The organism is Gordonia soli NBRC 108243, assembly GCF_000334455.1.
In the GTDB taxonomy this organism is placed as follows: domain Bacteria; phylum Actinomycetota; class Actinomycetes; order Mycobacteriales; family Mycobacteriaceae; genus Gordonia; species Gordonia soli.
The window spans coordinates 1-57,671 of record NZ_BANX01000023.1 but is presented as its reverse complement, the minus strand read 5'-3'; the positions used below and the strand labels follow the sequence as shown (position 1 = coordinate 57,671).

General features: G+C 65.7%; 47 protein-coding genes. 28 read left to right on the top strand and 19 right to left on the bottom strand.

Translation table 11 applies throughout. From position 1 onward, the window contains the following. The first annotated feature begins 20 nt into the window (after positions 1-20). Positions 21-290 (top strand): DUF7218 family protein, encoded by a 270-nt coding sequence (locus GS4_RS15410; RefSeq protein ID WP_007622137.1) that lies wholly within the window; start codon positions 21-23, stop codon positions 288-290. A gap of 382 nt (positions 291-672) precedes the next feature. Here the strand turns inward: GS4_RS15410 and GS4_RS15405 are convergent, their stop codons facing one another. Next, entirely contained in the window at positions 673-1,512 is an 840-nt protein-coding gene (locus GS4_RS15405) for a LuxR C-terminal-related transcriptional regulator (protein ID WP_007622135.1), read from the bottom strand. An 82-nt stretch (positions 1,513-1,594) separates the two neighbouring features. Here GS4_RS15405 and GS4_RS15400 point away from each other — a divergent pair, with 82 nt between their 5' ends. After that, positions 1,595-3,148, top strand: coding sequence for an AMP-binding protein (locus GS4_RS15400; RefSeq protein ID WP_007622133.1), 1,554 nt, complete (start codon positions 1,595-1,597; stop codon positions 3,146-3,148). 338 nt (positions 3,149-3,486) lie between these two features. Here the strand turns inward: GS4_RS15400 and GS4_RS15395 are convergent, their stop codons facing one another. Beyond that, positions 3,487-4,110, bottom strand: a complete 624-nt coding sequence (locus tag GS4_RS15395; protein ID WP_007622132.1) for a pyridoxamine 5'-phosphate oxidase family protein — start codon at positions 4,108-4,110, stop codon at positions 3,487-3,489. 565 nt (positions 4,111-4,675) lie between these two features. Between GS4_RS15395 and GS4_RS15390 the strand changes: the two genes are divergently transcribed. Next, complete coding sequence (locus GS4_RS15390) at positions 4,676-5,236, top strand: DinB family protein (RefSeq protein ID WP_007622130.1); 561 nt, start codon at positions 4,676-4,678, stop codon at positions 5,234-5,236. A gap of 108 nt (positions 5,237-5,344) precedes the next feature. Here GS4_RS15390 and GS4_RS15385 read toward each other — a convergent pair whose 3' ends face one another. Next, positions 5,345-5,914, bottom strand: coding sequence for a TetR/AcrR family transcriptional regulator (locus GS4_RS15385; RefSeq protein WP_245555694.1), 570 nt, complete (start codon positions 5,912-5,914; stop codon positions 5,345-5,347). 109 nt (positions 5,915-6,023) lie between these two features. On the opposite strand from GS4_RS15385, the gene GS4_RS15380 reads away from it, so the two are divergent. Further along, the gene (locus GS4_RS15380) at positions 6,024-7,526 is read left to right on the top strand and encodes a flavin-containing monooxygenase (protein WP_007622126.1); all 1,503 of its coding nucleotides are present in this window, start codon (positions 6,024-6,026) and stop codon (positions 7,524-7,526) included. A 100-nt stretch (positions 7,527-7,626) separates the two neighbouring features. On the opposite strand, the gene GS4_RS15375 is transcribed toward GS4_RS15380, so the two are convergent. Beyond that, the gene (locus tag GS4_RS15375; RefSeq protein ID WP_007622124.1) at positions 7,627-8,037 is read right to left on the bottom strand and encodes a nuclear transport factor 2 family protein; all 411 of its coding nucleotides are present in this window, start codon (positions 8,035-8,037) and stop codon (positions 7,627-7,629) included. Between the two features lie 86 nt (positions 8,038-8,123). Beyond that, a complete protein-coding gene (locus tag GS4_RS15370; protein ID WP_007622122.1) occupies positions 8,124-9,680 on the bottom strand; it encodes a molybdopterin-dependent oxidoreductase in 1,557 nt (518 codons plus the stop codon). A gap of 229 nt (positions 9,681-9,909) precedes the next feature. Here GS4_RS15370 and GS4_RS15365 point away from each other — a divergent pair, with 229 nt between their 5' ends. Continuing rightward, positions 9,910-10,575: a fasciclin domain-containing protein gene (locus GS4_RS15365; RefSeq protein ID WP_007622120.1), complete on the top strand. Its 666-nt coding sequence runs from the start codon at positions 9,910-9,912 to the stop codon at positions 10,573-10,575. A 229-nt stretch (positions 10,576-10,804) separates the two neighbouring features. Here the strand turns inward: GS4_RS15365 and GS4_RS15360 are convergent, their stop codons facing one another. After that, positions 10,805-11,428, bottom strand: a complete 624-nt coding sequence (locus GS4_RS15360) for a TetR family transcriptional regulator (RefSeq protein WP_007622118.1) — start codon at positions 11,426-11,428, stop codon at positions 10,805-10,807. 117 nt (positions 11,429-11,545) lie between these two features. Between GS4_RS15360 and GS4_RS15355 the strand changes: the two genes are divergently transcribed. Continuing rightward, positions 11,546-13,012 (top strand): MDR family MFS transporter, encoded by a 1,467-nt coding sequence (locus GS4_RS15355; RefSeq protein WP_007622108.1) that lies wholly within the window; start codon positions 11,546-11,548, stop codon positions 13,010-13,012. An 84-nt stretch (positions 13,013-13,096) separates the two neighbouring features. Here the strand turns inward: GS4_RS15355 and GS4_RS15350 are convergent, their stop codons facing one another. Together GS4_RS15350 and GS4_RS15345 are read right to left on the bottom strand one after the other, a co-directional pair. Further along, a complete protein-coding gene (locus tag GS4_RS15350) occupies positions 13,097-13,672 on the bottom strand; it encodes a TetR/AcrR family transcriptional regulator (RefSeq protein ID WP_007622107.1) in 576 nt (191 codons plus the stop codon). Continuing rightward, positions 13,659-14,363, bottom strand: a complete 705-nt coding sequence (locus GS4_RS15345; RefSeq protein ID WP_007622106.1) for a hypothetical protein — start codon at positions 14,361-14,363, stop codon at positions 13,659-13,661. Before GS4_RS15345 ends, GS4_RS15350 begins: the two co-directional genes overlap by 14 nt. Positions 14,364-14,504: 141 nt before the next feature. Between GS4_RS15345 and GS4_RS15340 the strand changes: the two genes are divergently transcribed. After that, entirely contained in the window at positions 14,505-15,740 is a 1,236-nt protein-coding gene (locus GS4_RS15340) for an alpha-hydroxy acid oxidase (RefSeq protein ID WP_007622105.1), read from the top strand. A gap of 99 nt (positions 15,741-15,839) precedes the next feature. Here GS4_RS15340 and GS4_RS15335 read toward each other — a convergent pair whose 3' ends face one another. Then, positions 15,840-17,303 carry an MFS transporter gene (locus GS4_RS15335; protein WP_007622102.1) on the bottom strand — a complete coding sequence of 488 codons (1,464 nt, stop codon included), beginning with the start codon at positions 17,301-17,303 and terminating at the stop codon, positions 15,840-15,842. Between the two features lie 191 nt (positions 17,304-17,494). Between GS4_RS15335 and GS4_RS15330 the strand changes: the two genes are divergently transcribed. From GS4_RS15330 to GS4_RS15315, 4 genes are all read left to right on the top strand, one after another. Beyond that, positions 17,495-18,586, top strand: a complete 1,092-nt coding sequence (locus tag GS4_RS15330) for an alpha/beta hydrolase (protein ID WP_040510720.1) — start codon at positions 17,495-17,497, stop codon at positions 18,584-18,586. Between the two features lie 299 nt (positions 18,587-18,885). Beyond that, positions 18,886-19,785, top strand: a complete 900-nt coding sequence (locus GS4_RS15325) for an MBL fold metallo-hydrolase (protein WP_007622098.1) — start codon at positions 18,886-18,888, stop codon at positions 19,783-19,785. Next, positions 19,782-20,858 carry a GAF domain-containing protein gene (locus tag GS4_RS15320; protein ID WP_007622096.1) on the top strand — a complete coding sequence of 359 codons (1,077 nt, stop codon included), beginning with the start codon at positions 19,782-19,784 and terminating at the stop codon, positions 20,856-20,858. The genes GS4_RS15325 and GS4_RS15320 overlap by 4 nt, the downstream gene beginning before the upstream one ends. 352 nt (positions 20,859-21,210) lie before the next feature. Then, complete coding sequence (locus tag GS4_RS15315; RefSeq protein ID WP_007622094.1) at positions 21,211-21,552, top strand: hypothetical protein; 342 nt, start codon at positions 21,211-21,213, stop codon at positions 21,550-21,552. 224 nt (positions 21,553-21,776) lie between these two features. On the opposite strand, the gene GS4_RS15310 is transcribed toward GS4_RS15315, so the two are convergent. Next, entirely contained in the window at positions 21,777-22,943 is a 1,167-nt protein-coding gene (locus GS4_RS15310; protein WP_007622093.1) for a beta-ketoacyl synthase N-terminal-like domain-containing protein, read from the bottom strand. 208 nt (positions 22,944-23,151) lie between these two features. Here GS4_RS15310 and GS4_RS15305 point away from each other — a divergent pair, with 208 nt between their 5' ends. From GS4_RS15305 to GS4_RS15270, 8 genes are all read left to right on the top strand, one after another. Continuing rightward, on the top strand, positions 23,152-25,647 hold the full coding sequence (locus GS4_RS15305) for a sensor domain-containing protein (RefSeq protein WP_007622092.1): 2,496 nt from the start codon (positions 23,152-23,154) through the stop codon (positions 25,645-25,647). Positions 25,648-26,215: 568 nt separating this feature from the next. Next, a complete protein-coding gene (locus tag GS4_RS15300) occupies positions 26,216-27,208 on the top strand; it encodes a methionine ABC transporter ATP-binding protein (RefSeq protein ID WP_007622091.1) in 993 nt (330 codons plus the stop codon). Beyond that, complete coding sequence (locus GS4_RS15295) at positions 27,205-27,909, top strand: methionine ABC transporter permease (protein ID WP_007622090.1); 705 nt, start codon at positions 27,205-27,207, stop codon at positions 27,907-27,909. Before GS4_RS15300 ends, GS4_RS15295 begins: the two co-directional genes overlap by 4 nt. Positions 27,910-27,976: 67 nt before the next feature. Continuing rightward, the gene (locus GS4_RS15290; RefSeq protein WP_007622089.1) at positions 27,977-28,951 is read left to right on the top strand and encodes a MetQ/NlpA family ABC transporter substrate-binding protein; all 975 of its coding nucleotides are present in this window, start codon (positions 27,977-27,979) and stop codon (positions 28,949-28,951) included. 6 nt (positions 28,952-28,957) lie between these two features. Then, a complete protein-coding gene (locus GS4_RS15285) occupies positions 28,958-29,851 on the top strand; it encodes an amidohydrolase family protein (RefSeq protein WP_007622087.1) in 894 nt (297 codons plus the stop codon). 88 nt (positions 29,852-29,939) lie between these two features. Further along, positions 29,940-31,202 carry an acyl-CoA dehydrogenase family protein gene (locus GS4_RS15280; RefSeq protein WP_007622086.1) on the top strand — a complete coding sequence of 421 codons (1,263 nt, stop codon included), beginning with the start codon at positions 29,940-29,942 and terminating at the stop codon, positions 31,200-31,202. Then, on the top strand, positions 31,199-32,509 hold the full coding sequence (locus GS4_RS15275; RefSeq protein WP_007622084.1) for an NtaA/DmoA family FMN-dependent monooxygenase: 1,311 nt from the start codon (positions 31,199-31,201) through the stop codon (positions 32,507-32,509). Before GS4_RS15280 ends, GS4_RS15275 begins: the two co-directional genes overlap by 4 nt. 63 nt (positions 32,510-32,572) lie before the next feature. Beyond that, entirely contained in the window at positions 32,573-33,166 is a 594-nt protein-coding gene (locus GS4_RS15270) for a TetR/AcrR family transcriptional regulator (protein WP_007622082.1), read from the top strand. A gap of 18 nt (positions 33,167-33,184) precedes the next feature. On the opposite strand, the gene GS4_RS15265 is transcribed toward GS4_RS15270, so the two are convergent. From GS4_RS15265 to GS4_RS15255, 3 genes are read right to left on the bottom strand one after another with little or no spacing between them, the layout of a single operon-like run. Then, positions 33,185-34,393, bottom strand: coding sequence for a porin PorA family protein (locus GS4_RS15265; protein ID WP_007622080.1), 1,209 nt, complete (start codon positions 34,391-34,393; stop codon positions 33,185-33,187). Next, positions 34,386-36,761: an MMPL family transporter gene (locus GS4_RS15260; protein ID WP_051989736.1), complete on the bottom strand. Its 2,376-nt coding sequence runs from the start codon at positions 36,759-36,761 to the stop codon at positions 34,386-34,388. Before GS4_RS15260 ends, GS4_RS15265 begins: the two co-directional genes overlap by 8 nt. Further along, positions 36,758-39,472 carry an aminotransferase class III-fold pyridoxal phosphate-dependent enzyme gene (locus GS4_RS15255; RefSeq protein ID WP_007622076.1) on the bottom strand — a complete coding sequence of 905 codons (2,715 nt, stop codon included), beginning with the start codon at positions 39,470-39,472 and terminating at the stop codon, positions 36,758-36,760. The genes GS4_RS15260 and GS4_RS15255 overlap by 4 nt, the downstream gene beginning before the upstream one ends. Before the next feature lie 842 nt (positions 39,473-40,314). Here GS4_RS15255 and GS4_RS25635 point away from each other — a divergent pair. Next, entirely contained in the window at positions 40,315-40,656 is a 342-nt protein-coding gene (locus GS4_RS25635; RefSeq protein WP_007622070.1) for a hypothetical protein, read from the top strand. Positions 40,657-40,853: 197 nt separating this feature from the next. After that, on the top strand, positions 40,854-43,106 hold the full coding sequence (locus tag GS4_RS15250; protein WP_051989735.1) for a TPR repeat domain-containing protein: 2,253 nt from the start codon (positions 40,854-40,856) through the stop codon (positions 43,104-43,106). 1,050 nt (positions 43,107-44,156) lie between these two features. Here the strand turns inward: GS4_RS15250 and GS4_RS15245 are convergent. Further along, complete coding sequence (locus GS4_RS15245) at positions 44,157-44,870, bottom strand: NrtR DNA-binding winged helix domain-containing protein (RefSeq protein WP_007622064.1); 714 nt, start codon at positions 44,868-44,870, stop codon at positions 44,157-44,159. 96 nt (positions 44,871-44,966) lie between these two features. On the opposite strand from GS4_RS15245, the gene GS4_RS15240 reads away from it, so the two are divergent. Both GS4_RS15240 and GS4_RS15235 read left to right on the top strand, forming a co-directional pair. Then, positions 44,967-46,244 (top strand): vWA domain-containing protein, encoded by a 1,278-nt coding sequence (locus tag GS4_RS15240; protein ID WP_007622062.1) that lies wholly within the window; start codon positions 44,967-44,969, stop codon positions 46,242-46,244. 41 nt (positions 46,245-46,285) lie between these two features. Continuing rightward, positions 46,286-47,779 (top strand): ADP-ribosylglycohydrolase family protein, encoded by a 1,494-nt coding sequence (locus GS4_RS15235; protein WP_007622060.1) that lies wholly within the window; start codon positions 46,286-46,288, stop codon positions 47,777-47,779. Here GS4_RS15235 and GS4_RS15230 read toward each other — a convergent pair. Beyond that, a complete protein-coding gene (locus tag GS4_RS15230; RefSeq protein WP_157226638.1) occupies positions 47,763-48,167 on the bottom strand; it encodes a hypothetical protein in 405 nt (134 codons plus the stop codon). The genes GS4_RS15235 and GS4_RS15230 overlap by 17 nt on opposite strands. 87 nt (positions 48,168-48,254) lie before the next feature. Between GS4_RS15230 and GS4_RS15225 the strand changes: the two genes are divergently transcribed. After that, a complete protein-coding gene (locus GS4_RS15225; protein ID WP_007622056.1) occupies positions 48,255-48,701 on the top strand; it encodes a hypothetical protein in 447 nt (148 codons plus the stop codon). Between the two features lie 460 nt (positions 48,702-49,161). Here GS4_RS15225 and GS4_RS15215 read toward each other — a convergent pair whose 3' ends face one another. After that, a complete protein-coding gene (locus GS4_RS15215) occupies positions 49,162-50,817 on the bottom strand; it encodes an NERD domain-containing protein (protein WP_007622054.1) in 1,656 nt (551 codons plus the stop codon). Positions 50,818-50,925: 108 nt separating this feature from the next. Between GS4_RS15215 and GS4_RS15210 the strand changes: the two genes are divergently transcribed. Beyond that, the gene (locus GS4_RS15210; protein WP_007622052.1) at positions 50,926-51,423 is read left to right on the top strand and encodes a VOC family protein; all 498 of its coding nucleotides are present in this window, start codon (positions 50,926-50,928) and stop codon (positions 51,421-51,423) included. A 57-nt stretch (positions 51,424-51,480) separates the two neighbouring features. Then, a complete protein-coding gene (locus tag GS4_RS15205; protein WP_083862732.1) occupies positions 51,481-52,365 on the top strand; it encodes a phosphatase PAP2 family protein in 885 nt (294 codons plus the stop codon). A gap of 622 nt (positions 52,366-52,987) precedes the next feature. Here the strand turns inward: GS4_RS15205 and GS4_RS15200 are convergent. After that, positions 52,988-53,509 carry a nuclear transport factor 2 family protein gene (locus tag GS4_RS15200; protein WP_245555693.1) on the bottom strand — a complete coding sequence of 174 codons (522 nt, stop codon included), beginning with the start codon at positions 53,507-53,509 and terminating at the stop codon, positions 52,988-52,990. Between the two features lie 66 nt (positions 53,510-53,575). Between GS4_RS15200 and GS4_RS15195 the strand changes: the two genes are divergently transcribed. After that, positions 53,576-54,355 carry a hypothetical protein gene (locus tag GS4_RS15195; protein WP_007622046.1) on the top strand — a complete coding sequence of 260 codons (780 nt, stop codon included), beginning with the start codon at positions 53,576-53,578 and terminating at the stop codon, positions 54,353-54,355. Between the two features lie 23 nt (positions 54,356-54,378). After that, positions 54,379-54,738, top strand: a complete 360-nt coding sequence (locus GS4_RS15190; RefSeq protein ID WP_157226637.1) for a hypothetical protein — start codon at positions 54,379-54,381, stop codon at positions 54,736-54,738. 721 nt (positions 54,739-55,459) lie between these two features. On the opposite strand, the gene GS4_RS15185 is transcribed toward GS4_RS15190, so the two are convergent. Both GS4_RS15185 and GS4_RS15180 read right to left on the bottom strand, forming a co-directional pair. Then, complete coding sequence (locus GS4_RS15185) at positions 55,460-56,233, bottom strand: hypothetical protein (RefSeq protein WP_007622041.1); 774 nt, start codon at positions 56,231-56,233, stop codon at positions 55,460-55,462. Then, a complete protein-coding gene (locus GS4_RS15180; protein ID WP_007622039.1) occupies positions 56,230-57,423 on the bottom strand; it encodes a hypothetical protein in 1,194 nt (397 codons plus the stop codon). The genes GS4_RS15185 and GS4_RS15180 overlap by 4 nt, the downstream gene beginning before the upstream one ends. Positions 57,424-57,671 lie beyond the last annotated feature (248 nt).

The window sequence follows — 57,671 nt, the reverse complement described above, 5'->3', positions numbered from 1 at the left end:
TGAGACACGAGGAGGACCAGATGCCGCAACGTGATCCCGGGCCGTCGGTCAAGGACGACGAGCTGTACGAGAAGCTCCGCGACGAGGGGAACTCCAAGGAGAAGTCGGCGCGGATCGCCAATGCGTCGGCGAACAAGGGGCGCTCTGAGGTCGGCAAGTCCGGCGGAGAGTCGGGTTCCTACGAGGACTGGACTGTCGACGAACTCAAGGAACGCGCCAAAGAACTCGACCTCACCGGCTACTCCGACCTGAACAAGGACGAGCTGATCGAGAAGCTGCGCGACCACTGAACTCCGTGGGCTGGGCCGCCAGGTTTTCGGATTCCTGACACCTGAGCGGCGGCCGCTGGGCGCCATCCACGGCCCAGGCCTGTGACGTGTCAGAAATCCGAGATCCCGGACTCGTTACCCCCTTTGCTCGATGACCCGGCGGCCTGAGTCGGCTTCCGCCCTGGCCGGATTCCTGACACCTCACCGGCAACAGCTGTGCACCATCCACAGCACGGCACGCTGACATGCCAGAAATCCGAAATCCCCGGACTCCGGCCATCAACCCACCCCACCGGATTCCTGACACCTGAGCGGCGGCCGCTGTGCGCCATCCACGGCCCAGGCGTGTGACGTGTCAGAAATCCGAGAACTCAGCCGCGGTCACCCACGAGACCACTCCAGGTCAGGGCAGAATCCCGACCGCCCGCGCGCGCACGACAGCCTCGAGGCGCGTCGACGCATCGAGCTTGCGCATCGCATCCTTGACGTACCCCTTCACGGTCATCGCTGTGACGCCGAGGGTCTCGGCGATGCGCGCATTCGAGTGTCCGAGAGCAACGGAGGCCAGCACGTCGACCTCCCGGGCGGTGAGCGAGACAGTGGGCTGCTCCGTCGACCGCGCCCCATCGAGCAGCGAATCGCTGATGCGCTGGAGCTGATCCGCGAGCTCGGCGTCGTCCAGCTCGCGTGCGACGAGCCGCAACTGCGCGTAGGCCCCGGCGAGACGGTCGCGCAGAGCGCTGACCTCGGGTGTGCGGCCATCGTGCTCGACCACCGCGCGTGCCGCGACGACCTGCTGCTCCACCGCACGAGCCTCGGTCGCGAGGACCTGCAGGGTGCGGTCGCCGATCGGGTCGGTGGTGTGCAGAGCTCCGTACAGGACAGCGATGGGAGACCGGTCGACGATTACCGGCGCCGCGGCCATGGCGCGCAGCCCCTCGGCGGCGATGATCTGGTTGTAGCGATGGGTGATTCGGGGCGTCTTCAGGTAGTCGTCGACGACGATCGGTCGGTTCAGGGCGATGACCTTGCCGCCCAAGCCGTGCCCGACATCGACAGCGACGCCGTCCAACGCACCGACCGTGGTTCCGACGAAGTGCTTGAGCCGCAGATTGGCGGCGTCCTCGACCACGCCACCGAAGGCGAGCGGCACACCGCTGTGCCGGCGGACCCTACGCAGGGCGTCGGTCAACGGACCCCGCAGCACGGCGTCGGCCATGGTGGTCCCTCTCTCGCCGCTCATCCGCCCCCTCATCGGGGGGTGTCGCGCGCCGCCGCGCGGCCTGACACTGTGATCCAGCTTACCCAGATGATCGAGGTTCACGATGACACAAACCGCCCCCGCACCCGTCGACCGCGCCGTGCAGGAATGGCTCGCCACCTTCGGCGCAACCGACGCCGACGCCGCATCACTGCTGGTGGACCGCCAGGAACCGAGTGCCGTCGCCTTCACGACGGTCGAGGTCGACGGGGATCGGCTGATCGCCACGAATCTGACCTTCGGTGAGTTGGCGGATGCGTCCAAGCGGTTCGCCACCGCGCTCGCCGACCTCGGCATCGGTCGCGGCGACACCGTCGGCGTGCTGATGGGCAAGCGGTCCGAGCTGGTGGTCTCCCTGCTGGCCATCGCCCGACTGGGAGCGATCTACATACCGCTCTTCACCGCGTTCGCGGCGCCTGCGATCGAGATGCGGTTGACCGCGGGCGGCGCTCGGGTGGTGGTCACCGAACCGAGTCAGGTCGACAAACTCGACGGTATCGACGTCACCACGATCGTCGCCGGCGACCAGTTCGACGGCTTGGTGGACGGTTCGGTTCCGCTGGAACAGTCGGTCGCCGTCGGTGGTGACGGCACCCTCATCCTGCTGTTCACCAGCGGAACCACCGGTGCGCCGAAGGGGGTGCCGGTCCCGGTCCGGGCGTTGGCCGCGTTCTCCTGCTACATGACCTACGGCCTGGACGTGTCGGCCGACGACGTGTTCTGGAACGCCGCCGACCCCGGCTGGGCATACGGCCTCTATTACGGCGTCCTCGGCCCGCTGGCCATCGGCCGCCCGAACATCCTGCTGCACGCGGGTTTCTCGGCCGCACTGACCGCCCGCATCCTCACCGAGTTGGGCGTCACCAACTTCGCCAGCGCCCCGACGGTCTACCGCACCCTGAGCAAAGACTCGTCCATCTCCGGCTTCTCGCTGCGACGCGCCTCCTCGGCGGGCGAGCCGCTGACCCCCGACGTGATCGATTGGGCGCGAAGCGCTCTCGGCACCGAGGTGCGTGACCACTACGGCCAGACCGAGCACGGCATGTTCATCAACAACCACTGGCACGACGATGTCCGCGTCGACGTCGTCCCGGGGTCGATGGGGTTCCCGATGCCCGGCTACGCGACCGGCATCGTCGACGGCCAGATCGCCATCGACGTCGCCAACAGCCCGCTGATCTTCTTCACCGGCTACCTCGACGCCCCGGACAAGACCGCGGCCCGCTTCACCGAGGACGGCGCCTGGTACCTCACCGGCGACACCGGTCGGGTCGACGACGACGGGCGCTACTTCTTCACCGCACGCGACGACGACGTGATCATCATGGCCGGCTACCGGATCGGGCCGTTCGATGTGGAGAGCGTACTGATCACGCATCCGTCGGTGGTCGATGTGGCGGTCGTCGGGCGCCCGGACGAACTGCGCGGCGAGGTACTCGAGGCCTTCGTCGTCCTCGGCCCGGACGTCGACGGCTCCGATGCGCTCGAGGCCGAGCTGCAGCAGCTGGTCAAGACCGGATTCGCCGCCCACGCCTACCCGCGGACGGTCCACTTCGTGGACGAGTTGCCGAAGACCCCGAGCGGCAAGATCCAGCGCTTCCTGTTGCGACAGCGCTGATCGTCGGGCGGGTGGGGGACGGCCCGCGCCGCTCGGTCCGACGAAAATCTGCCGCCCGCGCCGCTCGGCCCAGCCAAAATCTGCCGCCCGCGCCGCTCGGCCCGACGAAAATCTGCCGTCCAGCCGGCGATCGCGTGCAATATCCACACGACACCACGCTGGACGGCAGATTGTCGCGGGACGCTGGAGGTTCGGCGGCAGATTTTGCCAGGACCTGTGGCAGGGTCGGCGGCAGATTTTGGCTGGAACAGCGGCAGACTGTGTCAGGACCGAGAGCAGATCGTGGGGCGCACCCGACGGCGACCGCGCCGGGCCGACCATGCCGGACCACCGCGGCCCTAACCCGCAGCCAGCCTCCGCACCGACTCCGGGACGGTCTCACCGGTGTACGTGATCGGGTCGTCGTGGACGTTCCGCACCGGGACGACCCCGGTCCACGACTCCGACTCCTCGATGCCCGGCCCGCCGGTCCGCGCCTTCGCGATCCACCGCCCGTCGACGATCGGCAGACGCAACGCGAGTGTCGCCGCCGACTCCTTGCGGGTGATCTGCGGGACCTCCGACGAGCGGCCGGGTACCAGCTTGTCCGACAGCACGGTCAGCACATCGATCGCGTCGTCGACCTTCTCCAAGGTCCCACGGACCACCACCGACCGATAGTTCGCCGAGTGGTCGAACAGGGTGTCGGCGATGACGAGACCGTCGATCAGGAAGGCGGAGAGCGCAACCGGCGCACCGGCAGCCACATGTCGAAGGGCTCCGGCACCGGTCGAGCCGTGGACGATGATGTCGTCGCCGTACCGCGCGAACAGCATCGGCACCGACCATGGCAACCCGTCGACCACCGTCGACAACGTGCCGACCCTCGCCTCGTCCAGGACCTCGTCCAACAGCGCGCGATCTCCGCCGCGGTCGGGTTTGCGAGTCAGGGAATCGAGGACGGTCGGCGAGGGCTGGGTCATGCTCTCGATCGTCGACGGCCGGCGCCGTTCACTCAACCCATTTCCGCGCGACGATGCCCAGCCGACCCATCGAAAGCCGCGCAGCCGGCGACGAAACCCACCCGCCGGCCACTCGCGCCGACCGCATCGGCAACCGCTCGCACCTCCTAGACAGATTCCGGGCGAGCACGGGCGGATCTCGGGCAGCGCAGCCCGGACGGATACCGGACCGAATCCGAGTTCCGGCGAACTCCAACGCAAGCGTCAACCCGCATCCGAAAGCCGCCGCCCCTCCCACGAAATCCGCCCATCACAGCCTCGTGACGACCGCATCGGCATCCGCTCGCACCTCCCGGGCGGATTTCGGGCGAGAACGGGCAGATCTCGAGCAAAACAGCACCGCACGGGCGGATTTCCGACGGCCTGGCTGCTGCCGGACAGGCCCCGCAAGCTCCTGAGCCACCCGAGCAGCTCCGGACCGACCCGCACAATCTTCTTCACCTGGTCAGATCAACGAGGACCGAATCTGACCGCAATTCCTCATAACGTCATGGAGAGCAGCCCGAACCGTTCGAGAGGACCCATCATGGCCGGCACGTACACCCCCGTCGCACTCACCGTCTCCGTCACCGGTGAGAAGGAGGACCTGCTCACCCTGCTCGCCGACCAGCGGGCACTCCTGCGGATCACCGCCCGTGGCCTGACTGACGAGCAGGCACGCCAGAAGACCACCGTCAGCGACCTGAACATCGGCGGCCTCATCAAACATCTCGCTTCCGGGTTCCGCGCGACCGCACAGACGATCGTCGACCGCGGCGAGAACGCCGAGTTCGACATGGCCGCGGTCGCCGACGCCTACGCGCTGCGCGACGACGAGACCATCGACGGTTGGCTCGACGAATACGACCGCGCTGCAGAGGCTTTCGACCAGGTGATCGCCGACGTCGCCAGCCTCGACGATCTGATCCCGCAGCCGACTGCACCCTGGCAACCCGAACGCGAATGGTGGACCGTCCGCAAGATGACTCTGCACCTACTGCGCGAGACCGCCCACCACAGCGGCCACGCCGACATCATCCGTGAGGCCCTCGACGGTCAGAGCACGATGGCGGCCATCTCCGAGGGCCAGTCCTGGGCCGACAGCTGATCGTCGGCTGCTGAGATCATCCCCGACACCGTAGACCGAGGGCATATTCCCCTCGGCCGGTCCCCTCGGGGCCGATCTCAGCAGCACCTACCCGCAGCGCCGCCCCCGTCAGCCCCGACGTGCCCGCAGGACGTTGCCGAAGGTCCGCATCGCCTGGGCGCGAGCATCCTCGAAGCTCAACGATCCGCGTTCGACGACACCGACCACCTCGATGACCAGCATCACCACCAGGCCGGCCACGAATCCCGGGTCGAGATGCGGATCGAACTCGCCCTGAGCCTGTCCCCGACGGACAGCGGCCGCCACCGGCCGTAGCGCCCGTCCCTCGGCCCCGAAGAGTGACGGCTCGGTGCGCGGCGCCATCGAGATGAATCGGTAGCGCTCGCCGACGGTGATCGCTGCCTCGAGGTACTCCAGCAGCGCGGGCAACGCCGGGCCGTCGGTCGGGATCGTCTCGGCCAGGGCGGCGCTGTCGGCGAGGGCCTTGGCCTGCAGTGCGGCCAGCAGGTCGTCGCGATTGCGGAAGTGGCGGTACAGGGTGGCTCGGTTCAGCCCGGCCGCATCGGCGACCTGCTGCATCGACGACTGCGGATGCTGGCCCAACAGGATGATCGCCGCTCCCAGGATGGTCGCGCGGTTCCGTTCGACGTCGGCACGCACCTGAGGAATCACGGTCACCGACACAGATTACCTGCAACACTGGTGTCGAGTTTTGCTCGATCCGCCACTGGTCTCCGTGATGTCCCACGCGGCGGCCGCCCCATGATCCGAACGAAGAGGTGCGTCGATGACGGGTTCGACTCCGGGTACGGGACCGGGAGAGTCCACCATCGTCGACCACGATCTCGTGATCATCGGCGCCGGCCTGTCCGGCATCGACGCCGCATACCGCTTCACCGAGAACGATCCTGATCTGCGCTACGTGGTCCTCGACCGTCGGGAACGGATCGGCGGCACGTGGGATCTGTTCCGCTACCCCGGCATTCGATCCGACAGTGACATCTACACGCTGAGCTTCCCGTTCGAACCGTGGCGCCGCCCCGAAGCCCTCGCCCAGGGGGCCCACATCCGCGAGTACATCGACGACACCGCACACAAGTACGGCATCGCCGACCACATCCGATTCGGTCGGGACGTCGAGCGCGCCGAATGGGACTCGGCCACCGGCCGATGGACGGTCACCGCACGCGTCGGGAGCGACGGGACCACGGAGATCCACCGCTGCCGATTCGTCTACTTCGCCACCGGTTACTACGACCAGGACCATCCGTTCACGCCCTCCTTCGTCGGTCTCGGCGACTTCCGGGGCACCGTCGTCCATCCGCAGCAATGGCCCGACGATCTCGACTACGACGGCCGGCGCGTCGTCGTCATCGGCAGCGGCGCGACAGCGGTGAGCATGATTCCCGACCTCGCGCACAGCGCCGCACACGTGACGATGCTGCAGCGATCGCCCTCGTACATCTACTCGTCGAAGCAGAAGGAGTACTTCGCGCCGGTCGTCCGGCGGGTGCTCCCGGAGAGCGCGGCGCATCGCGTGGTCCGTGCTCGATACGCCGTCCAGACGGCGGCACTGGTCCACGCCATCCACCGATTCCCCCGCTTCGGCCGGAAGTTGCTCCGCGCCAACATCACCGGGCTGCTGCCGGAGGGGTACCCGATCGACGTGCACTTCTCGCCCGCATACAACCCGTGGGATGAGCGCATGTGCATGGTCCCCGACGGCGATCTCTTCGCAGCGATCTCGGACGGGTCGGTGGAGGTCGTCACCGACCACATCGACAGATTCGACGACTCCGGCATCCTGCTCGGCTCCGGCAGGCACCTGGACGCCGATCTGGTGGTCACCGCGACCGGTATGGACCTGTTGACCTTCGGCGGAATCCGCATCGTGATCGACGATGCGGAGATCGACCCGCGCGACCGGTTCGCCTACCGAGGGCATCTGTTGGAAGACGTCCCCAACCTCGCATGGTCGGTGGGATACACCAACGCGTCGTGGACGTTGCGAGCGGACATGAGTGCGCGTGCCGCGGCGAAGTTGTTCCACCACATGCGCTCTGCAGGCATCGACCGCGCCTACCCACATCTGCGCGACGACTCGATGCCGTCGAAACCGCTCTGGGATCTGCGCTCCGGATATGTGCGCCGACGTCCCGACGCCTTCCCGAAGTCGGGGACACGGCGCCCGTGGAACGTACGGCACAACTACTTCGCCGACGCCGTCGACGATCGGCGGAGCGACCGGACGGACTCGATGGTGTTCGTCCGCAGCGACTCCCCCCGCTGAGCCGGGCGCCGGGAGCGCAGCGAGCGGGCCCAATGAGCCCGGCGCCGGGAGCGCAGCGAGCGGGCCCAATGAGCCCGGCGCCGGTAAAGCGGGCGCCGGCCTAGGCCGAACCCTTCTCCATCGCGGCCGCCGCCTCCTGCTGGATGCGATCGAACTGGGCGCCCATCGCCTCGGCCAACTGGGTTGCCGCGGACAGCGGCCGCACCATCACCATCAGTTCGTCGATGGCGCCGTGCTCGTCGACCTGGATGAAGTCGGCTCCGGTGACGCGTCGCCCGTTGACGGTCGCCTCGAACACCAACACCGAATCACGGTCACCCTCGGCGCCGACCTCGCGCACGTAGCGGAAGTCCTCGAACACGCGCAAGACACCGCGCAGGATCGCGGCGGTGATGGCCTTGCCGTGGTACGGCGCGAAGGCGACCGGGCTCACGAAGGTCACGTCATCGGCCAGCAACGCCTCGATGGCGGCGCTGTCCCGACGCTCGACGGCTTCTCGGAATGCTCGCATTGGTCCTCCTCATGGTCGAGTTCCACACTGTCACGCCGATGACGCGACCGCCGGTGGAATAGGACCTCAGCGGCGCCGCGGCGCCGTCACGCTGCCGTGCGCAGGACCCGGCTGTGCCAGCCGGTCGCACCGTCCGGGACCGTCGGTACCCGTTCCGAGGTCTGGACGATGCCGTTCGCGTCGGTCGCCCGACAGTAGACGGTGTGGTTGCCCGCCGAGGTCGGCTGCCAGGTGTAGCTCCACTGGCGCCAGGTGTCGAGGGAGTACTGATTCGCGAGGGTCGCGGGTTCCCATGGGCCGTCGTCGATCCGTACCTCGACGGCCCGGATCCCGCGGTGCTGTGCCCACGCGGTTCCCGCGATGGTGACCGGTTTGCCGACGTCGTGGGTCGACAGCGGTGCCGGCCGGTCGATGCGCGAGGCGGTCTTGATCGGCCCTTTCTCACCCCATCCCCGATCGGTCCAGTACGCGCGGGCTCGATCGAATCGGGTTATCTCCCAATCGGTCACCCACTTGCAGGCCGACACGTAACCGTAGAGACCCGGGATCACCTGACGTACCGGGTAGCCGTGCTCCAGCGGCAGCGGCTCACCGTTCATCCCGACGGCCAGCATGGCGTCGCGACCGTCGTTGATCGCCTCGAGCGGCGTCCCCGACGTCCAGCCGTCCACACTGGTCGACAGGAGCATGTCGGCGTCACCCTGGATCCCGGCCCGGGCCAGCAGGTCCCGCATCGGGAACCCGATCCAGCGGGCTGTACCGATGAGATCTCCGCCGACCTCGTTGGACACGCAGGTGAGGGTGACGATCCGCTCCTGGGCCGGGATGGCCATCAGGTCATCCCAGTCCAGCGTGATCTCACGGTCCACCATCCCGTGGATCCGCAGGCTCCAGTCCTTCGTGGTCAGTCGCGGCACGATGAGCGCGGTGTCGATGCGGTAGAAGGCCCGGTTGTCGGTGAGGAAGGACGTCGCGCCGGGGATGTCGAGTTGGACGCCGGCGGGAATCGGCTGCGCCGGCGACGCAGGTATGGGCAACTTCAGGCCGGCGCGCTCGGCGACCACACCGCCGGCGGCGGCGAGCTGTCGGGCCACGACGGTGACTCCCGCCGATGCTGCGACCACCAGACCGCTGACGGTCAGGAAGCGGCGACGTGACCAGCCTGCCGATGCGGCCGGTGTGTCATCGGTGTCTGCCGCCGCGCGCGACCCCAGCGCCCGACACAGCCAGACGACGAGGGCCGCTGATGCGATGCCGGCCAGGATCGACGGGATGGCGAAGGTCGGTCCCGCCGTCGGGCGCGTGACAGCGGCTATGACACCGACGGCTCCGAACACGATGCAGATGGCGGCTCCGAGATGCGGACGACGGGACTGCAGGATGCCGGCGAGGGCAGCGATGACCACCATCGCGACGCCGATGCCGATCCGGAGCGCGAGTTTGTCGCTGGTGCCGAAGGTGTCGATCGCCCACTCGCGGAGCGGAGCGGGTGAGGTGTCGACGAGCGCCGCGGCGACTGACTGGAAAGGGGCCGACAACGGGGACACCGCAGCCGCGGCGATCTCACCGACAGCGACTCCACCGATGACCGCGACGATCCCGGATAGTGCTGCCAACGCAGTGTTCACAGCTTGCCGTTGCACTTCGTCTCCTCGCCACTACGCATCCGACGACCAGGACGGAGGTCGGCTCGCTCGGGAGTGCTTCGTCACCGGAGATGCCTCGGATGGGTTCCGAGGGCCATCCGCACTCACAGAAGAGCATCCCCCACAAGATTTGAAATCTGTTCCCATCCGATCTGGACACGGCTGCGAATGGCTGGATGAGGCGGGCAACTTGGCGCGCCTGCGACAACCACAGATTGGACTGATCATGGCCATCAAGGGAATGCAGCGTCTCGCCGTTGCCGCGTCCGGAGCAGTACTCGCCATCGGCTTGGTCGCCGGCTGTTCCAGCAGCGACGACTCCTCCAGTGACTCCGGCTCGTCCTCTGCCGCACCGATGTCGAGCGCGATGGGCGGCGAAAGCGGTTCCATGGCTTCCGGTCTCGTCGGCCCGGGCTGCGCAGCCTACGCCGAGGCGAACCCGAGCGGACCGGCCTCGGTCGACGGCATGGCCACCGCTCCGGTCGCGACCGCTGCCGCCGCCAACCCGATGCTGAAGACGCTGACGCAGGCCGTGTCGGGCCAGCTCAACCCGCAGGTCAACCTGGTCGACACGCTGAACAACGGCCAGTACACCGTGTTCGCGCCGACCGATGACGCCTTCGCCAAGCTCCCGCCGGAGACCATCGAGAAGCTGAAGACCGACTCGGCACTGCTGACCTCGATCCTGACCTACCACGTCGTCTCGGGCCAGGCCGCGCCTGACGCGGTGGTCAAGGAGCACGTCACCCTCGACGACGGCAAGAAGGTCACCGTTACCGGATCGGGAGACAACCTGAAGGTCAACGATTCCGGCGTGGTGTGCGGTGGCGTGAAGACCGCCAACGCGACCGTCTACCTGATCGACACCGTGCTGACCCCGCCGGCTTCCTGATCACGTAGCGCAGTACTCGCGTGGCCGTTGCCACGCACAGAAACGTCCCCGCACCTGCCCACCACCGCCGACCTCGCGGCGGGTGCGGGGACTTCCCCTGTCTGCGGTCGCATCTCGCGCTCCCTCAGTCGTCAGAGAGCAGATCCGTCCGGCCGATGATCCCGTCCTCGCGGATCGGCACCAGACGGTCGTCGGCCGGCTGCGCACCGAAGAAGCCGATCTCGGCAGGTCAGAGTCCCCGCAGACGCTCACACACCGCGTCGTAGACGTCGACGAGTGATCGACCGGTGCCGTCGGCCTCGTTGACCTCCACCCACTCCTCGAAGGCGCACTGCACCCCGAGGTTCGCGACCTCCAGGATCATCCGGATCTGCGCACGCGTCCGGCGCACACTCCGACCCCCGAGCGCCTCGGGCAGACGCCGCGACTCGTCGGCATAACGGCCCAGTGCCGCACGGCTCAGCGACGGCGTCGCCAACACCAATTTGCGGACGCGCAGGAAGTGCGGCGACACATCATCGCTGCGATCCTCGTCACCGAACCCGATCATCACCGATCGATACACGGCCTCGATGTCCGCGAGCGTGAACTCGTCGGGATCGAGCTCGCTCAAACGGTTCTCGAGGGCGCGGTCGAATCCGTAGCGGTCGTAGAGGACGCACTCCTCCTTGGTCCCGAAGTGCCGGAAGAAGGTCCGCGGCGAGACCCCGGCGGCGGCCGCCACCTCGTCGACCGTGGTGGCGTCGAAGCCGTTGCGCTCGAACAGGTCCACCGCGGCCTCGTGGATGTCCATCCGTGTCGCGTCGCGACGGCGGGCACGGAGGCCGCCGCCACCGTCGGGTGAGCCTGGCATGGGGCGAGACTAGCGCGTCATGTCGTTCTAGGCATGCGCTGCCAAAGTGGCAGTCACTGTCATGTTTCGCTATCGTCGCGGGAGTACCAGGCCCGACGATCAGAGACGACGACGAACGTGACCCAGAACCCAACCCTCGCCGACACCGGCACGGCGCAGGCCCCCGTCCGAGACCGCAGCGCCGTCCTGCTCATCGGGGTGCTCTTGGTCGCCGCGTTCGTGGTGATCCTCAACGAGACGATCCTGAGCGTCGCGCTGCCGACGCTCATGACCGACCTCGCGATCAGTGCAGCTACCGCCCAGTGGCTGACCAGCGGCTTTCTGCTGACGATGGCCATCGTCATCCCGATCACCGGTTTCCTCATGCAGCGGTTCACCCTGCGGGCGATCTTCATCGCGGCGATGACCCTGTTCACCGTCGGCACACTCGTCGCAGCTCTCGCACCGGGATTCGAGCTGCTGATCGTCGCCCGAGTGGTTCAGGCGTCGGGCACTGCGCTGATGGTCCCGTTGCTGATGACGACCATCCTCAACGTGGTTCCCGAGCAGAACCGCGGTCGCACCATGGGACTCGTCTCGATCGTGATCGCCGTCGCGCCGGCCATCGGTCCGACCGTCTCCGGTCTCATCCTCCAGTCCCTCAGCTGGCGCGCGATGTTCTGGATCGTGCTGCCCATCGCGATCGGCGCGCTGATCCTCGGTGGCATCTTCGTCCGCAATGTCACCGAACGCCGCCCCGCACGTCTCGACGTGCTGTCGGTGCCGTTGTCGGCGTTGGGCTTCGGAGGCCTGGTCTACGGACTGAGCAGCATCGGCGAATCGGCGAGCGGTCACGCGCCGGTGCCGCCGTGGATTCCACTGGTGGTCGGCGTGATCGCGCTCGGACTGTTCGTCCTGCGCCAACTCGCGCTCGCCGACTCCGGCACTGCGCTCCTCGACCTCCGTACATTCGCCGTCGGACCGTTCCGCCTCGCGATCATCCTGATGGCCGGATTCATGCTCACGCTGTTCGGCGCTCTCATCCTGCTGCCGATGTACCTGCAGAACGTGATGGGTGAGGACGTGCTCACCACCGGCCTGGTCCTCCTGCCGGGTGGCCTCACCATGGGACTGTTGGCACCGTTCGTCGGTGCGCTCTTCGACAAGTTCGGCGCCCGCCCGCTCGTGCTCCCCGGAACCGTTGCCGTGAGCGCGGGCACGTGGCTGCTCACCACGCTCGACGCGGCATCGTCGATCGGTATGGTCATCGCCGCACACGTGATCCTCAGCGCCGGCATCGCATTCGGCCTCACACCGTTGATGACCTCAGCGCTGGGTTCGCTCCGCCCCGAGCTCTACTCGCACGGGAGCGCAACGGTGAGCACCATCCAGCAGGTCGCCGGGGCCGCGGGCACCGCGCTGTTCATCACGCTGATGACCCGGGGTACGCAATCGGCCGTCGATGACGGAGCAGATCCGCTGTCGGCCGCGGGCGACGGCATCCATCTCGCCTTCGTCGTGGCGGGCTGTCTGTCCGTCGCACTGATCGTGGCTGCTGCTCTCGTGCGCGGACGGTCGACGTCCGAGGCGTCGGCGAGTCGATGACCTCCGGTCGAGCCTCGCGCTGATCGCGCAGTCTGCCGTCTGCCGTCGTCCGGCGCTGCCCGGCCGACGGTCCGCTGGGCGAGGTCATCTCGCCAGTCCGAGGAAACGCTCGATGACCAGGCGCAGCATCGACAGTTCGCGGTCGACGTCGAATCCGTCATCACCGCATCGCAGGTAGAGGCCGTCGACGAACTGCCCGATCCAGGTGGCGCCGACCTGCGGATCCACATCGGTGTCGAGCCGCCGGATCGCATCGGCGAGCACCGTGCCGGTCTCCGCATCCATCGCCAGCATGCGACTCGCGAGCTGCTCGTCGACCATCAATTGCGGGAGAAGGCAGGCAACCATTCCGCCGGCGAACGGGTCCGTTAGGTCGGCGGTGAGGAGATCGACGGTGTCCCAGAGCAACTGCGTCGGATCGGAACGGTCGATCCCGCCCAGAGCCACGGTCTGCCGATCGGCATCGCGGCCGATGATGGCGTGCAGGATGGCCCGTTTGTCGGCGAAGTAGTGGAACAGGGTGCCCGAGCCGATCCCGGCAGCGGCACAGATGTCCTTCACCGTCGTCGGGTCGAAGCCCTTCGTGGCGAACGCCGTTGCCGCAGCGTCGAGGATCGCATCGCGCCGCTGCGCGTGTCTGATCGGGTCAACGGTTCTCATCGTCGCCTCCGGCCACGTCGCGGTCCGAGTCCGGCGTGCTCTGTTGCCGCTCCCGGCGTGCGCGCTGACGACGCGCCTCGGCGTAGGCGAGTGCGATCGAGATGACCACCGGGACTGCGATGCCCGTCCACGAGGGCAACGCGAGATCGACGTTCGGTATCCAAGACCCGACCATCTCGATCGGCGCGCGCAGCCAATAGCCCGGGTTGAGGTAGCGCATCCAGTCCGGCAGGTCGACGCTCGGCATGTCGATGGCCGGCAGATCGATGGCCGGGACGAGCCGTTCCACGACTGCTTTCACCAGGGCGCCGATTCCGAACACGGCCGCGACCGCCCCGACCACGCTGGTGACCACACGTCGCGCCGCGTATGCGCCCGGATGTTCCTCCCGGAGCCGCCAGAGCCGGTGCGCCGACGTCCCGGCCGGCGGTTCGAACCACACTCCGCCGACGACATCATCGGCTCCCTGCATCAGCTCGGCGCGAGTGACCTCGCGCCGCCGCCCGAACCGGATCCGCACCTTCTCCCGCTCCAGCTCGATGGTCTTGGTGTCCCACATCGTGCCGCTGACCTGCCCCACCTCGTCATCGTCGATGAGCAGCCGGGCTGTCGTCGTCCGCGGACCTCGCTCTTCGAGCACCGCGAGCCGACGGTGGTCGTCGATCAGCAGGTGCGCTTTAGTGGATTGCACACTCTATTAATAGCACGGCGAGAAGCGTGCGCTCGAGGTTCGCAGACGGAATCCTGGACATCGGAGAACGCCCGACGACAGGCCGGCCCCCTCACGACCGGTCGCGGCAGCACGCCGTTGGACGTCGGCAGGAAGGAAGCCATGCAACGCCGAGTTCCCCGGCCACGCGACCTCGCACCGCTGATGCAGTTCAAGAAACCGCAGTTCGATGCCACGATGCGGCGGCTCGACGCGGCCCTCACCATCGACGACCTGCGGGCCATCGCCAAGCGCCGGACACCGAAGGCCGCATTCGACTACACGGACGGTTCAGCCGAGGCCGAGCTCTCGATCGCGCGTGCGTGCCAGGCCTTCGCCGATATCGAGTTCCATCCGGCGATCCTGCGTGACGTCTCCAAGGTCGACACCTCGTGCACGATCCTCGGCGGACGCTCAGAACTGCCATTCGGTATCGCCCCCACCGGCTTCACCCGGATGATGCAGACCGAGGGCGAGTACGCAGGCGCCCGAGCTGCTGCCCGCGCAGGCATCCCGTTCTCGTTGTCGACGATGGGTACCGCGTCCATCGAGGACGTGAAGGCGGCGAACCCTCACGGACGCAACTGGTTCCAGCTGTACATGTGGAAGGACCGCGAACGCTCGATGGCGCTGGTCGATCGTGCAGCAACCGCCGGATTCGACACGCTATTGGTGACGGTCGATGTCCCGGTCGCCGGTGCACGCCTACGCGACAAGCGCAACGGCATGTCGATCCCGCCGGCGCTGACGGCAAGGACCGTTGTCAACGCGATCCCCCGGCCGCGCTGGTGGATCGACTTCCTCACCACCGAACCGCTCGCCTTCGCTTCGCTCGACCGATGGTCGGGGACCGTCGCCGAACTGCTGGACACGATGTTCGACCCGACCGTCACCTTCGACGACCTCGCCTGGATCAAGAGCCAGTGGCCGGGAAAGCTCGTGGTCAAAGGCATCCAGACGCTCGATGACGCGCGGGCTGTCACCGACCTCGGCGCGGACGGGATCGTGTTGTCGAACCATGGAGGGCGTCAGCTCGACCGCGCCCCGATCCCGTTCCATCTGCTGCCCGACGTCGCGCGCGAGGTGGGCGCCGACACCGAGATCATCCTCGACACCGGCATCATGTCGGGGGCCGACATCGTCGCGGCGGTGGCCCTCGGCGCCCGATTCACGCTGGTCGGCCGGGCGTACCTCTACGGCCTGATGGCCGGCGGTGAGAAGGGCGTCGACCGCGCGATCGCGATCCTGTCCGAACAGATCGCTCGCACGATGCGGCTACTGGGCGTTGCCGCACTGGACGAACTCGGTCCGCAGCATGTGACCCAACTCGAGCGATTGACCCCGCGGCGTCGTCCCTGATACCCGCTCTCGGAAGCCGATTCTTCCGCCCCGAACTTCTTCTTCCGCCGCCTGCAGTTGGCGGAAGAACGAGTTCGGGGCGGAAGAACGACGTGTTCCCTACGCCGAGGCCCGCTGCTGTTCGCGGCGGCTCGCGACGTGGTCGGCCAGTCCGACCGCCAGGGCGACGAGCACCAATACCGCCGCGGTCGACAAGCCGAGCTGGAACGCCCGCGCCCAGTCGCCCTTCGTGCCGGCGACCTGCGCGAAGAACACCGCCCCGACCAGCGCGATACCGGCCGCCGAGCCGATCCGCTGACCGGTCTGCAGCACGCCACCGGCGATTCCCGCCTTGGTGACCGGTACCTCGTCGAGGCTCAGGGTGAGGTTCGGCGAGATGGTCAGTCCGGAGCCGATGCCGGCGATCAGGAGTGGGAACGCCGCGGCGAACCCGACGTTCTGACCAGGCACGAGCAGCGACGCGACGACGGTCCCGACCATGCCGACGACGACGAGCACCAGTCCGATGATGACGAGTTTGCGACCGACCCTCTCGACGATGTTGCCGCCGATCTTTGCCGACACCGCCGAGCCGAGTGCGAACGGCGTGACCGCGAGACCGGCCATCAGCGCCGAATAGCCCAGTCCCTGTTGCACGTACAGCGTGTAGATGAAGAAGACCGTGGTGAACCCGGCGAAATAGACGAGCGCGATCACGCAGCCCAGCGAGTACGAGCGGAGCGAGAACAGCGAGAGGTCGACGAGTTGCTGGTGCCCGCGACGAGCTTGTCGACGCTCCCAGAACCAGAACGCTGCCAACAGGATCGCGGCGACGACCAGCAACAGCCACTTGCCCGATCCCTCCCACTGGCGTTCCTGGACGAGCGGCAGCATCAGCGTCACGACACCGGCGCCGAGCAGGACCACGCCGAGCGGATCGAAGGACGATGCCCGTAGCGGCTGCTTCGACTCCGCCGGACGCGCCGGGATCAGTTTCGTCGCGGCCACGAAGGCGACGATCCCGATGGGCACGTTGACGAAGAACACCCAGCGCCAACCATGTTCGGCACCACCGAGCTGGATGAGGATGCCGCCCAGTAGCGGACCGACCGCTGTCGAGATCCCGATGGTGGCGGCGAACATGCCGAACGCCCTGCCCCGCTCGGCCCCGCGGAAGAGCAACTGGATCAATCCCGACACCTGCGGGCTGAGGATTCCGCCCGCGACTCCCTGGATCAGCCGTGAGATCACCAACATGCCCGGACCGGTGGCGAATCCGCACGCTGCCGATGCCACCACGAAGAGCGTGAGGCCCACCAGGAAGGTCGTCTTCCGTCCGCGCGCGTCGCCGACGCGCCCCGACGGCACCAGGACCAGACCGAAGGTGAGTGCGTAGCCCGACACGATCCACGACAGGTCCGCCGACGATGCGCCGAGTCCCTGCTCGATGGAGGGTAGGGCGACATTGACGATGGAGACGTCGAGGAGCGTCATGAACCCGACCACCAGGCAGACCGCGAGCGCCTTCCATCGACGCGGGTCCGGTTGATAGTCGGCGGCGAACGGGCTGCCGGTTGTCGTCACGTGTACATCCCTCTCCATCAGGCCGACCTGACGAATCCCCGATACATCGCCCCTCAAACCTAGTCATCGACCACGACCGTGGGGCCGACTCGACCTCCGGAGTGCCCGGAGTCGCCGCACCTGCCCCCCAACCCGGCCCTCTGCTCCCCGCCCGTCTCCTCACCGCCACGCTCGGCACTACCCTGAACACCATGGTGATGGCTGACCGACCCGAGGTGAAGACCGCATCGACGCCCGTGACGACCCTGGCGGTCGCCGGCCTCGCGAGCACCATGCTCACCGGTCTCGCGCGCGTTCCGTTCACCAGGCCGTTCAGTGGTCCGAGCGGAATCCTCGACAACCTGGGCCAGTCGGTGACCCGGCAAGCAGTGCGCAGCTTCATGGGATATTCGATGTCGCTGCCCATCGACGAGTTCCGCTCGCTCGAGAAGATCCTCGACGACATCTGCAAGGTGGTCATCCCGCCGTTCGTCGAGCGCATCGACGACGTCGACCTCACCCACGACGAACTGGCCGGCGTCCCCGGCATCTGGTGCCGCGCCAAGGACGCCTGTCAGGGCGGCGAGAAGATCACCGGCACGATTCTCTACCTGCACGGCGGCGGTTACATCGGCACGTCACCGATCATGTACGCGGCGTTCGCGTCCACCATCGTGGAGCGGACGGGTTGCGAGATCTTCATCGCCGACTACCGCATGGCTCCCGAGTTCCCCTTCCCCGCACCGGTTCACGACGCGGCCGACGTCTACCGTGAACTCCTCGCGCGCGGTGTCGATCCCGCTCACCTGATCGTCGCCGGCGACTCCGGCGGCGGCGGTCTCGCCGCATCGCTGATGGCGTACCTGCGCGACCACGAGATCCCCAAACCCGCTGCCGTGGCGCTCTTCTCGCCCGAGATCGATCTGGATCTCGACCATCCGTCGATCACCGACAACGCCGCTACCGACATCCTGCCGTGGAACGTCCCGGTCACGCCGTACCTGCACGGCGTACAACCCGATGACGAGCGGGTGTCGATCGTGTACGCCGACCTCGGTCCGGCATGGTTCCCGCCGACGTTCGTGACATGCGGCAGTGATGAGATGTTCCGCGACGGCATCCGTGAGTTCACCGCCGCGCTCGAGAAGGGCGGGGTGGAGGTCCAGGCGATCGAGGAACCGGGCATGTTCCACGTCTATCCGATCCTGATGCCCTGGTCGGAAGCCGCGCACACCGCATTCGACGCACTCGGCGAGTACGTCGAGAAGCACGTCACCCCCAGCGCCGAGCCGGCGACCGCCTGACCGTCGGGAACCGGCTGGGCCTCCGGGGCGTCTGACAGACGATGAGCTCTCTCGACGATCGCCTCGGTCCGCACGCCGCACGCCCGGCAACTCCGGTCGGCGCGGTCGGTGCGGTCGGTGCGGTTCACGGTTGCGTCCACGAGAGGGCATCGGTACTGGTCGGGCGGCTCTCGACCGATGTTAGGGTCGCTGGAGTTCCCAGAGCCTCGATGCACCAGTCGGCGCTGGATGACCGGCACGATCGGCGCTCCATCCGGGCGTCGGGCGGCCGCATCCCGTCCCTCGTCCAAAGGAACCACGTGTCGCCGTCGCTGGGAACCATCCGCCGAGTCCGCCACCTCAACTGTGGGACGTTCCGTCCCTTCCGCATGCCGGAGTTCGTCTCCCACGTGTTGCTCTGCGAGTACGAACACGGCGTCGTCCTCGTCGATGTCGGCCTCGGCCGCGACGACGTTGCACACCCGTACCGACGTCTCGGTCTCGGAGCCAAGGGCGTCCGGCCGGTCCTGAGTGCCGACGAGCCGGCAGCCGTTCAGCTGCACGCTCTCGGGATCGCCGAGACGGACGTGTCGATGATCGTCGCAACCCACCTGGATTACGACCACATCGGCGGCGCCGCCGACTTCCCCACCGCCACGGTTCATGTCACCGGCACCGAACTCGACGCCGCCCGCCGGCGGCCGAGCCTGCGCGAGCGATCTCGGTACCGGCCCGTCCACATCGGCGCGATCGACGGTCGTGTCCAGGCCCACACCGCCGAGCCGACGGCGACCATCGTCGGGTTCCGTGCGTATCCCCTCGACCAGGGCGAGAACCTTTACCTCATCCCGATGCCCGGTCACACCGCAGGCCACGCGATGGTCGCGGTACACGACCCGGATCGCGGCTGGCTCATCCACGCCGGGGACGCATTCATGCACGGGTCGGTGTTGCGGCCCGAGCGCGCCCGCCGAGACGAACGCACCGCGCAGCGCGCCGAACGCATGCTGGCGTGGAACGCCTCGGCCCTGAACCCGAACCATTCAGCTCTCCGCGATGCTGCTGCCCGCCCCGACCTCCGGGTCTTCTGCTCCCACGACCGGACACAGTTCGACGCATTGGTTGCCGAGTCGAAGCAGCTCGCCCGCCCACGACACCGCACCGTCGCGACCGATGCCCCGGTCGAGCCGCCCGCCCGACAGAAGGAGACGCCCCCATGACCGACACCTGGATGCTCGTCGAGACCACGGGCAACGGAGAACCGGTCATCACCTTCCGCAAAGGTCGCCCCGCGTCGTTCGCGTCACTGAACAGTTGTCGCCGGGAGTACTTCCGCGGTAACGGAGCAGCCATCGGCGTGCTCCGCTCTGTCATCGACGCGGCGCGATCCAGTGGTGAGCCGACCACCGACCGCGTCACCATCGATCGGGAGTCCGCACCCACGACCATCACCGGAATTCCGGTCGTCGGGCCGTTCGGTGTCGTTCACGCGGTACAGGTCTGGATCGCGCCCGAGGGCGTCCAACCGCCGGCACCGCGCCGAGTGGGCGCCTTCGAGTGGCACGCCGACACCCGACTCACCCACCACGGTCCGACCATCGAGCGAGAGATCCTCGGCATCGCCGACGCCCAGGACGTCCGGGTGAGCCATGAGGTCTTCCAGTACTTCACCGACTTCGAGCGCGAGGGCGACCTCGGGCAGTTCATCATCGAGATCTCCACCGAAGGCGCGCAGGACGGCGACACCTTCTCGTCCTATCTCGTGGTCAAACGCGACGACGATCCCGACGCACGCAATCGGTGCTTCATGACGATCCGCGCGGTGCGCGACACCGTCAGCGGGAAGCTGGTGGCACGCGGTGTCGTGCACGACGTGAGCGATGTCCAACCCGGCCAGCAGGCGGGCGGCTTCGATCGCCAGACCGCCCGCCTGGTGGCGAACCTCGACGATCGCGAGATGGGCATCGGCCGCATCGATTTCGCCACCGGGATCATCACCGAGTGGCTCCGACATCCGCCGGGGCCACTGGATCTGTGGTTGACGCACAACGAGGAGTTCCACTCCGACGACACGCCGCGGATCATCGAGGCCCAGCAGGCACTGCTGCTCAAGGGACTGGACAGAGTCCGGTACCGGGCGCGGGTCCGCTTTGGTGAGAGTCCCTGGATCTGGGCAGAGTTCGTCCTCACCCCGGATATGCCGGGCGCTTCGGGCGGCGGCATGATCACTGCCCGGCCACTCGAAGCAGACGAGATCTCCGCTCCGGACAACGATGTGGTTCACCACAATTGATCGGACCCCACGCCGACCACGACTGAATCGTCGGGCACTCGCACACGCCGCGCCGTCGGTCCACCCGCCGACCGCCGCCACAGCCGACTGCGTGCTCGTCACACCTGAGGAATACACAGCGCCACCCGACGTGATGTCGCGAATGTTGCCAGGCGACCACAGCTGTGGCTACGATCGCCGGGCAGCGCTCCCGACCAGGTCGGAAGCGTTTCCCGCAGGCTCGATCCCTTCGCCGGCGGTTGACCGCAGCCCAACTCCAGGTGCTCCCACCTGCGTGTTCGGGGCTGCGCAATCGCCCAACCGCGACGGGAGCCCGATGCGAAGCGCCGTTCGATCATCCCCGCGTGCCACGATGCGTTCATTCGACCCGGCCAGCTGTCGACTCCAGCCGTCCGATGCGCCGCTGATCGACGAGATCCGCTGGCGCCACGGCTTTTCGGGCTCGAAGGTACTTCCCTCTGCATTGCCGGACCGACCGACCGCGCACACTCCGCGGACAGCGCTGCGCGCGTCCCGTGTCCGCGTGGTGATCGGACTGCTCCTGGCACAGACCGCAGCCATCCTCGCCATGGCCGTGCCGATGCTGGTGCACACGGACACGTCCACCGCCCCTGCGCATCGACCCTCGACGACGGGGCAGATGCACGATGCTTCGCGCCCTGCTGCCGACGACTCCACCACACGTCCTCGCTGATTCTCATCGAGGCGATCCGAGGGGTCCGGGTGCGCTGACGTCAGCTCACAACGCCAGCGCACCCGGTACGGATCGACATCGCCGTCACGCCGCCGCGATGGTCGATCCCCCGGATGTTCGGCACTGTTCGAGCACCGAACCGTCACACTCCTCCGACTGCTGGGATCGGCGAGGAGGTTGTTCCCCCTTTCGTCACCGCCTCGCCGGCACGCTTCCATCCCGCTTTAGGACTTTGGCGCCAGGACCAGGGCCGCGTTGTGTCCACCCATCCCCAGCGACGACTTGAGGGTCAGCCCCTCGACCGCCGTGGTCCGACCGTCCAGCAACTGCGGCAGGACCGCCGGCGCGACCTGAGGACTGGCCGGGATCTCACCACGCTCGTAGCCCAGCAGCGCGGCAGCCAGCTCGACTGCACCCGCTGCCGCCTGGCAGTGTCCGGCCAGCGGCTTGACCGAGTACACCTCGGCGTTCGGCAGCAGGGACTTCGCGATCTCTCCTTCGGCGGCATCGCACTGACGTGTGCCCGGCCCATGCGCGTTCAGGTAGCGGATGTCGTCGCCGGTGACGCCGGCCGCCCGCAATGCGTCGTCGACGCATCCCCGGACGTGTGTGAGCTCCGGGTCCACCGAGGTGACGTGGTAGGCGTCGTGCCGCATAGCCCCGCCGAGCACGTCCGCATATCCGTCCGAGTGCTCGCGGTTGGTCATGAGCATCGCAACGGCGGCCTCACCGAACGTGAACCCCCGGCTGCCCTCCTGGAACGGCCGGCACGCACTGAGCGCCTCGTCGTCGGTGATGGCCACGCCGAGTTGAACGAACATCGCGACCACCTCCGGGGTCGCCGAGAGATCCGTGGAGACGACCAGGACGTCGTCGACCATCCCGGCGTCGAGCCACGACTTCGCCGTGATCACCGCCGCGGAGCCCGAGGTGCACATCGCCGACACGTTCATCGCGGGGCCGTGGAATCCGTACTCGGTCATCAGCAACGACACCGGCGTCGACGGCGTGACGCCGAGGTACTGCCTTCCGGTGTACGCGCCGGCCAGCCCCGGGGTCGCCATCGGGTACATCGTGAGGTCGCCCAGCACACAGGCGTGGACGAGACCGACCCGCGGACCGGGCACCCAACCGCGCGCCATGGCGTCCTCGATGGCCTCGCGCGCGGCCGCACGCATGGCCCGGGAGAACCGCGTCGGACCGTCCGACGGCGTACCCCCCTCGGGGATGGTCACGACCCAACCCGGGTCGTTCGCGGTCGCGCCGAACCCGGCCTGCAGCGAGGCTGCCGACTTACCGGAGACGAGACCCTCCCAAAGCTGCTCGCGTCCCCAGCCGTAGCCCGTGACAGCACCGAGACCGGACACCCGTGAGCCTGCATTGTTCATCATCGATAATCTTCTTTCCTGTAGTGTGTTGTGATCCTTGGATCGCCGTTGGAGATCCGATATAAACAATCCGTGACCAGCGCCGATATGGCGAATACACGGTCGAATTGGTCTCAGATGCGTGCAACGGAGAAGTTTCCGGAGCGCTGGAGGAATACCGTGTGTGGAGGGCTGCGGAAGTAGTCGGAACAGATGAACAGTCAGGTATCGGATGACCACACACGACGCTGATCCACTGGTGTTCTCGCGTGTCGTCGCGCCGGAGGCGGGGTCGATGGTGACGCCGGGTACCGATGCGTCCATCGCCGAGCGATATCGCCTGCTCAACGAACTCCTGCCGGATGCGATCGCGGTCCACCAGGACGGAATCGTGGTCTACGTCAATCGCGCGGCACTGGCATTCGCCGAGGTGGATTCACGCGATCAGATGATCGGTGTCCCCATCAGCGACTACGTCCACCCCGATGAATTGCCCAGAATGGTCGACCGAATACTCGGGATGGGCGACGAACCCGGGGCGTCGACGGAGCCCGAGATCGTGTTGATGCGCAACGGTGCGGGCACCGAGAAATTGATGGAAGTCACCTCGGTGCGCACCGAGTGGGACAACGCACCCGCTTATCAGGTGATCATGCGCGACATCTCCGCGCAGAAGGAAGCCGAGGCAGCGCTGCGCGCGCAGGCAGCCCTGGTCGACCACGTCAGCGACGCGGTCATCGCCGTGGACATGAACCAGCGGATCCGGTCGTGGAATCCGGCGGCCGAGCAGATGTACGGCTTGGTCGCCGAAGAGGCCATCGGCACATCAATGACATCGGCGATGGGCACGTCGATCCGGCCAAGTGGTGCAGTCGCTTTGGGCGGCACCGTCGACGAGATCCACCGTAGGGCCGACACCGGCCGTGAGTTCGCCGCGCGGATGGCCGTGACGATGATGGACGACGGGTACCTGATCGTGTCCGAGGCCGCGCGGCGGCCGCTGTTCGAACGCCTCGGCACCATCCTCGCCGCACTGCATCAGGCAGTGATCGTGGTCCGCGACGGCGACGGCGGGCACATCGAGCTCGCCAATCCCGCTGCGACCGCGATGCTGGGCCTCGAGGACGCGGAGATCCCGGGCCTGTCGACGGATTCACTCTCGATCGACTTCCTCGGCGACACCTCGCCGATCAAGGCGTGCCTCTCCACCGGGGCCGTCATCCACGACATCACCGCCACCATCGCCACCCCGCAGGGCCGTCGATGGCTCTCCTGCAGCGTCCGGCCCATCGACGACGACACCAACGAAGCTGCGGCTCTCGTCTCGATCGTCGACATCACCGACCGCCATCAGGAAGCGTCGAGGTTGGCGTGGGAGGCGACCCATGACTTCCTGACCGGCCTACTCAACCGCGCCGGGCTCGTCGCCGCGCTGTCCAACCACCTGCGCGCACTGAGCGGTCCCGACCAACGGGTCGGTGTCTACTACCTCGACCTCGACGGCTTCAAGGCCGTCAACGACACCCGCGGTCACGCGGCGGGCGACGAGCTGCTCAAGATCGTCGGGCAACGACTCGATGACATGGTCGACTGCGGACCGTCGGTCGTCGGCCGGATCGGCGGTGACGAGTTCATCATCGCCGCAACCCTGTCGAGCAAGGCCGCCGAGCAGATCGGCGACCACATCAGCCACATCCGCGGGGTCGTCAGCGAGCCGATCGACATCGGCGGTCGGCGGGAACGGGTGACCACCAGCATCGGTGTCGCGATGACCAGCGCCGCCCAGCAGCAGACGCCCGAGGACCTGCTCCGCGATGCCGACATCGCGCTCTACGAGGCCAAGCGCACCAACGGGCGCGCGTCCTATGTGCAGTTCGAGGTGCGGCACCGTCGCGATCTCGAGCGTCGGCGCAGCATCGAGCGACATCTCCGGATGTCGCTGACCGAGCATCCCGAGCACTTCCGACTCGACTACCAACCGATCGTCGCGACCAGCACGCAGCGCGTGATCGGCCACCGCGTCGTCGGGATGGAGGCCCTGCTCCGCTGGCGGCATCCCGTGTTCGGGTTGGTTCCCCCGGCCGAGTTCATCCCCCTCGCCGAACGCTCCGACCTCATCGACCTCATCGGTGCGCACGTCTTCGACACCGCCGCCACCGCGCTCGCCAGCAACGAATGGCCGGACGACGCGATGTTGTCGTTGAACATGTCCCGCAGCGGCATGACCGCAGAGGACTTCCTCCCCCGACTCGACGGACTGCTGGACCGCCTGCTCCGCGACACCATCGACGACCCCTCACGCCTGTGCATCGAGGTGACCGAGAGTTCGCTCGATGCCCGCGACAGCGAGGCGCTGGCGACACTGAGCGCGGTCCGCGAACGCGGTGTCCACGTCGCACTCGACGACTTCGGCACCGGCGCATCGTCGTTGAGCGAGCTCTATCGGCTCCCCATCAGCATCCTCAAGACCGCGAAGGCCTTCGTCGACGCCCTCGACCAGGACGACCGCGCCGAGGCGATCCTCTCCAGCATCGTGTCGATGGCCCACGCCACCGGCACCCAGGTGATCGCCGAGGGCATCGAGACGAAGGCCCAGGCGCAGGCAGTCGCGCGGATCGGTTGCGACTACGCGCAGGGCTACTACTTCGGTTTCCCTCGCCCCATCGGCACCCGGCCGCAGAGCAAGGACTCCACCGAGTGGTGGGCCGGGATAGTGAGTCAGGCCTGAGGGGCATACTCCGACAACTGCCCCGCGCCAACGCTTCTGCGCACTTGTCTGCAGGTCGGGGATTTAGCACCACGGAGAGTCGAACATTGGTTAGCGCCCGACTAGCTGGATAATATGACACTCCGTGCAACATCCTCATCCACACGGGAGTCCCCGAGCCGAAGGCTCGTTCCCGCCGACGAGAGGGGGATGATTGACGACCTAGCGTAGGTCGTCAATCTCCGGATCACGCAGATTCCCAACGGGACTCACCGGGGTGTCCGCCGTAAGGTGAGCGAGGCCGTCGCTCCATCACGACCTGCACTCGGTCCTGTAGCGGCGTCACCGTTGTGGCACATGCATCGGCAATGACCGATCTGCAGTCGCGGATCATCATGCGCCATCGCGCTTCCGACGCGTCGAGACGGGGACCGACCACGGGGTCACCTGGCCGTCAACTGGGCCGATGCTGTCCACATCACTGCGCAGGCGGCGGGCGCATCAGCGGCGCGTGCTGCCACGACCGGAATCGTCCGGTCCACCAGCTCGTCGCGTCGCCTGTTCCAACGGCGATGCCCAGGAAGGCTTCATGACCCTACAGATCGACAACGTGTCCAAACGGTACGGCGACGCAACGGTTCTCGAGCCGCTGTCGTGGAGCGCCGAGAAGGGCGAGATCCTCGCAGTCGTCGGACCGAGTGGCTCGGGGAAGAGCACCCTGCTGCACCTCATCAACCTCTCGACACGGCCGTCGACAGGCGCCATCTACCTCGACGGTGAAGACCTCACCGCTCTCGGTCGCCGACAACTGCGTGATGCCCGGCGCAAGATCGGCACCGCCTTCCAGTCCGCCGCCCTGTTCCAACGGCGCACCGTGAACGCGAACGTCTCGTTGCCGCTGGACTACCTGGGCGTCGAGAAGAACGAGGCACGCGCCCAGACGGCGCGACTCGTCGAGCGGGTCGGTCTCGCCGACCGTGCCGACTTCTACCCCGGTCAGCTCTCGGGCGGGCAGAAGCAACGCGTCGGCATCGCACGGGCCCTCGCGCTCAATCCGCATGTGCTGCTGGCCGACGAGATCACCTCCGGCCTCGACCCGGTGACCACCGCGTCGATTCTCGACCTCATCAAGGCGTTGCGCGACGAGCTGCAACTCACTGTCGTCCTGGTGACCCACGAGATGGACGTGGTCCGCGCCGTCGCCGACAAGGTGCTGTACCTCGAGAACGGCAAGGTCGTCGAGTACGACACCGCCGCAGCCCTTCTCCGCGACCCGGCGTCGCATGTCGGTTCGCAGCTGCTCAACTGGGGTCAGGGTGCCGAAGCGTTCTCGGCGCACGTCGACCCGGCCGGACTCCTCGATGTCCTCTACGTCTCCGACCGCGTCCCACGCACGTGGGTCAGCGACCTGACCGTGCGGTTCGACACCGAGGTCGAGCTGATCGAGGCGCTCGTCGAGCCGATTCGGGACGAGCAGTTCGGTCGTGCGCGCATCCGTATCTCCGATCACGCCAAGATCCCCGACATCAAGGTGCACCTCGCCACGCAGGGCATCGCCGTCATCCGGGACGGTGACCAATGAGCACCGTCGTGAACGTGGCCGCCGGCCACGACTTCAACACCCCATGGGACGAGGTCCCGGCCATCCTCTGGACAGCGTTCCAGGAAACCATCGCGATGGTCTTCTTCACCTCGGTGATCGTCCTGGTGGTCGGCCTGATCGTGGGCGTGGTGCTACACAACACGTCGGGCCGCGACTCCGCGTTGTTCACCAACGAGAAGGTCTACGGCGTACTCGATTTCGTCGTCAACATCGGTCGATCATTGCCCTTCCTGATCCTGATGGCCTTCATGATCCCGTTCACGCGGGTCATCGTCGGTACGTCGGTCGGCATCCAGGCGGCCATCGTGCCGATGGCGGTAGGCGGCATCCCCTACTTCGCCCGGCTGGTCGAGAACGCACTGCGCGGACTCCCGGACGAGATCGTGCGCGCAAGCGTCGTCGCCGGCGCCTCCAAGTTCCAGGCGGTGCGCTCCGCTCAGCTCTCGGAGTCGTTGCCGTCGTTGGTCGGTGCCGCGACCATCCAGGTCATCGGACTGATCGAGTTCTCCGCCGTCGCGGGCGCCATCGGTGCGGGCGGCCTGGGCAACCTCGCACTCGCTTATGGCTACCAAGCCTTCGACGACAACATCATGCTTGCGACCGTCCTGTCACTCATCATCCTCGTCCAGGTCGTCCAATTCGTCGGAAACCGGCTGGCCCGCTGGGTGACCCGACCATGAGCATCTCGCCATCACCGACGGCCACTCCGGCCACCCCACACAGATCAGCACACGAGAGGAACACCCAGTGAGCACCAATGAGCCGGCGACGCCGGGAGGATTCACCATCCAGAAACGGTCCAAATGGCCGTGGATCGGCGGCGTGGTCGCCGTCATCGTCATCATCGCTGTCGTCCTGGGGGTCACCCTGACGGGCAACGACGACAAGGGCTTCGACTCCCACCTGAAGATCGCCTACGCGACCTCGACGCCCGCACAGAAGGCGATCATCGAGTACGTCAACAAGGAGATCGCGCCCGACTACGGCATCAGCTTGGAGGCAGTCGGTTACGGCGATGGCGACACCGTCTACCGGTCCGTCGACGAGCACAAGACTGCCGCGCACTTCACCGCCCATCGCTACTGGACCGCCGAGGTCAACAAGCGTCTCGGCACACACAACTTCGCGACCGACGCCGAGGTCTACACATGGGTCGGCCCGGTCTACTCGGGCAAGTACCGGTCGCTGGACCAGATCCCCAACGGCGCCAAGGTCAGCATTCCGCAGGAGCCGTCGGTGCAGGCGCAGCAGCTGGCCGTCATCGCCGGTTTCGGCTTCATCGAACTGGACAAGTCGGTCGATCCGCTGTTCGTCTCGACGCGCGACATCACCTCAAACCCGCGCAACTGGCAGTTCACCCCCATCGAGTTGAACAGCCAGCCGCGGGTCTACCAGGACTTCGACATCACCTTCGGTGGTGACGGCGTCGACCCGGCAGCACTGATCACGACCGTCCCGCTGCCGCGGGCGTACTCCCCGCCCCTGACCGTCGCCGAGGACCGTCGGACCGATCCGAACATCGTGAAGCTCTACCGGGCGTTCAAGGATCCGCGTATCCAGGAGTGGCTCAAGACCGGTGACGGGCAGCAGTACAAGACCGTCATCAGCAATGTCCCGACCGATCAGCCGCTGGTCCACCCCGAGCTGTACCTGCCGCTCGATCCGAACGCGAAGTCGACCGCGGGCAACCCGCAGCCGTCGGCCGTCGCAGGTCAGGGGTGATCGCGGATGTCTGACGATCGCACTTCCGCAAGCCTCCTCGACGTACACGCGCACTATGTGGCGCCCTGGTGGTTCGAGCAAGACGGCACCGATCAGGCGCAGCGGCACCAGCTCATCAGCGACCTCCCGGCGCTGACCGAGCTCGACGCCGATGTCACCCGGGTGCTCAGCGCCCCGCCGGAGATCCTCTACGGCACGGCCCCGACCTCGGATGCGCAGGTGCGCAAGCACAATGAGTTCCTCGGTGAGACTGCTGCGGGACGCGCCGATCTCGCCGCGTTCGCATCGGTCGACGCATTCTCCGAGGACGCGGTCGGCCAGATCGAACATGCCATCGACGATCTGGGTCTGAGCGGAATCGTCATCGACTCTGTCCACGGCGACGAGTACCTCGGCGACAAGCCGACGTGGGCGGCGTTCGAGGCGGCCGCACACCGCGGCGTCCCGGTGTTCGTCCATCCCGTGTGGACGCCGGACGCCGACGATCTGCGCGAGCGCATCGGTCCGCAGGCTGCCGGGTTCGGACGTGGGTACCGCAACGGTCTCGCATTGCTGAACCTGGTGAACTCCGGACTGGTCAAGGCGTTCCCGGAGCTCACAATCGTGATCACCGGGCTCGCCGTCGGATCGTTGTGGTTCGCGCACGAGCCCATCGCCCGGGTGCGCGACGATCTCGGTTTCAGCCCGCACGTGTACATCGACACGACGTCGTTCCACGCGCCGTCGATCCGTTACCAGGTGGATGTGCTCGGCGCCGACCGCGTCGTGCTCGGCTCGGACTGGCCGTTCCACACAGACGGCACCCGTGAGATCGCCGAGTCGACTCTGGTGACAGCAGGACTCTCGGAGTCCGATCGCGATCTCGTGCTGTCGGGCAATCTGCACGCGCTGCTCGGCTGAACACCGTTCTCCCGCACGTGCCTGGTGCGTCGGACCATCCCGGCGCACCAGGCACATGTCGATTCTCCAAGAAAGAGCCACACCGCTGATGACGTACAACGAGGCAGCATTCGCAGCCGGGTTCGCCGACTACCTCCGCGAGATCGCGCCAGGAACCGTGGAACGCGAACGCAAGCGCGAACTCCCACACCAGCAGATCCGTGATCTCTTCGCCCTCGGCTTCGGCACACTCCGTCTCCCCAGCCAATGGGGTGGCTTCGGCTGGGACCTACCGCGAGCACTCGACGCCGTCATCGACCTCGCCGCTGCCGACCCACACGTGGCACACGCACTCCGCGGACATTTCAACGTCATCGAGGACTCCCGCCTCGCCGCCCCCGACCATCACCCCGATCTCATCGCGCGGCTCGCTGCCGGCGATCTCGTCGGCACTGCGTACTCCGAACGCAAGCTCGCACCCGAGCAGGATGCGAGACTCGAACTGCGCGAGGGCGTCTACCACCTGAGCGGCGTCAAGTACTACACCACCGGAAGTGTCTACGCCGACTGGATCGTCGCCGCCGGCCGGGATGTGGAGACCGGCAAGCAGATCAACGTCATCGTCGATGCTCACGAGTCAGGTGTGGAGATCGTCGACGACTGGGACGGTTTCGGTCAGACACTGACCGGAAGCGGGACAACCCGATTCACCGACGTACCGGTGGCCTACCGCAACCATGTCGACGCCGGCTCCGAGCTGACCCCCGCCCACTCGCATCAGATCGCCTTCCTGCAGGTCTATCTGCTCTCGGTGATCGCCGGGATCAGCGCGGCGGTCGCACGCGACGCCGTCGAGTACGTGCGGCCGCGCAAGCGGACATTCGGCGTCGGCTCCATCGCCGAGCCGCGACGCAACCCTCTCGTCCAAGAAGTCGTCGGCGAGCTGCACGGCATCGCCCAGTCGGTGCGCTCGATCGTCCTCGAGGAGGCCCGTCAGCTCGACGCGCTGCAGGTTCTGCTGCACGACAACACCATCGACGATTCCGCGAAATCTGCAGCTGCGGGTGAACGCCTGATCCGGGTGTACTCGATACAGTCCCCGGTCATCGACCTCGCACTGCGAGGTGCGACGCGCCTGTTCGATGTCGGCGGTGCCTCGGCGACCAGTGTCGACCTGGTGCTCGACCGACATTGGCGCAACATCCGGACCATCGGCGCCCACAACCCGGCCGGACAACGGCTGCAGCAGGTCGGCAACTTCCGGCTGAACGGCATCCTGCCTCCGTCGCTGGGCGGTCTGGAACCCGGTGACATCGGGATCATCGCGACCACACCGGATCTGTCGACGTCGACGGAAGGCGTCGTGCGATGAGTCGGCGCGACGACGGCGAACAGCTGCACCTGAACATCAACATCCTGCCGTCGGGCTCGCACCCGGCCGCATGGCGGTCTCCGACCGGTCGTCGACGTGGCTTCGTCGACATCGGCCTCTACCAGGAGATCGGCCGGATCGCCGAGCGCGGCAAGCTCGATGCGATCTTCCTCGCGGACACTCTCGCGCTGCCGAAGGGCGTCATCCAGTCCGGACCCACATGGGCACTCGATCCGGTCGTCATCTTGACCTCGGTGGCTGCGGTGACCGAGAAACTCGGCCTGATCGGCACCGCCAGTTCGACGTTCTTCTCACCGTGGACGCTCGCCCGCAGCTTCCTGTCGCTCGACCATGCATCGAACGGCCGTGCGGGATGGAATCTCGTCACCACCAGCGAACCCAGCTCGGCCTTCAACTTCGGACCCGACCCGTTGCCGCCCAAACAGCAGCGGTACGCACAGGCATCCGAGTTCTCCGACATCGTGCGTGCCCTGTGGGACAGCTGGTCGGACGACGCGCTGATCGCCGACCCCGAGTCCGCTGTGTTCGCCGATCCGGACCAGATCACCGCACCCGCCCACTCCGGCGACAACTTCTCCGTCGCCGGCCCGCTGGCCTTGCCCCGTACCGCGCAGGGCCGGCCACTGCTGGTGCAGGCAGGCGGGTCACCCGAGGGACGTGACCTCGCCGCCCGTCATGCCGACGCGTTGTTCAACGCCCAGCTGACGCTGGCAGGAGCGCAGAGCTACTACTCCGACCTCAAGGCTCGCGCCGAAGCGTACGGGCGCCATCCGGGTGACATCGCCGTCCTACCCGGCGTCGAAATCACCGTCGGCGAGACCACTGCCGATGCCTGGGCACGAAAGAACGCGCTGGACGACCTGATCCCGCGCGACAAGCGACTGCGCTCGTTCGCCGCGCGGGTCGGCATCCCCGCCGACGCACTGTCCTGGGATGAGCCGATCCCGGAGGAGTTCGACGACCCGACCAGCGGTGCCAACAGTTTCGGGTTCGCGTCCGCCTTCCACGACCTGAACGTCGCCGAGCGCTTGCCGGTCGGCGAGATCATCCGCCGTGGCGCAGGAGCGCATCGGACGCTGGTCGGTTCTCCGCACGACGTCGCCGACTCGCTCGAGGAATGGTTCGAGGAGCACGGTGCGGACGGTTTCAACGTCAACATCGATGTCTTCCCCGACGGCCTGGAACGTTTCGTCGACCTCGCGGTCCCCGAGTTGCAGCGACGTGGGCTCTTCCGTCGTGAGTACGCGGAGTCGACGCTCCGCCAGCGATATGCGCGCGCAACCTGACCGGTCGATCAGTAGACGTCCGACCCGCCACGCAGGAGAGCAGCGTCGAATAGACTGCCGACAATGGCAGTGAACAAGGTGGGCAGGCCGAGCAAGGCGGCCGAGCGGCGCGCGCAGATCTTCGGCGCGGTCACCGACGTCATCGCCCTCGAAGGCCTGTCGGCACTGACCACCACCAGCGTCGCCGAGGCCGCCGGATTGAAGCGAACCCTGGTCGGACACTATTTCCCTAGCCGGGACTCGCTCATCGAGCAATATGTGAGCTTCGCGGTGGGTGTCTACGGCGAGGTGATGATCGAGCGCGCGGCCGTGGGGTCGGTGGACGAGGCTCTTCACGCGATGCTCGACGAGAGCGCCTACCCGGAGCCCAAATACCTCACGGTATGGCTGGATCTCGTCGCTGCGTCGTCTCGCGACCCGAGTATTCAGACCCAACTCGACTGGCTGTGGACCGAACTGTGGTTGCCGAAGATCCGCGCTCTCATCGCAACAGAGCATCCGGGGGCCGGCCGTGAGCAGTTGGCCGGCGCAGCGTTCTGCATCACGGCGCTCATCGAGGCGTACTGGGCGTTCCGGGCACAGCTGACCACCGGTCACGTCCGCCGTCGACGCCAGGTGGTCGCCGCCTGTCACGGCATCCTGGCCCAACTGGATTGACCTGTCGGCGTTCTCGACTCACGGCGTCACGCGTCGGCGGGTCAGCCACACCCCGATGCCCAGCACCACGATTCCACCGCCGGCCGCGATGATCGGTGTGATGACGCGCATCAGGCGATCGTCGGCGATGTACTCGCGGGCCGCCTCGATCCTCGACCGCTGTGTCTCCCCGGTGTAGCTCAGCTCTCCGCGGAAGTACGGGAACGCGTAGTCGTCCCGGGTCTCGGACGGGAGCCTCGGATCCGCGACACGCAACGTCTGGTCGATGCGATCGACCACGTTCACGATCACACCGCTGCGTGGTTCGACGAAAATCCGTTGGGTGTCCTGGACATACACATGTGCGGTGATGTCATCGGGTCCGTCGGCCGGTCGCGGCAGACCTGGAAACCAGCTCGACGGTCGGGTGATGGACCCCCGTGCCGGGTGGTCGACCCCGGCCAACTCTGCAGGTTCGGCGGCCGGGCGGGACACGGAGCTCTCGAAGACGAGGACCTCGAGTCCGTCGATGGTCGCGTTGCCCGTGAAGCGGGCAGGATTCGTCGTGCGGGTGGCCGCCTCGAACACCGGATATGTTCCCGAGGACGACGTTCCCGGCGGGAGCTGGTACTGCACCCCGGCTCGGTCGGCTATGGGCGACATGCGTGCCGAGTTGCCCTGACTGGACGGCAGCAACTGCTCGCGCGACACCAGATCCTGCTGTGGCAGAGCGGACTTCCGATCGACGGTCACCTGATCGACCGACGCGGCGAGCAAGCCGGATCGGCAATCACTCGTCGACGCCGTTATGCCCTGTGCCGCGGCGCCGGTGATGACGACGCGTCCGGCCTGAAAGGTCACGTGCTTCTCGTCGGTGGGCGCCACCGACGAGATACGCTGCCTCTCGGTCACTTCCGTTGCGATCGTCGCGGCCACGGGACGGTCGAGAGAGCAAGGGTCCAAAATGGTTGCTCGACTGTCGGTCGAGTCACCCGTCGTCGCGGTGACGGTGTAGTCGAATGTGCCAGATATGCCGGGCGCGGTTCCGAGAGCCCCCAGGGCCAGCACCGCTGCCACCGTCGACGCAGCCACCCCGACGACGATCAGCGCCGGCCCGACGAGCTGGCGGCCGGTCACACCGATTGACGACCGCTCGCTTTCGGCCTCCTGGCCGATCGAGATCTCGTCGGTCGCCCCCTGGTCGACTCTGTCGGGTCCGCTGCGGTGGTCGACAGTCTGCTCACCCATGTGCACGCTCCGCGGGTAGTCGCTTCTCCAGCCACTTCGGGATCCACCAGTTGCCGTCACCGAAGAACATCATCGCGCCCGGCACCAGCACCATTCGCACGATGGTGGCGTCGAGTAAGACCGCGAGGGCCAAGCCGAAGCCGAGCTGCTTGAGTTCGAGGACATCGGCGAGGACCAGGCTGCCGAACACCGCAGCCATGATGGCGGCAGCTGCGGTGACCTGCTTGCCACTGGATTGCATCGCCTGCGGCACAGCGGTCTTCAAGTTCCCGGTCTTGAGGTACTGCTCCCGGATGCGACTGACGATGAGGACTTCGTAGTCCATCGACAAGCCGAACAGGATCGCGAACAACGCCACCGGCAAGAAGGCCTGCAGCGATCCCGCGGACTCGAAGTCGAAGATGTTCTCGCCCCAGCCGAACTGGAAGACCGCGACCGTGACCCCGATCGATGCGGCGGTCGCAAGCACATTGAGCAAGGTCGCCTTGAGAGGTAGCACGATGCTGCGGAAGGCGATCACCAGGTAGATGAACGACAGCACGACGACCACCGCGACGACGATGCCGAGCTTGGCGGCCGTCTCCCCGGCCATGTCGCGGTACTGCGCCGACATCCCGCCGATGTTCAGGTCGAGCAGCGGTGGATTCATGGCGCGCAGGTCGTCGACGAGTTGCAACGTCTCCTGGCTGTCGACGGGCGATGCCGGTTGTGCCGAGATGTACGCGCAACTGCCGGATTCGCCGACCAGCGCGCCGGTGAACTGCGAGAAGCCGGGTTGATCCGACAGTTCTCTCAGGTTGGCCTGCGTCCGTCCGCCGGGCGTCTCGTCGAGCAATCGGACGATCGATGTCGTCGACACGACTCGGCGGTCCTGGTCGACGGAGTCGGTGAACTGACCGACGGCGGCGATGGCCTGGTCGTCGAGCGTGCCGCTCTTCGCGCACGCTGCGATCTGTACCGGAGACACCGCGCCCGCGCCGAACTGTTGACTGATGGTGTGTTGCCCGATGCCGGGTTTGGTGTCGTTGAGCGACGACAGACCGAGGTCGAGTCCGAGGCGGATACCGAGAAGTGGCGCGGCACAGAGCAGCAGCGCGAGCAGCGCCGGAACGGTGGCGAGGATCGGACGCCGCATGACGGCTGAGCTGACCCGTGCCCAGATCCCGGTGTGCAGTGCGTCGTCGAATGAGACCGGCGCTGTCTCCTGTGCTCGACGGGCCGCGAGTCGTCGGGCGATCGGCTCCGGCAGCCGTGGGCGGAGTGCGTTGACCCGATGGCCGAGCGTCGCGAGCAGCGCTGGCAGCAGCGTCACCGACGCGATCATCGAACTGAGCACGACGATGGTCGAGACCACCGGGAGCTCGACGAACAGGTGTCCCCGCATGATCAGCAGCGACCCGAGCGCGATGATCACGATGAAGCCCGCGGTGAGGACGGTCCGCCCCGATGTGCGCATGCTGGTGGTGACGGCATCGGGCACGGGTCTGCCGCGCGCGAGTTCTTCCTGGAAGCGACTGACGACGAAGAGCGCGTAGTCGATGCCGACACCCAGGCCGAGCACTGTTGCCACCACGAGAGCGAAGGTGTCGAGGTTCATCACAGTGGTGAGCGCCAGGATCACAGTGCTCGACAGCACGATTCCGCTGACCGCCGCGAGCAGCGGGATGAGCGATGCCACGAGCGAGCGCAGGGTCAACAGCAACACCAGGAAGGCGATCGGCAGACCGATGATCTCCGCGGTCTCCTGATCCTTCTTCTCGACCTCGGTGAGAGCGTTGTTCAGTGGCGATTGTCCGGTGAGGTAGCCGCGGTAGTCGGTGCCGCCGAGGTAGGTGTCGACGATGCCCTGGAGACGGTCGGCGACCTTCGACCGCTCCTGCGCATCACCGTTGAGCGCGACAAGGGTGAGCGTCGAGGTGTTGTCGCTGCTGATCTGGTCGGTCGTGAGGTCGGTGTACGGACCGATGACGTTGGTGACCGTCGCATCCCGGCCGACGGCCTCGGCGATGCGCTCGGTCCGTTCGCGCAGCACCGCGTCGGTGTCCACCCCACCGCGCGGTGAGGTGATGACGATGGCGTCCTGCTCGTTGCCGAACTGGGGGAACTCCGAGTGCATCAGCTGCTCGGTCTGCGCCGACTCGGAGTTGTAGATGACGTAATCGGGTAAGCCGAGCTCCTCCTCGACGATGAGGAACGACACCCCGCCGAAGGCGATGATCAGTGCCCACACCGCGAGGACCAGGACGCGCCAACGGACGATCAAGGCAGCCCACCGATTCAACAGTCCGGTGGGCGCTTCGTCATCGACCGGCGACGGCCCGCCACCCTCGTGAGGGTGGCGGGCCCGCCGGAGCTCGATGGTCGTCAATGGACGAAGAACCCTTCGGAATCCATCTCGCTGAGCGACTCGGCGAACGCGTCGGCGACGATATCGAGGTCACCGATCGAGTGCGCGTCGTTGAGCAGCATGGTGTGCAGCTCGGGCAGGTACACCCCGTGGCTGCGCATGTAGTACGAGAGCGCCAGCGTCGCTTTCACGTTCGTGCCCGCCATCTGATCACGGACCAGGGTGGGACGCGCATAGTCGAAGCTGAGCGAGAAGACCGACCGTGCACCCTTGACCTGGGTGGGCACGCCGACCTCGACTGCTGCTTTCTCCAGTCGGGTCTTGAGGTATTCGGTCTTGCTCTCGAGGTTCTCGTAGATCTGCGGGTTGTCGCGCAGATGCTTGAGAACCGCAGCTCCCGCGGCGGCGGTGATCGAGTTGCCGCTCATGGTGCCGCCGACGAAGGCGCGCGTCTCGAGGTCGACGAACGGATCGTTCGATGTTCGTGCCGTCTCGATCACCTCCCGTCGTCCCGCGACCGCGCCACCCGGCAGCCCACCGCCGATGATCTTGCCGAGGCAGGTGAGGTCGGGCGTCACGCCTGCCAGTGTCTGCGCGCCACCGTAGGCGACCCGGAAGCCCGACACGACCTCGTCGAAGATGACGAGGACGCCGTGCCGACGGCAGGTCTCGACCAGTGATGTCAGGAACTGCGCGTTGTAGCCGGCCTGGACTGCGGGCATCGGCTCGAGGATCACCGCGGCCAGTTCGCCGGCGTGCTGCGCGATGCGCTGCAGGCTGCGCTCGGAGCCGTACTGCAGCACCAGCGTGTCCTTGACCAGGGCCTCCTGGGCTCCGGCGGAGTTGCTGATCGGGTTCGGGCTGGATGCGGCGCCGCTGTAGCGGAACCACGACGAGACCATGCCCTGGTCGGAGAAGCCGTGGTAGTGGCCCTCGAACTTGGCCACCCGCTGCTTGCCGGTGTGGGCGCGGGCGATGCGGAGCGCCATGATGACCGACTCGGTGCCCGAGTTGGAGAGCACCACACGGGTGTCACCGCCGAAGGCGTCGGCGATGACCTCGGCCAGTTCGATCTCGTGCACGTTGCCCAGCGCGTTGACCGCTCCCTGGTTGACCGACTTGGAGATCGCCTCGATGGCGACCGGCGTGCCGTACCCCAGGATGTGCGGACCGTAGCCGCTGGCGAGGTCGATGTACTCGTTGCCGTCGATGTCGGTGAGGCGGCACCCCTTGGCCGACTCCACGATCAGCGGGTAGGCACTCGGGAGCGCGTACCGGTCGAAGTGGGTGGGCGCGATGACCTTTCGGTTGGGGTCGTTCTTGTGCGCCATCGAGAGCGGGATCTGCGCCTCGATGAGGTCGTCGAACCGGTTCTTCACGTCGTCCGACATGAACGGCGAAAAGCGGTCGGTGAAGCGGCGCGCGTTCTCCCAGACGTTGATCTGCGGATCGATGACGGAGACGACGCCCTCACCGGTCAGGAACGCGAGACCCAGCAGCGAGAAGGCTGTGGTGACGCGCGCGCGGTGCTCGCGAAGGAGCCGCGTGGCGTCGTCGAAGAACGCCATCGTCGACCAGTGGTCGCTGATCTCGTCGAAGTGCTTCTTGAGCACTGCCTGCATCGCCTCGGTGTAGGTCGGGTCGGAGAGCAGGTGCGGTGCACTCGGCACGAAAGCACTGGTGAAGCGTTCGACCGCGAGCTGCCACTCGCCGCGGATGCAGGCGTAGTAGAACGAGGCCAACGCCCACTTGTCGTCTTCGCTCAGATGCCCGACCAGCCCGAAGTCGAGCATGATCAGCACGCCGTCGTCGGTGAACATCATGTTGCCCGGGTGCGGGTCGACATGGAACAGGCCGTGGAAGAACGCCATCGTGTAGACGGTGTCCTGCATACGACGCGCCAGTTCGGGTGCCGGGAACCGCACGCGCTCGGCATGCTCGCCCGGTATCGCGTCGACATAGTCCATCACCAGGACCTCGTCGGTGGACTCCTCGTGGTGCACCGCCGGCACCCGCACGAACGGGTGTCCCGAGAAGTTGTCGAGGATGGCCTGCTGCTTCTGCGCCTCGGCCCGCATGTCGCATTGCTCGACGAGCAGCGGACGGATCTCGGCGAAGTGGTTCACCGCGTCGTACGCACGTACAGCCGGGAACAGCGCGTTGGCGACGCGCAGGATCTTGTCGAGAGTCCAGGTGCTGACCGTGAGCTGATCGCGCACACCGAGTTTCACGATCTTGAGCACGACCGGGGTGCCGTCACGCAGCGTTGCCCGATGGACCTGCGCGACCGAGCCGGCCGCGATGGCCTCCTCGTCGAAGGTCTGGTAGCGGGTCCGCCAGTCGGGGATCTCCTGCTCGAGAACCGCGTGCAGCTCGGAACGCTCCATCGGGTCGACACCCGAGAAGAAGTGCCGGAACTCCTCGGCGCCGGCCGCCGTGATGAGACCCGTCTGGGTGCCGAGCACCTGACCGGCCTTGATGTACATCGGGCCCATGCGGAGCAGGAACCCACGGACGAGTCGCGCGATGGCGACTTCTCGATTACGGGCGACACGCAGCGTCAGAGCCGCGCGAACGCCATAGACGATGATCCAAAAGGTAAGCCGGACTGCCTCTTTCGCGCCTGCCAGCACGAGCGAGACGGGCCCGTCGACCTTTCTCGGCGAACTGGCTGGACGCGGAGCCGGGCGCGGCTGGGCTGCTTCCGCGTCGGGCAACGTCATCTCGAGCATGCTTCCTCCAGAAGATTGCGGGTGAGGACAAGCAAGTGCATAAGCAATTTACTGTCACGTATGACAGCGACAGACGGTAGAGGACTACACCGACAGCGACAAGACGGTGGGTGCTGTGTCGATGGACACACGCACGCGGTTCTGCGATCGCGAAAGCGGTTCTGCTACTGACACATATCGGTCGGTGACGACATCACAGCCGTAGATGCCGAGCAGTGAGGTGTCATAAGCGGTCGTCAGAACGGTTGTGTCCCAGGAGGACGTAACCGATCCGGTATTGGCACCCGATTTCCGGGCGCCCCGCGTTGTCCTGACATTCGGTCATAGCGATCGTCAGATGCGTTGTGCGATGGCGAATTCTGCGACACCGCTGTCGCGCGGATGCGATGAAATCTCGGTGGCGGAGAAGTGAACTCGACCTGTCCGCACAGATTGTTCGGCGAGCGAAGCATGCACGTGTTGGGATCAGTCTGCGCGATGCCGGGCTGGTTTGTCCTCAGTATTGAGGTGCTTGCTCGATGGGTGGTCGGGATCTGGCGGTGAGTGGTCGGGGTGGGTGTGTGTGCAGGGGCTTGGGCGGCGGGGCTGGGGGCTGGGTGGGCCGGGCTGGGGTTGCCGGGCTGGGGGCTGACCAGAATCTGCCGTCCAGCGGCGGGCGGCGTGCAATATCCACACGGCGGTCCGGTGGGCGGCAGATTGTGGTCCGCCCGGAAAACGGGCTCGCCTCAGCGTCGCCACCTCGACTCGGATCGGCCAACTAGTCGTTCGAATGGAGGAACCGCCACGCCGATCTGCGCGTCAAACTGACAGATGAGAGACTGTCATGCACTAGGGAGGGGAAGATGTCCGATTTCACCGTAGACAAGCCTGCAATCTCGGGTTCTGCGAAGAAGATCGCGAGCGCAGCCAGTCGGATTAATTTACTCAGGATGTCGCCCTCGTTCGAGCTACTCGATGGATCATTCTCCGGGGCAACAAACAATATGCATGGTATCGCGTCAACCGGCGATCAAAAGATCAAGACGAGTCTGCGTAATGGCGGCGAACATGTGCGAGGTTGGTCCGAATTGGTGTCCGGCTGCCGTGACATCGTCGCCAGCGTCGATGATTCCACGGCGGCAGACGTCCGAGCCACAGTTCCCCTGCCCGCGGCGGTTGCCGTCGATCCCGATAACAGACGATGACACCGACTTACGCGTCCATCACGTCGTGGAGGCCGAGCACCTTGACATCCGTTGCTAAGGGCCTTCGGTCCCTCCAAGCAAAGTTGGATGCCGAGGCCCCCAGGATCGGTGATCCAGTCCGCAATCTCACCAATGCCCAGTGGAAAGGGACCGCCCGAACTGCAGCCGACGAACGAGCAGCGGCCGAGACACGGTGGATGCGAAACCTCTCCGACAAGTACGGAGACCTGGCAACCGCGATGGAGGATGCGGCCCCCTCGATCGCGGGCGCTATCTCGGCACTGCGCGGCGCCAGAGGCGACGCAGCTGATGCAGGATACGTATTGCGTACAGGCGATCGCGAGTACTCGGTAGACTTCGACAAGAAGAGTGCGCGTGGCGACGTTGAATTTGACCAGCAAACGGCGAACGATTGGCACCGACGGCTGAAGAGTCTCGGTGAAGCCGCTGATCAAGCAGTGGGAGCGGCAAGCAGCAGCATTCAGTCCGGTCTGGATTCCATCGCTGACTTGACGCCCGCGTCGATTGCTCAAAACAGTCGCTCGATCGACCCTGCCAAGGCGGCAGCGGACGCAAGAGCCATCTTGACGGGCACTGCGAGTCCCGAGCAGCGGGCACGGTTTCTCCGTGGTATGAGCCTGACTCCCGCTCAGCTCGCGAAGCTGAACGCCGGCGAAGCCATCGAGCTTAGCACTGATCAGATGAAGTATATGCGTCAGGCTGCTGGTGCAGTGGATGTAGGCTCAGGAGAGGTTAAAGGGCCTCAAGCATTTCGCGAATTCGGCACTCAGCCGGGTGATCACGAGCTTCGCTCTGCGTTGGCCAACGGACTTCGCGTGATCTCGAACGAGAACGTCCACAGCGAATCCGGAAACGGCAACTTCGCTATGCTCCCACAGTCCATGAAGAACTCGCTCACTCGCCCAGATCTGGTCTCGCAGCGAGGTCCGATCACCTCAATGAATGGCGTAGCCGATAATTCAGCGATAGGAAAGCTGTTGAAGGACGGTGACTCCCGCTACGCTGCGGGCAGCGCGCTCGACAGCAGACTCCTCGAAGTTGGTCGCCAATACACAAACGCTCAGGCGCATTACGAGCAAGACCTTGGGGTAACACACACTGCTGACGGGGCACCGGCACCGGGCGCCCGGACTCTGTTCGTCGATGGCGCAATTAGATACGACGATAGCGGGATGCCCCGCCTGCACAGCGCCACGGCGGCTGGAGACATCCAAGACGTGGTTACTGCCGGCGCGATGGACAAGGTGTCCCTTCGTGACGCGCTGGCCGGCCCGAATGGGCAAGACTACATACATGATCTCCTAACGACGAAATGGCCAGACAAGGGAGCTATCGCGGGTGCGGTGTTCGAGACCGCGCCAGACGCAGCGCACGTCGACGACCCAAGCGACCGCGTCGACGTCCATCTATCTCGTCTGACGGGTGAGACGATGCATGAGGTGGCCAAGTATGCACATACGCATGAGGGTTGGCTTGCCCTTAAAGACATACCGAACACCGACGGACAGTCAGTAGGCCAGGTAAATCCGAAGCTCCTCGAGACTCTGGCTCGCTCGATGTCCCCCTACGCAGACGACCTCGCTGGAAAGCAAGACAATAGCTTGCTCGGTTTCAATGCAGACGACGTCCGCCACAGCCCCGGCAAGCCCGGCGACTTCGAGGGAGCGTCACGCATCTACGCTCTCTTCGGTGGAAGTGACGAGTCCGCGAAAGTGTTCTACGGCCAAGCTATTCAGGATCTGCAGCATGCCGCTGACGAGTACGGGCAGCAACTCGGCTCAGGTAGTGACGGCAACGCCGCCGAGAAGATTAGCTTGCTGGGACACCTGCGGGGTTTGATAGACGAGGGGATCGCATACTCGTCCGACGACGCAGCAGGTTCCGCTTACGAAGCGGCGCATAATGCCTGGCAAACGAAGAAGGGCCTCTTCGAAGGTGTGCTGAAGCTCGGAGAGCCTACCCTCGACACGATTCCTCGTCCTGGCGCCGAAGTGGCCAATGCTGTAAAGGACAGTCTCGTCCAGACCTTGATAGGAAAGGAACCAACAGCCGCCGGGTTCGACCCGAAGGACTTCGCGCCAGATTTCAACCCCACTGGACCTGACACCCAGGACATGGCTGCGATCCGACGACTAATCGCGGACTCGATTCCCGGCGACACGGAGTCCGAATTGGACCCCGCATTCGTCGGTGCTCATGAGGATTGGTTTCACGCTGACGGTCGGTTGAAGAGCATTGACGAAATCGCCGCCATCCAGAACGAGTTCGGTGAGCCCAAGTACGGAGAACAGAAGATAACCTCCGGATTGGAGACTGTTGTTCACCAGCTCGCAGACCGATCTGGAAATAGCGATGAGTCAAAGCTCGAAGCCAAGCGCGACGAGGTTACGAGAGAGGCGCCCGAACTCAGCGATAGGTGGCCGCGTTGAGTCGGTGTACTTTACGGTGCGCGATGGCCGCTTTGCTGCTCTTAGTTCTGTCTTCGTGCGAATCCGTCAGTAAGAACGCTCCTGCAGACATTCAAACAGTCACGCCCTACTCGACCGTTTGGTCGGCTGTGCCTGAGGTCGACTTGCAATCTCGGCCTGCCGAGCTAGTGAGGGCTACTCTGGAGGCTGGAGCTCTGGCGTTGTGGGCGGGTGTCGAGCGATCTTTCCCCGGTTACGCAACGGCGATCGCCGATATATCGGCGGAACGGTACAGTTCCCTCTTCGGCTCAAAGGATCAACCCGAAAACGGCAACAACGGCCCTCAGACGGTTCTTTATTCATACCATCTGGCACATCTTCAGCATTCGGGAACATCGGTCAAGGCGACAGTCTGCACTCTTCGCCAATGGCTTCGCACACACAGGGCTACAATGCCCTCTACCAGCACATTCGCCACCGAAACCGATCCGACGACATTCACCATCCAGCTACAACGCCCACGCGATTCGGCAGAAGGTCGCCCTACTCCCGACAGATCCCGGTCACACTCCTTCAACGGCCTCCAAGTTCCCAACTGGGATGTCTTCTCCGGGTGGACCGTCACAGCACTAGAAGATGACCCTGACGGCAATTACAGCCAGCCGACATGCACCGGCTGGTGGAAGCAGAAATTTCCAGGCTGGGTTCTCCCGTCGTCCAGGCCGTGGGACTTCCACCCCCGGCACGACGTTGGCGACTGGGCGCTTGAAGTCTCCGTCAACCAACTGCCGCCAAACTTCCCCGAATGGATAGCTCCGCCCGCGTCATTGCAGTAGGTAGCGGTGGGCGGGACGCAATCTCCACGCATCAGTCCCGCGAACGGGCAGAAGCTTGGCAGCTGGTCAGCGCCCCGACCGCGCGATAGGGCGCCGACAGCCGGCGACCCCTCACGTAGCCGGCTGTCGGCCCGCGCGACACGCCTCCATCGTCGAAGACCCCTGTCGCATCACGCGTTACCCATAAGACGGTTGCCGCCCGACTTCGGTTCCGGTTTCTACTGAGAATCCGCTGTCATTTCTCATCTGCGCTCGGGAGCCGATAGCCGAATGTTGCGGTCGGCGGATTGCTCGGGCTGAACAACCGAGCCGGTCGACCGCCACCGAGACGGGTCTCTGGCTTCCCCATCGCATCGACTTGAGGAGCCAACAACGGTTCGACCCGACGGTTGAACGAGTCGCGCATCAGACGCCGCCCGAGTATTGCCTCGTGAAGTTCACGCAGGTCCGTCAGTGTGTACGGCGGGCGAAGTAGGTGATCGGGATCCGGTTGGTCCTCGTAGCGCCGGCGCAGTTTGTCGGTGGCTGCTGCCACTATCAGGTCGTGGTCGTAGAGCAATCGCTCGCCTGACTCCAGCGCCCCCTCGAGGGTCAGCGGCTGGAGTTCGCCGATCACCTGCGCCAGCTCGTCGGACGGCAGCGCAACAGAGTGCGCGACCGAGACAGTCCACCCTCGCGGGTCTCGGTCAGGTTCGCTGAACACCTCGAGCAGGTGTGGGCGGACGTCATCAGCCGAGAGGCCGAGCTTGAGCTCGAGCACCTCGCAAACAGTGTCACCGACAGTCCGTCGCTCGCGGATGAAACGTCCGGGCAATGCCGCCTGCTCGCCTTCAGGCATGCGCTGGACCACCACGTGCACCTGACCAGCTACGACGGTCAGGACCGCGATGTCCACGGCCACATTGGGTCGCGGGTAGTCGCTCAGCCGGTTGTCGGATGCGTTCGGCATCCTCGAAGACTATTCGAATGTCTGCGCAAAGTGCTAACCTCAGTTTTGCGAAAAGTCGTTCCGGTCGGATGCCGGAGCGGAGAAGGGAGTAGAGCGATGAAGTTCTCCGCCGCTCTGGATGTGAACGTCGTGGCTCACGAGGCCGACGACGAGGTGACCGTGATGCTCGAACTCGAAGCCCCGGCCGGCCCGCCGACGGCGGCCCGCGCGCCGAGCGCTCTGCAGATCGTCCTCGATCGCAGCGGCTCGATGCACGGCGCTCCCATCGAAGGGGCCAAGCAGGCTCTGATCACGTTGGTGCAGCGCCTCGAGCCCACCGACGTCTTCGGTCTCGTCACCTTCGACGACGACGCGCAGGTCGTCGTCCCGGCCGGTCCGCTCACGGACAAGCCGGCGGTCATCGAGCGAATCCGCGGCGTGCACCCGGGCGGGTGCACCGATCTGTCGTCCGGCTACCTGCGCGGCCTGCGCGAACTGCGCCGAGCGACCAAGGCCTCCGGGATTCGCGGCGGGACCATCCTCGTCGTCAGCGACGGTCACGTGAATGCGGGCATCCGGGACGCGGATCAGATGGCTGACGTGACCGCACAGGCGTCTCGCGATCGCATTGTCACATCGACGCTCGGCTACGGGCATGGCTACGACGAGACGATGCTCTCCGCGATTGCGCGTTCCGGCAACGGCAATCACGTGTTTGCCGAGAACCCCGACGCGGCAAGTACCGCGATCGCCGGCGAAGTCGACGGTCTGCTCTCCAAGGTCGCCCAGGCAGTCAGCATCACTGTGCACTACGAGCCGCAGGTCCAGATGCTTCAGCTCTACAACGATCTACCCGCCAACCAGATCGGCGATGGTCAGGTCATGATCGATCTCGGTGACCTGTATGCACGAGAGGAGCGAAAGCTGTTGCTGCGCCTGGGCGTCGACGGCATGGCAGCACTCGGAGTGGTTCAGGTCGCCCGACTCGACCTCCAGTACGTCGAGATGCCCGATCTGGTCGAGCACACGGTGTCGCTGCCGATCTCGGTCAATGTGGTGCCCGGCGATGAGCTCGGAGATCGGATTCCCGACCCGACAGTGCAGTCGGAGAAGCTGTTCCAGGAAGCGCAGTCGGCGAAGCTCGAGGCGTCGAAGGCGTTTGAGTCGGGCGACCTGATGGCCGGTGGCGAATTCCTCGCTCGATCACGGGAGCGGCTGAATGACGCCGTCGGCATCGCCCCGGCCGGCTCTGCGGACGCGATCCGGGTAGAGCTCGCCGACGTGGATCGAATGAGCGAGATGTCCGAGCTGTCGGGCGCGATGTACATGTCCAAGATGACGCGGGACTCGTACCACCAGCAGAACCGCAAGCGCGGCCGTCGCCGCCCGCAGTAGTTGCAGCAGTTCGCCGTTCACACCTACCGGGAGGACCCCAGTTGACCAGATTGCGATTGACCAACGCCCAGATGGATCGCGCGGCTGGTGTAGTCCTCGGGACCGCCGTCGGCGACGCCTTGGGGGTGCCGTACGAGTTCGATTCCATCCCGATGCCTGCTGACGGCGAGCGGGCACGGATGCTCGGCGGTGGGCTCGGGAACTTCGCGCCCGGCGAATGGAGTGACGACACGTCGATGGCGATGGCCATCGCCGACGTCGCTGCAACCGGCGCAGTCCTGACCGCCGCCGACTCTCTGGATGCGATCGCCGACAACTTCATGCGATGGTTCGACGGCGATCCCGACGACGTGGGCATTCAGACCAGAGCTGTCCTGAGTGCCACTCGTCGGCGCCTGCGCTCTGGAGAAGGCGGCATCGGTCGGGTGATGCGTGATGAGGCAGCGCGATACGCGGCCTCGCATCCGCACTCGGCCGGCAACGGCGCGTTGATGCGCACTGCACCGGTTGCGCTGGCCCACCTCGGCGACCGAGGGCGGCTCGCCGACGCGGCGCGCCTCGTCGCGTCGTTGACGCATGCCGATCCGCTGGCCGGCGACTCGTGTGTGCTCTGGTGCGAGGCCATCCGCGTCGCTGTGCTGGACGGTCGCTTCGATGTTCGCGCCGGCCTCGACCTGATCCCGGCGGACCGTGTCGATCAGTGGGACTCTTGGCTCGACTCGGCCGCTCACGATGACCCGAAGTCGTTCTCACCGAACGGTTTCACTGTCACAGCCCTCCAAGCCGCGGCCTCTGCTGTACTGCAGACTCCTGCGCCAACGGGTGCCGAGTGTCGACACTTTCAGGACGCTCTCCACGCGGCGGTCCGCATCGGGAACGACACCGACACCGTCGCCGCCATCGCCGGCGGTCTGCTCGGCGCGCGGTGGGGCGCCGGCTCTGTCCCGTGGTTCTGGCGACGCGCGGTGCATGGCTGGCCGAAGCGAGATGGTCGATTCAGCGACGCGCACGACCTCGTCGGACTCGCCACCCTGGCGGCACGCGGTGGCAACCCCGATGCGAAGGGGTGGCCAACAGTCGACGAGGTCGGCTACTCGGAGCGGGCGTCCCGGGACGTCATACCCCATCCGTTCGACGCCGGAGTGCTGCTCGGCACCCACGCGACCGTCGAGCATGCCGCCGATGCGGTGGTCTCGATGTGCCGCGTCGGACGGACGCAGAGTTGCTTCGCCGGCGCCACCGATGTCGTCGCATCGCGGTTGATGGACTCCGACGACCCTGCCGACAACCCCCATCTCGACTTCGTCATGGCAGATACAGCGGACGCCGTCCGGGGGCTTCGCGCAGAAGGGAAGACCGTTCTTCTGCACTGTGTCGCCGGCCATCAGCGCACGCCCAGTGTCGCTGTCGCCTACGGGGTACTACTCGGGCATCCCGTGAATGAGGTACGCGAGGCGATCCTCGCCGTGATTCCCGATGCACGTGGACGCGGAGTGGTCTGGGACGCGGCCGGCGGGGTCAGCCACGCCCTCTGACGAGCGAGTACACCAGCACGAAGACCGCCATCAGCGTCGACATCGCGACCAGCACGGTCGTGCCGTTGGTCCCCGAGTCCGACCACACCAGGACGAGTGCGACCGTCGCCACTGTCACCCCGATCATCGACAACGCGACAATACGGAGGAGGCGGCGCTGCAGTAGTGACTGTGCCGCGATGAGGGCAATGCTGACGTAGCCGACCACGTTCACGCCGCTGATGAAGGCCGCTTCGACTGTGCTGCGCGGGAGGTCGGCGACGAACGGCAGCACGGTGAGGATCAGCGTCTGCACCAGCCCGACGAGCGCGAACACGATCACCAGCACACGATCGAGACGCTCACGGTCTATGCGTGGCGGCCCGCAGCGGTCGTCGGACGAGGTCATGCTCGAAGTGTGCCGCAGCGATGAGTTCCTCGACGATGTCTGGTCGGCATCTTAGATACTGCGACTCCAACGGCCGAGAGGAACACCATGGACCAGCCCACCGCAGAGACGGCGTTGCGAGCGCTCGAACCGCTGATCGGCACCTGGGACCTGGCGATTGCCTGGCCCGATGGCACGCCGTGGCCGGGTGGCGGCCGGCAAGTCATCGAGTGGCTCCCCGACCACGCGCACGTCATCCAGCGTGGCGAGATCGACCTGCCGGAGGCACCGGCGAGCGTCGCGATCATCGGCTGCGACGGCGCGAAAGGCACCTTCACGCAGCTCTATTCAGACGAGCGCGGGGTGTGTCGGATCTACGACATGTCCATCGACGACACCGAGTGGCAACTCTGGCGACAGGGCGAGCCCTTCGAGCAACGATTCGTCGGACGCTTCAGCAACGACGGTCGGACCATCACCGCGCGATGGGAAGCCGCGAAGTCCGGCGGTGAGCTCGAGACCGACTTCGACATGGTGTGGACGAAGGTCGACTAATTGTGCAACGGCCGTGAGGTGATGTGCCAGCAGCCACAACGGCACTGGTACGCACGAGTCGGCATGCGTCCGCGCTTGTTCGGGTTGCGCCAGTACGAGCTCAACGTGGCTTCGGCACCTTGCTTCGTCGAGAACCGCCGCTTGCCCAGCACGGGGCACGTGGTCGCCGGCGGCGGCATTCGATCGGCTGCGACCTGCAAATCGGTCTCGACTGGATGTTCTCGTTCGGCCATCTCGAAACCAGAGCGGCGTCGTCGAGCCCTGCCGCTGGTCCATCCGCACGAGCAATCGACGACCCACGTCCCGATCTGGTTGCCGACGACGTCCAGTCGACTGGCAGTGAGTAGATGTTGAGTCAGAGTCCGTTTCCCATTCTGCGGTGGCCATGAACAAAGATTCGTCGGGGCTGTACCGAACAGATACCCCACGCAACCGACAAAATTCGGGCAGCGCGGCGCGACTACAACCCCAACCTCCGCGCGACTTCCTCTCCCCCGACCTCACGCACGAACTCCGGGTCACCGCACACGATCAATTGATCTCGCGCACGCGACAACCCGACATACAGGCGCTCCCGTGAACGGTCCCTGGGCTCCGATTCGTTGAGCGCCAGCACCACCACTCGACGCTCAAGACCCTTGAACCCGAGCACATGTCCGTAGAACACCTGCTTCTTGTCCCAGAAGGTGCCCCAGTAGGCGCGATGTCCTTCGGCTTGCCGGGCGACCTGTTCGGGATGTCGGCTGCCCGTGGTCAGCAGCGCGACGTCCTCGGGTCGCCACCCTTCGTCCAGCAGCGGATCGATCTGGTCATCGGCGACGTTCAGTGCATCGTCCGGAGCACAAGGGACAAAGCGCACCGCTGGTCCGTCGCTGCCACGTAATTGCATCCGCTGCCCGACAAGTGGTTTGAACGCCTCAGCGATCTGCTTGGTGTTCCGCAGATTGTGGTCGAGGACCAACGGAACCAGCGGTACCGGCGGCGAACCCTGACGGTCGAAAACCCTCTGCGCCTCGTCGCTGAAGACGTACAGCCCACCTTCTTCCGAGTCCCGCAAAGCCGCCAAGATCGGTGGCCACCATTCGTCGGCGAAGTCTTGCGCTTCATCGACGACAACCGCATCGAACCTGTGATCGACGGGCAGACCATCGGCGAGTTCCGTCATCTGCTGCGGGAGTTCACGTTCCCAGAACCGCGACGTTTCTTCTGTTCGGACGTTCTCGTCCGGCCCTCGGGCCGCACCCCATTTGATCCCTAGTTCATGGAACTCGCCGACGTATGCGGGGCGCTCCGACTTCGTCCACAGTTTGGTCACACGCTCCAAGAACGAGGCGAGGCCGTGCGAGTAACAGATCAGCGCCACGCGCTGCCCAGAACGGGCCAGTCGACGGGCCTGCTCCACAGCCAAGAAGGTCTTCCCACTGCCTGCTCCTCCTCGCACCTCCACGCGAGGCAATTGGCGGATGGCGTCCAGAATGATGGCTTGCTCTTCGGACAACGCATCAGCTGCGTTCTCGTTGCGCAGCGCGCGTGCGACAACGTCACGCTGCGGGAGCCCACGTCCACTCAGGACGACCTCGAGTTGAGCGACTCCCTGTGCGTCGACCATCGGGAGGTTGGTTGTCTTCTCGAGGGGCACGCGCCGGATGAGCGGTAACAGATCGTCGAGTTGCGTTCGGTCGATCACCTTCCAACGTGGGCACTCCGGAAGTGCGAAGTCCTTGGGGACCGTCGAATGAGGCAGCAAGACCATGTGATCCCATCGAACGCGGCCGTGCGTCCACTGCGGATCGAACTCGACGTAATTGCGCAGGGCGTAGCACGCCTGCAGCGCTTGCTCGACGGGGTTGATGCGACGAGGCGAGACCTCGAGACCACGCTGTTGGAGCCAGACCTTCCCGTTGTGCCAGACCTCGCCGCCTTTGACCTCGATGCAGACGATTCCTGCCCCTGCGATGCCCACCACGAAATCTGCTTCATAGTCTTTGTCGTGATCGGTGATGCGCTGCCCGTAGACGACCAGGTCATCGTCGGAGAGCTGCTCGGAGAGCAACTTCCAGATCTTCCGCTCGCTGGTGTTCAGGAACTTCGGAGAGTCGGGAATCATCCTCGGCATCGGTGCGCTCCCTCCCTTTCGCTGCGTGTGAACTCTCGCATATCGGACTGACAATCCGTGCGAGATCACGGACACGAACCGTCCTCAATCCCTCATACGGTCACTCACATGGCCACCACGAACACCGTCAACGGCTTCGTCGTCACCGACAACGCAGCCGACCTGATCAACTTCCTCATCGCCGTCTTCGATGCCGTCGAGGACCCGGACGCGCACACGCCTGACTATGCGGCTGCCGACGGCACTCTCATCCATTCGGAAATCCACATCGGGAACTCGATCCTGATGGTCGCCGACCGCAAATCCGACTGGCCGTTCACGCCGGCTCTCACGCAGGTCTATGTCGACGACGCAGCGGGCGTTCTTCGGCGTGCGACGGCTCGCGGCGCTCGCGTAGTCACCGACATCGCCCCCTTCTACGGGGGCTACTCGATCGCCCGCTTCGTCGACCCGTGGCACAACGTCTGGTGGTTGTTCGCGCCGGAGGTAGACAACCCGCCGGTGATCGCGGCCGACACCAGCGAGAACGGTTCGGTGGTCTACACGACGCTGCTCGACACGATGCGTGACCTCACCGACCCCCGCGACGCCGCATCCATTTCGTGACCGACACGAGAGGGGTTTCCCAGCCGCTTCCCAGGCTGACCGTCTACCGTCGGGCCGGTGAGAGCGCAGACCACCTCGACGTCGACAGTGAGCTGGCGATCCGTGGCCGTCGCAGCCACGTCGATCGTGCTGGCCGCGGCGGTCTACATCGTCGCAGTTCGGACGTCTGCCGGTCAGCTCGTCGACCAGCGGCTCTTCGAGATCGTGCGCTCCCTCAACCCGGTCTCCGAGGTCCCGTATGAGCTGTCGATCGACATCGTCACCTCACCCACGCTCTGGCTGAGCGTCGCAGCGGCGGTCACCGCCCTGGCCTGCGTCGGAGCGCTGATCGCCCGCGGTCGGATCACGCGTGGGCACCTGCTCGCGACTCTCGCGCTGCTCGCATACGTGCCGATCGTTATCGGCGTGGTGCGCTTCCTGCGCGATCACGTCCTCGAGCGCCCGCAGCTGCACGACTGGATCACCGACGCCGGCAACTCCGCTCCGAGCGGTCACGCCGCTGCGGTCGCCGCGATAGTCGTCGCGCTGGTACTCGCGTCGCCGACGATCATCCGTCCGTGGGTCGCCGCCCTGGCCGGCACCTGGGCCGTCGTCATCGACTTCCAGCTGGTCGCATCCGGCTGGCACCGCCCGAGCGACGTCATGATCTCGACGCTCCTGGTCATCGGGTGCGCAGCTCTGCTCCCGCGCATCACCGCGCGGACGTCCGGCGCGACCGTGCCGCTCGCAGGTCTCGGCGCGGCCCTGATCGTCATCGCTGCGCCCATCGCCGTCGCGATCTACTTCCCCGCGCCGTCCGCCATCGTCGTCTCCGGGGGCTTCGCGCTCGTGCTCGCGGCACTGACGTGGCTCTCGCTGCTCGCCGGCGGGTCGGGGGTCCTCACTCGTCGCCCGGGAACGATCCCGCTGTCACAACCGCATCGCTCACCTGCGGGCGTCTGAAGGTACGCGCCGTTCCGCAAGCGCCTCCAGGTCGTTCAACTGATCGACCGACAGACCAGCGCCCGCGTACAGCTTCTCTACGCTCAACTTCTCTACGCTCAACGCCATGCGAATGGACGGCCAACCTGCGTCTGGGGTCATCGCGTTGCCGAGCCCGTTTCGCCCAGACGGCCGGGCACACTGCTCACGGCGTCGGCCTGATGTACGCCGGAGCGGTGCTCCAGCTCGTCGGCATGACAGCGGCGCTGATCGCCATGAACAACGCAGCTCTGCGCTTTCGCCGCCGGCTGGCGTCTGGTGCGGTTTCCAATGTCGACGGTGATGTCGACACCGCCTTGAACGTCAGCGTGCTGTTGGCCATCGCCGTCAGTGCAGCGTGTATTGCTGTGTGGATTTGGATGGCTCGAGCCAACTATCGGGTGGGCGAGAACGACTGCGTCCGTACTCGGTCTCATCGGTGCGATGCTCAGCATCATCAACGCGATCCGTTCGGATATGCCTACCTCAGCAGCAATCAATTTCGCGATGGCCGGTCTCACGGTTGGAGTCGTAGTACTACTGCACCGCCCGGAGTCGGACGAGTTCTACCGTCGCGTCGAACTCAGTCGACGTCGATAGGCACTCAATCCTCTTCGTCCGCGTCCGCGAAGGTTCCGACTGAGATCCGAGCATCACTGCCAAACGGACGTCTGATCGACCATCGTTCGGTCAGACGACTCGCCGCGATCTTCCACTCCACATCTTCGATGACGTACTCGTCGTCGTACTCACCGATCATCACCGTCTCCGTGTCGTTCAGCAGATTGACTTGACGGAATCTCAGCGACCATCGTCCCGTAGCTGTTGTGGCACTGGTGCGCTCGATGTCGGGGTGCATTCCGTGATGCATATCCAAAACGGCGTACCGGCCCTGGACCTTGTGTAAAGCAACCTGACTGAACATCTCAGTAAGTTGATCAGCGTCGTCGAAGGTGCCCATCGGCCCGTAGTCGATCCGCGCTCCCTCCCGAATGAAGCACGCGCGAATCGCTTTCGGATCTTTGGCGTCCGACGCGCGCCAGTACCGGTACTTGAGTCGGACGATGGCGTCGATGTCATCCGATGACGTCATGTGTTCTCCCAGTTCTGCACGCGCATCGGTCATGTGAACGATTACGACGGTCGTGATCCGTGGTTAGCGTGACACCCACAGCCGACCGAGGAGACCAGGATGACCAGATTGGTGAATGCGCTACGAGTGGTCGTGTACGCGACCCTCGCCTTGGCAGTTGCCGCGGGCGTGATGTCGGGCAATGCCGGCGAGGCGCACGCGATCATGGAGAGCCAGTGCGCTCAGTTGTCCGCCGAGCTGAAGGTCGAGCACAATCGACTGGTCGCGCTGAAGGCCGCGACCGACCGCCGGAACCCGGGTGCGGTCGCCGCGGTGAACGCGCAGATCAACGCCTACAACACTCGCCTGCAGTACGCCAAGCAAAGCTGCCGTGGGGCAATCACGTCTCCGAGGCAATCGACGCCGCCGAAGAATCGGAATCCGCAGCGCGACTTCGCACAACCTGCGCCACCTGCTCGGCCCCAGCCGGGTCCCTATCAGGTGCCTCCGCAGTTCGGCTCCAACTTCCAGAGCCAGAACTTCCGATGGACCAATGGCTCGTCCCCGTACAACAGGACGCCAGCTCAGAATGCGTGGACCCACTGGCAAGACCATCGTGCAGAGTTCCCCGGCTGGACGGCGAGCCAGTACGCGGCGAGAGCGAACCGGTGGGCGTCCAATCCGCCTGCCTCGTGGTGGACCGTCCGCAGCCAGGGGCGCCTCGTGACATTCGATCCGGTGTCGGGCATCTTCCTCGCCGCTCGCAACGGCGCACCGGCGACGATGTTCAAGCCGATCGAGGGCGCTCAGTATTTCCTGCGATCGAATGGTCTCGGCGCGAAGAAGCTGCTCGATGACCTGTCCGGCGTCGCCGGCATCCCTGCACCCAAGATCCCATGACCTCCGGAGGTAGCGTGAGCACCGTGAGTGCAGATGAGCTTCGCACGATTGAGCTCGATGACGTCGAGAAGGACTTCCTCATCACCGGCCTGCTCCAGTGGGGCGGCGTGGTCGCGATGACCGACGACCTGGCCCGCGCCCTCGGTTACGGCGGCGCCGCCGATTTCTACACCGACAGCGCCGCGGCCGCTGGACGGATCAGCGAGGGCCTCGGCCTGACCGCTGCAGAATGGCGGCGAAGTCTGGGTGCGGCTGAAGTTGCTTTCGGCAGTGAGGTTCTCGGACTGGGACACGAGTGGGACGACTTCAGCGGGTTCGATGCGGATCAGACATATCAGGCGATGCGGCGGGTTCAGTGGAAGGTTCGCGCCGTATCTGAGTGAGCCTTTCACGCACTTCGTCCGGTCGGGAACAGATCTCCAACCCTTGGATTTTCGATCATTCGTATGACTCCAACTTGTACGCATCGGTTCGATCCGCATGGCAAGGTTGAGTTTTTCGAGACGGGCGTCTTCAGAGCGTCCGCGGCAACTCGTCAGGGGCTATGAGATGACACGATCGCCATCTGGACTAAGCCGCGCGATCGGCGTCAGTCTCCTTAGCGGCGCCGCCGTCGTTGCGGCATTAGGCGCAGGCGTCGCCGACGCCGCTCCGTCATCCGTCCAACGGGATGGCGGGCCGTGCTACGTGCACGAGTTCGGTCGAGACTCGTCCGACGGAACCCTCTACTGCTCAGCCTTAACCAACTCATGGCAGAGCAAGGCTGTATCGCGAGCACCTAAGGTGCGAATTGGCACTCCGTGCCCTCAGCTCGGAGCTCGCGCCATCGTCTTCCAGACCGATGGCCGTGCCACTTGTCGGGAGACCAGAAGTGGCTTGCGCTGGCAGTGGTGATCCGTTGTCAGAATCATGATGGGACCGAACCGACGGAGAATATGATCTGACACGGTGTCCGATCGTGCCTACGGCGTACGCGCGAGTCACTGGAGCCACATCCGTCTTGGCTAGTGAGCCAAGGTCCTCGCGTTGACGATGCCGGTGCCAGCGTGACGGGAGCTCAAGTGCATCCGGCCTCCGTCCAAATTCTCGACTAAGGAACAATACTCAGATCGCAGGCAGCTCCTCCGCGAGATACCTTTCGACCGCCCGGCCACCTGCCAGCTCTGCCCGACCGTCGGGCGTGAGCCAGTAGAACCGGAGGAACCAGAAGAGGGCGGCCCCGCCGGGCGTGTACGAGTCAGCGCCGTCAAACGTATAAGTGCGATCACTGTCACCGATGATCGTGATCGGATGTCCGGTATTGGATTTGCCGTTAGGAATGTGATCGATGATCGCGACGACATCATCCCAACGAAACGACGCACCCTTGCCATCGACGTGAAAGTCGACCCCCTCCGGGCTGAGATCGATCCTGGGGCCACCGCGCCATGCAGAACGGATCAGCCACGGCACGGTCGCACACACGGCGAACGCGGACACGAAGGTGAAGACGAGGCGCTGACCGCCGGAGAGCTCGAGATCGATCCTGTTCAGCGGAGCTAGGATCGCGAAGAGTGTGCCGCTGACGATCAGACCGAAGCATCCGATGATCAGCACCCTCACGCAGCGGGCATCTGGTCGAATGACAGTCGCGTCGTCACTCAATGTCGCTCGCGGCACAACCGACCTTCGAAAGCGCACTCTCACAGCATTCGCGGTCAGGGCAACGACGAAGCTGCCCAGTCCGACCGCCACAGCGGTTGTCATCAGTTCGCCGCGCACGGCAGTCTGGACTGCCCAATTGACACACAGCACCGCGAAACCGGCGAACACCACCACGCTGATCTGAAAGCGCTTCGTCTTGTCCGACCATCGACCGGGCGGTCCCAGTTGCGTCACGGGCAGACCACCCCGGCGACCTTCGAACCGACCCAGCCGCCAACCCAGCTGCCCGCCACCGCCCCGGTCGCAGCGCCTCCGATCGCCAGAGGTACCGAGCCCACTCCTGCGCCGCCCAGCGCACCCAACCCGGCGCCACCCCATCCGCCGAGTGCACTGCCTCCGACCCCGAATGCTCCAGAAATCGCCGCTGCGCACTTTTCGCCCTCACCGGCAGCGGCCACGTCATAAATGGCAGTCCCAATGCCGATGGCCGGACCGGCGAACTTGGCTCCGACACCGATCTTCTTCACGTCGTCCGCGCTGACACTCGGGATGCCGCCACCGCGCTTTGCGTATTCGTCGATCCCGCTCATCGCACCACCGACCGACGTTGCAACCGGATGTGTGAAGAACGGACTGTCCTTGGGGACCAGACCACTTCGACCGTCAGCCGTCGTCACCCGGGCCTCGCTATAACCGTCGGGCCATTCCTGCGCGTACAGGTTCGTGCCATCGGCCCACGTCGTCGAGGTGACCTTGGTTCCGGTGAATTCTTCCCAGGAGACGGTCTTCGAGATGGGTTTGCCGTCCTTGTCGATGTGCGAGACCTGCACCTCGTTGACGCGTTGGGTCGCGACGGGGCCTCGGTACGGATTCATCTCCATCGTCACCTGCTTGCTTCCGTCCTGCATGTGGATGGTCGTGACCCGATTGCCTTCTTTGTCCTCGTGTTTGGTGGTCTCGCGAACCGTGACGCCCATGTCCTCCGACCTCACGAGGCTCTGCTGCATCAGTCCTGTCGGGAATCGAGGGTTGGGCACCTCGTCCGACGGTTTGATCGCGCCCGGCAGGAAAGGGATCGTGGGGTTCTTGAGGACGAATCCGTGCCCCTCAGCCGCGGTCTGAACAGAGGCCGCGGCAGCATCGTCGGCGTCGCCGACAGCGAGCAGGAGTCCATTGACCACGGATTGAGCTGCAATGGCGTCCTTCTGGAGCTTCTCAGCCTTCTCGGCGGTCATCGGGATCGGCTTGATCAACACCACCCACGCGTTCGTCACGTGTAGATCGCCGAGTTCGATCTCGTCAGCCTTGGTGAGCAGGTTGGTGCGGGCGGTGCCGATGGGCTCGGCCGCATCCGACAGTGCCTTTGCGACGCTCGTCGCATAGGCCGCAACGGCTGAGCCGGCGGAATTGGCGCGCCCGAACATCTGAACCGCGGCTGTGTGCGATGTCCCCGACCATCCGCGGAGCTCCGGAAGTGTCTGGCATGCCGCGTCGACGGCCGCAGCCGCCGACTTGTTCGCTCGGCCCGCGGCGCCTGTCGCCGATCCGCCGGTGCCAAGACTCGACGGATTCCAGCCTCGGAGTCGTGGGCGTGAAGGAAGCAACTCTCAGCTCCACAACTTGTTGAGATCCGAAGCAAGCGTGGTCACGGTGACCTCGAACGTATCTCCAG

Coding starts and splice junctions, on each gene's coding strand:
- GS4_RS15270 (WP_007622082.1), top strand. CDS start 32,573: ATGGCAGTGAACAAGGTGGGCAGGCCGAGCAAGGCGGCCGAGCGGCGC.
- GS4_RS15390 (WP_007622130.1), top strand. CDS start 4,676: ATGGCCGGCACGTACACCCCCGTCGCACTCACCGTCTCCGTCACCGGT.
- GS4_RS15300 (WP_007622091.1), top strand. CDS start 26,216: ATGACCCTACAGATCGACAACGTGTCCAAACGGTACGGCGACGCAACG.
- GS4_RS15200 (WP_245555693.1), bottom strand. CDS start 53,509: ATGACCGATGCGCGTGCAGAACTGGGAGAACACATGACGTCATCGGAT.
- GS4_RS15405 (WP_007622135.1), bottom strand. CDS start 1,512: ATGAGCGGCGAGAGAGGGACCACCATGGCCGACGCCGTGCTGCGGGGT.
- GS4_RS15320 (WP_007622096.1), top strand. CDS start 19,782: ATGACCGACACCTGGATGCTCGTCGAGACCACGGGCAACGGAGAACCG.
- GS4_RS15315 (WP_007622094.1), top strand. CDS start 21,211: ATGCGTTCATTCGACCCGGCCAGCTGTCGACTCCAGCCGTCCGATGCG.
- GS4_RS15365 (WP_007622120.1), top strand. CDS start 9,910: ATGGCCATCAAGGGAATGCAGCGTCTCGCCGTTGCCGCGTCCGGAGCA.
- GS4_RS15195 (WP_007622046.1), top strand. CDS start 53,576: ATGACCAGATTGGTGAATGCGCTACGAGTGGTCGTGTACGCGACCCTC.
- GS4_RS15240 (WP_007622062.1), top strand. CDS start 44,967: ATGAAGTTCTCCGCCGCTCTGGATGTGAACGTCGTGGCTCACGAGGCC.
- GS4_RS15410 (WP_007622137.1), top strand. CDS start 21: ATGCCGCAACGTGATCCCGGGCCGTCGGTCAAGGACGACGAGCTGTAC.
- GS4_RS15250 (WP_051989735.1), top strand. CDS start 40,854: ATGCGAAACCTCTCCGACAAGTACGGAGACCTGGCAACCGCGATGGAG.
- GS4_RS15265 (WP_007622080.1), bottom strand. CDS start 34,393: ATGGGTGAGCAGACTGTCGACCACCGCAGCGGACCCGACAGAGTCGAC.
- GS4_RS15400 (WP_007622133.1), top strand. CDS start 1,595: ATGACACAAACCGCCCCCGCACCCGTCGACCGCGCCGTGCAGGAATGG.
- GS4_RS15330 (WP_040510720.1), top strand. CDS start 17,495: ATGGTGATGGCTGACCGACCCGAGGTGAAGACCGCATCGACGCCCGTG.
- GS4_RS15340 (WP_007622105.1), top strand. CDS start 14,505: ATGCAACGCCGAGTTCCCCGGCCACGCGACCTCGCACCGCTGATGCAG.
- GS4_RS15210 (WP_007622052.1), top strand. CDS start 50,926: ATGGCCACCACGAACACCGTCAACGGCTTCGTCGTCACCGACAACGCA.
- GS4_RS15285 (WP_007622087.1), top strand. CDS start 28,958: ATGTCTGACGATCGCACTTCCGCAAGCCTCCTCGACGTACACGCGCAC.
- GS4_RS15375 (WP_007622124.1), bottom strand. CDS start 8,037: ATGCGAGCATTCCGAGAAGCCGTCGAGCGTCGGGACAGCGCCGCCATC.
- GS4_RS15295 (WP_007622090.1), top strand. CDS start 27,205: ATGAGCACCGTCGTGAACGTGGCCGCCGGCCACGACTTCAACACCCCA.
- GS4_RS25635 (WP_007622070.1), top strand. CDS start 40,315: ATGTCCGATTTCACCGTAGACAAGCCTGCAATCTCGGGTTCTGCGAAG.
- GS4_RS15275 (WP_007622084.1), top strand. CDS start 31,199: ATGAGTCGGCGCGACGACGGCGAACAGCTGCACCTGAACATCAACATC.
- GS4_RS15395 (WP_007622132.1), bottom strand. CDS start 4,110: ATGACCCAGCCCTCGCCGACCGTCCTCGATTCCCTGACTCGCAAACCC.
- GS4_RS15360 (WP_007622118.1), bottom strand. CDS start 11,428: ATGCCAGGCTCACCCGACGGTGGCGGCGGCCTCCGTGCCCGCCGTCGC.
- GS4_RS15245 (WP_007622064.1), bottom strand. CDS start 44,870: ATGCCGAACGCATCCGACAACCGGCTGAGCGACTACCCGCGACCCAAT.
- GS4_RS15225 (WP_007622056.1), top strand. CDS start 48,255: ATGGACCAGCCCACCGCAGAGACGGCGTTGCGAGCGCTCGAACCGCTG.
- GS4_RS15215 (WP_007622054.1), bottom strand. CDS start 50,817: ATGCCGAGGATGATTCCCGACTCTCCGAAGTTCCTGAACACCAGCGAG.
- GS4_RS15255 (WP_007622076.1), bottom strand. CDS start 39,472: ATGCTCGAGATGACGTTGCCCGACGCGGAAGCAGCCCAGCCGCGCCCG.
- GS4_RS15180 (WP_007622039.1), bottom strand. CDS start 57,423: ATGTTCGGGCGCGCCAATTCCGCCGGCTCAGCCGTTGCGGCCTATGCG.
- GS4_RS15350 (WP_007622107.1), bottom strand. CDS start 13,672: ATGAGAACCGTTGACCCGATCAGACACGCGCAGCGGCGCGATGCGATC.
- GS4_RS15305 (WP_007622092.1), top strand. CDS start 23,152: ATGACCACACACGACGCTGATCCACTGGTGTTCTCGCGTGTCGTCGCG.
- GS4_RS15380 (WP_007622126.1), top strand. CDS start 6,024: ATGACGGGTTCGACTCCGGGTACGGGACCGGGAGAGTCCACCATCGTC.
- GS4_RS15280 (WP_007622086.1), top strand. CDS start 29,940: ATGACGTACAACGAGGCAGCATTCGCAGCCGGGTTCGCCGACTACCTC.
- GS4_RS15230 (WP_157226638.1), bottom strand. CDS start 48,167: ATGACCTCGTCCGACGACCGCTGCGGGCCGCCACGCATAGACCGTGAG.
- GS4_RS15310 (WP_007622093.1), bottom strand. CDS start 22,943: ATGATGAACAATGCAGGCTCACGGGTGTCCGGTCTCGGTGCTGTCACG.